Annotated in this window: 46 protein-coding genes (1 of these 46 only partly in view); 16 read left to right on the forward strand and 30 right to left on the reverse strand. The window is 53.2% G+C overall.

Annotated elements, in window-relative coordinates; all coding sequences use genetic code 11:
* Together AC0T7J_RS23010 and AC0T7J_RS23015 are read right to left on the reverse strand one after the other, a co-directional pair.
* Positions 1–182 carry the start of a YsnF/AvaK domain-containing protein gene (locus tag AC0T7J_RS23010; protein WP_473797541.1) on the reverse strand. The gene continues 1,285 nt to the left of window position 1, outside the view, so the window shows 182 of its 1,467 coding nt (coding positions 1–182); its start codon is at positions 180–182; its stop codon lies off the left edge, out of view.
* Between the two features lie 286 nt (positions 183–468).
* Positions 469–1,038 (reverse strand): pyridoxamine 5'-phosphate oxidase family protein, encoded by a 570-nt coding sequence (locus tag AC0T7J_RS23015; protein WP_473797543.1) that lies wholly within the window; start codon positions 1,036–1,038, stop codon positions 469–471.
* A 263-nt stretch (positions 1,039–1,301) separates the two neighbouring features.
* Here AC0T7J_RS23015 and AC0T7J_RS23020 point away from each other — a divergent pair, with 263 nt between their 5' ends.
* On the forward strand, positions 1,302–1,886 hold the full coding sequence (locus AC0T7J_RS23020; RefSeq protein WP_473797546.1) for a GNAT family N-acetyltransferase: 585 nt from the start codon (positions 1,302–1,304) through the stop codon (positions 1,884–1,886).
* A gap of 45 nt (positions 1,887–1,931) precedes the next feature.
* Here AC0T7J_RS23020 and AC0T7J_RS23025 read toward each other — a convergent pair whose 3' ends face one another.
* The 3 genes from AC0T7J_RS23025 to AC0T7J_RS23035 form a co-directional block, all read right to left on the reverse strand.
* Positions 1,932–4,070, reverse strand: coding sequence for a putative bifunctional diguanylate cyclase/phosphodiesterase (locus tag AC0T7J_RS23025; RefSeq protein ID WP_473797549.1), 2,139 nt, complete (start codon positions 4,068–4,070; stop codon positions 1,932–1,934).
* 405 nt (positions 4,071–4,475) lie between these two features.
* Positions 4,476–4,715, reverse strand: coding sequence for a hypothetical protein (locus AC0T7J_RS23030; RefSeq protein ID WP_031593758.1), 240 nt, complete (start codon positions 4,713–4,715; stop codon positions 4,476–4,478).
* A 361-nt stretch (positions 4,716–5,076) separates the two neighbouring features.
* Entirely contained in the window at positions 5,077–6,510 is a 1,434-nt protein-coding gene (locus tag AC0T7J_RS23035; protein ID WP_473797552.1) for a methyl-accepting chemotaxis protein, read from the reverse strand.
* A 346-nt stretch (positions 6,511–6,856) separates the two neighbouring features.
* On the opposite strand from AC0T7J_RS23035, the gene AC0T7J_RS23040 reads away from it, so the two are divergent.
* Entirely contained in the window at positions 6,857–8,638 is a 1,782-nt protein-coding gene (locus AC0T7J_RS23040; RefSeq protein ID WP_473797554.1) for a sensor domain-containing diguanylate cyclase, read from the forward strand.
* A gap of 24 nt (positions 8,639–8,662) precedes the next feature.
* Here the strand turns inward: AC0T7J_RS23040 and AC0T7J_RS23045 are convergent, their stop codons facing one another.
* Entirely contained in the window at positions 8,663–10,246 is a 1,584-nt protein-coding gene (locus AC0T7J_RS23045; RefSeq protein ID WP_473797558.1) for a sensor domain-containing diguanylate cyclase, read from the reverse strand.
* 398 nt (positions 10,247–10,644) lie between these two features.
* Positions 10,645–10,854 (reverse strand): hypothetical protein, encoded by a 210-nt coding sequence (locus tag AC0T7J_RS23050; protein ID WP_473797561.1) that lies wholly within the window; start codon positions 10,852–10,854, stop codon positions 10,645–10,647.
* 485 nt (positions 10,855–11,339) lie between these two features.
* Here AC0T7J_RS23050 and AC0T7J_RS23055 point away from each other — a divergent pair, with 485 nt between their 5' ends.
* The gene (locus tag AC0T7J_RS23055; protein WP_473797564.1) at positions 11,340–12,251 is read left to right on the forward strand and encodes a GNAT family N-acetyltransferase; all 912 of its coding nucleotides are present in this window, start codon (positions 11,340–11,342) and stop codon (positions 12,249–12,251) included.
* A gap of 1 nt (position 12,252) precedes the next feature.
* Here the strand turns inward: AC0T7J_RS23055 and AC0T7J_RS23060 are convergent, their stop codons facing one another.
* Positions 12,253–12,498, reverse strand: coding sequence for a hypothetical protein (locus tag AC0T7J_RS23060; protein ID WP_473797567.1), 246 nt, complete (start codon positions 12,496–12,498; stop codon positions 12,253–12,255).
* 219 nt (positions 12,499–12,717) lie between these two features.
* Between AC0T7J_RS23060 and AC0T7J_RS23065 the strand changes: the two genes are divergently transcribed.
* From AC0T7J_RS23065 to AC0T7J_RS23080, 4 genes are all read left to right on the forward strand, one after another.
* Positions 12,718–13,251 carry an SRPBCC family protein gene (locus AC0T7J_RS23065; RefSeq protein WP_473797571.1) on the forward strand — a complete coding sequence of 178 codons (534 nt, stop codon included), beginning with the start codon at positions 12,718–12,720 and terminating at the stop codon, positions 13,249–13,251.
* Entirely contained in the window at positions 13,252–14,418 is a 1,167-nt protein-coding gene (locus tag AC0T7J_RS23070) for a zinc-dependent alcohol dehydrogenase (RefSeq protein WP_473797574.1), read from the forward strand. It abuts the gene before it with no gap.
* A gap of 337 nt (positions 14,419–14,755) precedes the next feature.
* Complete coding sequence (locus AC0T7J_RS23075) at positions 14,756–15,301, forward strand: chorismate mutase (RefSeq protein ID WP_473797577.1); 546 nt, start codon at positions 14,756–14,758, stop codon at positions 15,299–15,301.
* A 22-nt stretch (positions 15,302–15,323) separates the two neighbouring features.
* Positions 15,324–16,514, forward strand: coding sequence for a cytochrome P450 (locus AC0T7J_RS23080; protein ID WP_473797580.1), 1,191 nt, complete (start codon positions 15,324–15,326; stop codon positions 16,512–16,514).
* 36 nt (positions 16,515–16,550) lie between these two features.
* On the opposite strand, the gene AC0T7J_RS23085 is transcribed toward AC0T7J_RS23080, so the two are convergent.
* The 7 genes from AC0T7J_RS23085 to AC0T7J_RS23115 all read right to left on the reverse strand — a co-directional run bounded on the left by AC0T7J_RS23085 (position 16,551) and on the right by AC0T7J_RS23115 (position 25,443).
* Positions 16,551–17,555 (reverse strand): substrate-binding domain-containing protein, encoded by a 1,005-nt coding sequence (locus AC0T7J_RS23085; protein WP_473797582.1) that lies wholly within the window; start codon positions 17,553–17,555, stop codon positions 16,551–16,553.
* Positions 17,556–17,584: 29 nt separating this feature from the next.
* Positions 17,585–18,994 carry a sucrose-6-phosphate hydrolase gene (locus tag AC0T7J_RS23090; protein WP_473797585.1) on the reverse strand — a complete coding sequence of 470 codons (1,410 nt, stop codon included), beginning with the start codon at positions 18,992–18,994 and terminating at the stop codon, positions 17,585–17,587.
* Entirely contained in the window at positions 18,994–20,364 is a 1,371-nt protein-coding gene (locus AC0T7J_RS23095) for a sucrose-specific PTS transporter subunit IIBC (protein ID WP_010256928.1), read from the reverse strand. The genes AC0T7J_RS23090 and AC0T7J_RS23095 overlap by 1 nt, the downstream gene beginning before the upstream one ends.
* A 67-nt stretch (positions 20,365–20,431) precedes the next feature.
* Positions 20,432–21,967, reverse strand: a complete 1,536-nt coding sequence (locus AC0T7J_RS23100; RefSeq protein WP_473797588.1) for a carbohydrate porin — start codon at positions 21,965–21,967, stop codon at positions 20,432–20,434.
* A 157-nt stretch (positions 21,968–22,124) separates the two neighbouring features.
* Complete coding sequence (locus AC0T7J_RS23105) at positions 22,125–23,051, reverse strand: aminoimidazole riboside kinase (protein WP_473797591.1); 927 nt, start codon at positions 23,049–23,051, stop codon at positions 22,125–22,127.
* 221 nt (positions 23,052–23,272) lie between these two features.
* Positions 23,273–24,244: a ParB family protein gene (locus AC0T7J_RS23110; RefSeq protein WP_473797594.1), complete on the reverse strand. Its 972-nt coding sequence runs from the start codon at positions 24,242–24,244 to the stop codon at positions 23,273–23,275.
* A complete protein-coding gene (locus AC0T7J_RS23115) occupies positions 24,241–25,443 on the reverse strand; it encodes an AAA family ATPase (protein ID WP_473797596.1) in 1,203 nt (400 codons plus the stop codon). Before AC0T7J_RS23115 ends, AC0T7J_RS23110 begins: the two co-directional genes overlap by 4 nt.
* 1,975 nt (positions 25,444–27,418) lie before the next feature.
* Here AC0T7J_RS23115 and AC0T7J_RS23120 point away from each other — a divergent pair.
* Complete coding sequence (locus AC0T7J_RS23120; RefSeq protein WP_473797599.1) at positions 27,419–28,492, forward strand: RepB family plasmid replication initiator protein; 1,074 nt, start codon at positions 27,419–27,421, stop codon at positions 28,490–28,492.
* 1,365 nt (positions 28,493–29,857) lie between these two features.
* Here AC0T7J_RS23120 and AC0T7J_RS23125 read toward each other — a convergent pair.
* From AC0T7J_RS23125 to AC0T7J_RS23135, 3 genes are all read right to left on the reverse strand, one after another.
* The gene (locus AC0T7J_RS23125; protein WP_473797602.1) at positions 29,858–31,045 is read right to left on the reverse strand and encodes a diguanylate phosphodiesterase; all 1,188 of its coding nucleotides are present in this window, start codon (positions 31,043–31,045) and stop codon (positions 29,858–29,860) included.
* 287 nt (positions 31,046–31,332) lie between these two features.
* Positions 31,333–33,117 (reverse strand): EAL domain-containing protein, encoded by a 1,785-nt coding sequence (locus AC0T7J_RS23130; RefSeq protein ID WP_473797606.1) that lies wholly within the window; start codon positions 33,115–33,117, stop codon positions 31,333–31,335.
* A gap of 519 nt (positions 33,118–33,636) precedes the next feature.
* The gene (locus AC0T7J_RS23135) at positions 33,637–33,861 is read right to left on the reverse strand and encodes a DUF3606 domain-containing protein (RefSeq protein WP_473797609.1); all 225 of its coding nucleotides are present in this window, start codon (positions 33,859–33,861) and stop codon (positions 33,637–33,639) included.
* 370 nt (positions 33,862–34,231) lie between these two features.
* On the opposite strand from AC0T7J_RS23135, the gene AC0T7J_RS23140 reads away from it, so the two are divergent.
* On the forward strand, positions 34,232–34,471 hold the full coding sequence (locus AC0T7J_RS23140; RefSeq protein ID WP_473797611.1) for a transcriptional regulator: 240 nt from the start codon (positions 34,232–34,234) through the stop codon (positions 34,469–34,471).
* Positions 34,472–34,647: 176 nt separating this feature from the next.
* The gene (locus AC0T7J_RS23145) at positions 34,648–35,136 is read left to right on the forward strand and encodes an Hsp20 family protein (protein WP_473797614.1); all 489 of its coding nucleotides are present in this window, start codon (positions 34,648–34,650) and stop codon (positions 35,134–35,136) included.
* A gap of 74 nt (positions 35,137–35,210) precedes the next feature.
* On the opposite strand, the gene AC0T7J_RS23150 is transcribed toward AC0T7J_RS23145, so the two are convergent.
* The 3 genes from AC0T7J_RS23150 to AC0T7J_RS23160 form a co-directional block, all read right to left on the reverse strand.
* Positions 35,211–35,975: a MerR family transcriptional regulator gene (locus AC0T7J_RS23150; RefSeq protein WP_473797617.1), complete on the reverse strand. Its 765-nt coding sequence runs from the start codon at positions 35,973–35,975 to the stop codon at positions 35,211–35,213.
* Positions 35,976–36,178: 203 nt separating this feature from the next.
* Entirely contained in the window at positions 36,179–36,388 is a 210-nt protein-coding gene (locus tag AC0T7J_RS23155; protein WP_010256969.1) for a CsbD family protein, read from the reverse strand.
* A gap of 171 nt (positions 36,389–36,559) precedes the next feature.
* Positions 36,560–37,777 carry a diguanylate phosphodiesterase gene (locus tag AC0T7J_RS23160; protein ID WP_473797621.1) on the reverse strand — a complete coding sequence of 406 codons (1,218 nt, stop codon included), beginning with the start codon at positions 37,775–37,777 and terminating at the stop codon, positions 36,560–36,562.
* Between the two features lie 955 nt (positions 37,778–38,732).
* Here AC0T7J_RS23160 and AC0T7J_RS23165 point away from each other — a divergent pair.
* Complete coding sequence (locus AC0T7J_RS23165) at positions 38,733–38,966, forward strand: DNA polymerase V subunit (protein ID WP_473797624.1); 234 nt, start codon at positions 38,733–38,735, stop codon at positions 38,964–38,966.
* Positions 38,967–39,048: 82 nt separating this feature from the next.
* On the opposite strand, the gene AC0T7J_RS23170 is transcribed toward AC0T7J_RS23165, so the two are convergent.
* Positions 39,049–39,378 (reverse strand): hypothetical protein, encoded by a 330-nt coding sequence (locus AC0T7J_RS23170; protein WP_473797627.1) that lies wholly within the window; start codon positions 39,376–39,378, stop codon positions 39,049–39,051.
* A gap of 641 nt (positions 39,379–40,019) precedes the next feature.
* Here AC0T7J_RS23170 and AC0T7J_RS23175 point away from each other — a divergent pair.
* Positions 40,020–41,678 (forward strand): methyl-accepting chemotaxis protein, encoded by a 1,659-nt coding sequence (locus tag AC0T7J_RS23175; protein ID WP_473797630.1) that lies wholly within the window; start codon positions 40,020–40,022, stop codon positions 41,676–41,678.
* Positions 41,679–42,281: 603 nt separating this feature from the next.
* Positions 42,282–44,207, forward strand: a complete 1,926-nt coding sequence (locus AC0T7J_RS23180) for a methyl-accepting chemotaxis protein (protein WP_473797633.1) — start codon at positions 42,282–42,284, stop codon at positions 44,205–44,207.
* Between the two features lie 55 nt (positions 44,208–44,262).
* On the opposite strand, the gene AC0T7J_RS23185 is transcribed toward AC0T7J_RS23180, so the two are convergent.
* From AC0T7J_RS23185 to AC0T7J_RS23195, 3 genes are all read right to left on the reverse strand, one after another.
* Positions 44,263–45,063: an MBL fold metallo-hydrolase gene (locus AC0T7J_RS23185; RefSeq protein ID WP_473797636.1), complete on the reverse strand. Its 801-nt coding sequence runs from the start codon at positions 45,061–45,063 to the stop codon at positions 44,263–44,265.
* A 77-nt stretch (positions 45,064–45,140) separates the two neighbouring features.
* Entirely contained in the window at positions 45,141–46,256 is a 1,116-nt protein-coding gene (locus AC0T7J_RS23190) for a metallophosphoesterase (protein ID WP_473797639.1), read from the reverse strand.
* 242 nt (positions 46,257–46,498) lie between these two features.
* The gene (locus AC0T7J_RS23195; protein ID WP_473797642.1) at positions 46,499–48,826 is read right to left on the reverse strand and encodes an FdhF/YdeP family oxidoreductase; all 2,328 of its coding nucleotides are present in this window, start codon (positions 48,824–48,826) and stop codon (positions 46,499–46,501) included.
* A gap of 267 nt (positions 48,827–49,093) precedes the next feature.
* On the opposite strand from AC0T7J_RS23195, the gene AC0T7J_RS23200 reads away from it, so the two are divergent.
* Positions 49,094–49,624, forward strand: coding sequence for a cyclophilin-like fold protein (locus tag AC0T7J_RS23200; protein WP_473797645.1), 531 nt, complete (start codon positions 49,094–49,096; stop codon positions 49,622–49,624).
* Positions 49,625–49,797: 173 nt separating this feature from the next.
* Here AC0T7J_RS23200 and yajD read toward each other — a convergent pair whose 3' ends face one another.
* Both yajD and AC0T7J_RS23210 read right to left on the reverse strand, forming a co-directional pair.
* Positions 49,798–50,145 carry an HNH nuclease YajD gene (yajD, locus tag AC0T7J_RS23205; RefSeq protein ID WP_003850685.1) on the reverse strand — a complete coding sequence of 116 codons (348 nt, stop codon included), beginning with the start codon at positions 50,143–50,145 and terminating at the stop codon, positions 49,798–49,800.
* Positions 50,146–50,479: 334 nt separating this feature from the next.
* Positions 50,480–50,647: a hypothetical protein gene (locus AC0T7J_RS23210; RefSeq protein ID WP_009093121.1), complete on the reverse strand. Its 168-nt coding sequence runs from the start codon at positions 50,645–50,647 to the stop codon at positions 50,480–50,482.
* 288 nt (positions 50,648–50,935) lie between these two features.
* Between AC0T7J_RS23210 and AC0T7J_RS23215 the strand changes: the two genes are divergently transcribed.
* Complete coding sequence (locus AC0T7J_RS23215; protein WP_473797649.1) at positions 50,936–54,040, forward strand: efflux RND transporter permease subunit; 3,105 nt, start codon at positions 50,936–50,938, stop codon at positions 54,038–54,040.
* Positions 54,041–54,099: 59 nt separating this feature from the next.
* Here the strand turns inward: AC0T7J_RS23215 and AC0T7J_RS23220 are convergent, their stop codons facing one another.
* Both AC0T7J_RS23220 and AC0T7J_RS23225 read right to left on the reverse strand, forming a co-directional pair.
* On the reverse strand, positions 54,100–55,125 hold the full coding sequence (locus tag AC0T7J_RS23220; RefSeq protein WP_473797652.1) for an alpha/beta hydrolase: 1,026 nt from the start codon (positions 55,123–55,125) through the stop codon (positions 54,100–54,102).
* Between the two features lie 68 nt (positions 55,126–55,193).
* On the reverse strand, positions 55,194–56,318 hold the full coding sequence (locus tag AC0T7J_RS23225; protein ID WP_473797738.1) for an MFS transporter: 1,125 nt from the start codon (positions 56,316–56,318) through the stop codon (positions 55,194–55,196).
* A 203-nt stretch (positions 56,319–56,521) separates the two neighbouring features.
* Here AC0T7J_RS23225 and AC0T7J_RS23230 point away from each other — a divergent pair, with 203 nt between their 5' ends.
* Complete coding sequence (locus tag AC0T7J_RS23230; protein ID WP_473797655.1) at positions 56,522–57,418, forward strand: LysR family transcriptional regulator; 897 nt, start codon at positions 56,522–56,524, stop codon at positions 57,416–57,418.
* A 73-nt stretch (positions 57,419–57,491) separates the two neighbouring features.
* Here AC0T7J_RS23230 and AC0T7J_RS23235 read toward each other — a convergent pair whose 3' ends face one another.
* Positions 57,492–57,668 carry a con-10 family general stress protein gene (locus tag AC0T7J_RS23235; RefSeq protein ID WP_009093122.1) on the reverse strand — a complete coding sequence of 59 codons (177 nt, stop codon included), beginning with the start codon at positions 57,666–57,668 and terminating at the stop codon, positions 57,492–57,494.
* Positions 57,669–57,671 lie beyond the last annotated feature (3 nt).

Here is a 57,671-nt window from a genome sequence, read left to right on the forward strand (position 1 = left end):
ATTTCCGCTGTCTGATGCCGGAGCATCAGCGCAATCTTCTGCTGATGCTCAGTGACCTGTCGGGTAACCCTGACATGACCGTCGATGATCATCTGTTTCGAGACCTCAACAGTTTCCTCCGCCAGGCTTATCACCTGATCGCTACCCTCTGACCCTGGTTTTTCAGGAGGTTGATTGTTCATGTTTAACCTGCCTGTGATACAGAGCGATCATTTGTACTTTTCTTTGCCTGAAGCATAAGTCACTGCTTTTCGGTTAATTAAAGCCTGGCACAAACACTGGCAAAAGATAGCAAAAAGCAGAAAAACGCCATTATATGAAGATAACGTGGTGCTAAAATCGGATAAGCGGTACGGCAGATAAAAAATAACTAACGAAGCGGCCGACAGTGAAATCTCTCTTATCGCGTGGGCGAAAAGAGGATCAATCAGACGTTAACCTGACCTGAAGTGAATCAGACATATCGGGTCAGGGGTTGAGCCATTCGCTTTCCTGCAACTCGCCATGAGCCGAATACCGAAACAGGGCGCGCTGATTTTCGTTTCGCTGAAGCTGATAAGCGTCCAGCACACTGGCCTGCAAAATCACCACGCCAAAGCGGAATTCTCCGGTTTCCGCTGCCATTGCATCAGGCGTCTCATCAGCCGTTGCCCGTGCTTCACCCGGTGGTCCGCCGGTGTAAGTCTGCCTGGTGTACTGCGGTAACGCACGCCAGGCTGCCCGGGCAACATCACTTCCCGCCGCATAACACTCAACCCGCCCTGCCAGCCGTAACTGCAGGCGACGCTGATGACAATATCCCACCACGGTAACCTGCGGATTCGCCGCCATCTCCTGCCACTTCGGGCTGCGAACATCCGTATGAAATGTCAGCATCCGGCGGTCGTCGGCACACTGGCGCAGAACCACGGTGCGCGCCTGAGGTCGCAGCTGAGCATCGACCGTACAGAGCATCAGATAACGAAATCCGGATTGCGGGTCGGCAGCAGCCTCCTGCAGGGCTGCCCAGGCTGCTGCTTCAAAGGTTTTCAATTCCATGGGGATTACTCTCATCAGGGTCAATTTTCAGCCATCTGGCTAAAAGCGTAGCTTTAATGTGAGCAGAAGGCCTGCCAGCGCAGCGATAAGAGCAAATGCAGCCAGTGAGACCTGGAGGCCAATGCACAAATGCAGGCGCTGTTGAGATAGCGTCGGGATTGCGGGATACCTCGCAGAGCGGCGAAAGCCCGTCCCGCCAGTCAGCCACTCTGTGTTATTTTTGTGCCATCGCCACAGAGATTCGATCCGCAGGGAGTTGCACGATGACAACTGAAGAGTCAGCTAAAGTACCGGCTGAAATGCCGCTGAAAGTCACCTCACCGCGCCTGACTTATCGGCCACTTCGGCAGGAAGACTGGCCCTTCTATCTGACAGTCAGTCAGGATAGATCGGTGATGCAGTACATCAGCGATCCGCGCAGCGCTGATGAGATCAGAACCCACTCATTTGATGTCCGTCTGCCCGCCTGGTTCAAGGGCTGCAGACACTGGCTCTGTCTGGTTATCGGGGAAAAAACATCCGGTTCTCCTGCTGGCTTTTGCGGGTTTATCGATCGCGGAGAGGGTATTGCGGAGTTTGGCTTTATTCTGGCCGCAGACGCGCAGGGCAAAGGCTACGGCAGCGAGTCTCTGCATGCCATTATCACCTTCTGCTTTGAGCAACAGGATTACCGCAAACTGATCGCGACGGTGACGGCAGGCAATGCGGCCTCACGCAGGACCCTGATCTCGGCGGGCTTTGTGCAGGAGGGAACGTTGCGGCAGAACTTCTTTCTCAACGGCCAGTGGCAGGATGACTGGATCTTCGGCTTGCTGAAACAGGAATACCGGCCCGCACACTCATCCTGAGGCGCAGACTATCAGCTCGGGCATCCTCCTCTCCGGTCGCCACAGTCAGATCGATTCGCGTGGCGTGACGTCATAACCACTGGCGACAGCGGGTGGATAGTGCTCCTCTCCGCACAGCATCGCCTCGAAGTCCGCCGGCGTCAGTGGCTGGCACAGACCATTGCCCTGCATAATGTCGCATCCGGCGGCGGTAACAAAGGCGATCTGCTCTTTGTCTTCCACCCCTTCGGCGGCCACCCGGATACCCAGGCTTTTGCCGAGCGCGGTAATTGCCCGGAACATCATACGCACCCGCATGCTGGAACCCAGCTCGTGCGTCATCGACTTATCGATTTTAAAACCCGTCACAACGCTGTAGCGCAGCAGGTTAATTGCCCCCAGCGTACGCCCGTAATGATCGATAACGAACGAGGCTCCCGTTCGGCGTACGGCGTCAACCTGAACCGGCATATCCTGCATCAGCACGGCCAGCAGTGGCTCATCCACTTCCAGCTCAACAAAACCGGCATCGCCTCCGGCACTCTCACGTATCACCGTCTCCAGGCTGTTCCCTGCCAGCTGGCGCGGAAACAGGTTGATGCTGACGCGAAGCTGAGGAGAGCGAACCTGCCACTGCCGGACCTGTGCCAGAGCATTGCGGATGATCCATTCACCCAGCGTGACTGAAAGCGGACTTTTAACCAGCATGCCGATAAATTCTGCCGGCAACAGCAGCCCGCGTGTCGGATGCTGCCAGCGCACCAGCGTTTCGCAGCCAATAAGCCTTCCGCTTTCAACGTCGTAGCGGGGCTGATAGTAAAGAGTGAACTGCTGCTGCCGCACCGCCGTTTCCAGTTCGCGCTCAAAGCGGCGGCGCTGCTGCTCCGCTTCACGAAACGCGGGCATAAACAGCATGCTGCAGCCTTTACCCGACGCTTTGGCGCGGTAGAGCGCCAGATCAGCGGCGGACATCACCGAAGAGGGATCCCTGCCATGCTCAGGGTAGGAGGCGATGCCGGTGCTGGCACCAACCACCACCGGCGAGTCGTGATAGCGGAACGGCGTCTGTACCGCCACAATCAGTTTTTCTGCCGTAATTGCCGCTTCTGCACTGCCGCCCGCTAACAGGATCACAAATTCATCCCCGCCCAGGCGCGCAGCCGTCACGGCACTGGCGCAAACCGCACGAATCTGTTCGGCAACGTGGCACAACAACGCATCGCCTGCGGCATGCCCCAGCGTATCGTTAACCTCTTTAAAACCATCGAGATCGGTCATCAGTAACGTATAGGGAACGCCCGCCCTGGTCAGCTGGCCGACCTGATCCATAAAGGCGCTACGGCTGGCGAGACGTGTCAGCATATCCAGTGAAGCCAGCTCACAGAGCCGCGCCTCACTCTCATAACGGGCTGTGACATCACGGATTATCATGCCCACCAGCCGCTCGCCCTCTTCACGCCAGCCCGAAAAAGAGACTTCTGCCGGAAATTCACGACCTTCACGCGTGACACCCCATATCTGCAAAGAGCGAGGGTGCGAGATAGCCGCTTCGTCAGAAGTAATCCGGACCAGTTCATTACGGTAGTCAGTCTGGCAGCGAGCCGGGATCAGCTCGCTGATATACTGGCCGCGCATCTCCTCTGCGCTGTAGCCAAACAGCGCGGTGGCAGCCGGGTTCCAGAAGGTTATGCCACGCCGAAGGTCGGTGCAGACAATAGCGTCAGGCGAAGTGGATGAGATCGCCTCAAGTCGCTGCTGGCTGGTATAGCGCAATAGCTCCAGGCGATGCATCTCCATGCGATCCATCACCAGTGCAGCAATATCGCTCAGATGCTTGCGATCCTCTGCGGTCAGCGGCTCACGCGGATGACTGTCGGTCAGGCAGACCGTGCCAATGTGATGTCCATCCGGAGTGGAGAGCGGGATCCCTGCGTAAAAGCGGATAAAGGGGTAGCCGTGAACCAGCGGGCTGTCGCGGAAGCGCGGATCTTTCAGCGTATCGGGCACGCAGAGGATATCGCCCTGCGCCAGCGTATGGTGGCAGAAGGCAACGTTGCGCGCCGTACCTGAAATATTCAAACCGTAACGGGAAGCGAAGAACTGTCGCTTTTCATCGATAAGCGAGACAAAAGCAACCGGCACCCGAAACAGCCGCGCGGCAAGCGTAGTGAGGCGATCCAGCGCATCGGTCGGCGGTGAATCCATCAGATGATACTGCTTAAGTGCGTCGAGGCGAGCCGCCTCGGCATCATGATAAACTGGACGTTTCAGCGTAACTCCCCTCTGATGTTATCTGCTGTGGCTGGCCTGCCACACCATAAAGAGGACACGTTCAATCAGACAGAACGCGCAGAGTTCACTGCCGACCCGCTGCCAGAAGAAAGGCCCGTCAGTGAACCCGGCAGCAACAGGTTGCCGCGCTGAGCCCGATAAGTCTGACGCCGCAAACATAAAGGCATCAGTTAACACGTTATGCCTGGCGGAGAAGGTGTGGTAAACGCCCAACATTATCTGGCCAGAGCAGAGCAGGTGAGCGCTAAGCACGCTTCGCTTAACTCTTTATATCGGCCCGACATGACTTTACTTAAGAGAAAACAGGGGCTGAAGGCCTTACTTTTTTAACTTCGGTACCAGTTGATAGTGCGGATGCTCTCCGGCCAGCAGCATCAGCAGTTCGTATTCTCCCTGGCTGAGCAGCGCAGGATTTTTCGCTGCTTCTTTGGTCTGCCAGACACGCTGGCTAAGATCGAAACGCTCGGCTGCAATCTCCTGAGAGAGACCGGCAGCAAGGCGCAGTTCACGTACGTTGTGCTGGACGGCAACAGGCCGCTGTAAAATCTGATTTCCCATATAAATACTCCGCATACGGTGCCCCGGCGAGATGGCCGGGCGGAAGAACACGCCTGCGGCCAAAACATAAATTTGAGTTAAGTTTTAAACGCCCGGCGTTTTACACTTATCAGGAAAGCGTAACGCGCCGGTAAAAACAGAGAAAATAACCTGAATGATATTTAAATCACTGCCCGGATGATTTTTGCACTGCTGAGACTAATCATTGCCATTCTGAATGGTGGCATTGATCGAATGATGATCAACGTCAATCGCAGCCTCAGAAAATGACCGTTTCATTCATTTTTTAAAAAGAGTGAACGTTAATCGTTATTCCGTCCCGGACAGACATTATCTACAGTTCAGAAAAAATACGTTCAGGCTATGCCCGGGCAAACGTTGCCCAGCCGCCTTTTTCAGCAGGCGTGACGCGTTTAGTCTCTGCGGCGAGAGGAGGATGCGGCAGGGTAAAGCGCGTAATGACGCTGCCCAGCGTTTCAGTCTGTCCACTGAGACTGCCTGCTGTCGCCGAAACCTGCTGAACCAGCGTCGCATTCTGCTGCGTTACGCGATCAAGTTCAGCAACGGCGACCGTGACCTGGGCAATCCCTTTGCTCTGCTCATCCGACGCCAGCGCAATCTGTCCGATCAGTTCATTCACGCCGCCGACGCCGCGCAGCACGGCTTCCATGGTGGTTCCTGCGCTCTCAGCCGCCCGCCGTCCATCGTCAACGCGTGCCACGGTATCGGCAATCAGCTCTTCGATCTCTTTAGAGGCAGCAGCACTTCGCTGTGCCAGTGAACGTACCTCACTGGCGACCACCGCGAAGCCGCGGCCCTGTTCACCCGCACGGGCAGCTTCTACAGCGGCGTTTAACGCCAGAATGTTGGTCTGAAACGCAATACCATTGATAGTGGTGGTGAACTGCCGGATTTTTTCTGATCCCTGAGCGATGCTGGTGATGGCTGCCGATACCAACTGAACCAGTTCTACGCCCTGCTGAGTCGTATCCGTGGTGCTGGCAGCCAGTTCACGTGCCTCCCGGGCATTCTGTGCATTGTGACGCACGGTGACGGTGATCTCCTCCATGCTGGCTGCGGTCTGCTCCAGCGCAGCAGCCTGAGTGGATGTCCGGTCAGAGAGATCGGCATTACCCGCAGCGATGTCGCCCGCTTCACGATGAAGAATGGCTGCGTTGTCTCGGATAGCGCTGACCGTCTGCAACAGACTGTGCTGCATCTCTTTGACCAGCGGCACCAGTTGTCCGACACAGTTGCGCCCCAGATCTTCCGGCTCGCGCGTCAGATCGCCATCGGCAATAATTTTTAAATGACTGCGAATTTTACTTACCGGACGCACCAGATGAACGACCAGATAGCGGTCGCAAAACAGCAGCAACGCTACTGCCGCCAGCAGGGCTGACAGCAAAACGCCCTCAAGCCGGTGCCGGTCAGCCTTCAGGGGGGCCTGATTCCCGGCCAGCTGCTGCGTCACCTTGTCCAGCTGCGCACGGGCAACCGTTGCGTATTCTGAGGGGGTTGTCGTGAGTGCCGCGCGGAAGCTATCCCAGTCAGCATCGGCCGGGGTGGAGGCGACGAGCGCGTTTTTATCGGCTGGCGTACCGCTCTGCATGACGATAGCGCTGTGCGCCAGAAAGCTCAGCTGCTGCGTCAGAACGGCTGAACGATCGGTTTGACGAAAGATATCGCGCACTACCTGACTGCTGTAACCGCCTGCCAGTACGACGATGCCCAGTGAGACGATCATCATCCACAGCACAACGCGGCGGATAGTGAAATGCCTGAGTGAATTCATGAGGTTTCCCCGATGTTGTCATTGGTGTAGTTAAAATTAAGCAAAAATAAGTTATGTCATCTACTTTAGTGCATTATTATATAGCGCACTATATTTATGCTTTATATACTGGCAGGATATTTAAGAAATTAAAAGTTTTTAACGACAAAATAATAGAATCGTAATTACTAAAATATTTCGTTAAAGAAAAGGGCTTTGCTATTCTGACCAGCAGTGGCGTGCAGTGTGATAAAAAATAAATGGTCATGACCCTTTCTTTTTGCAGAATTTGCCTGTAGTCATGACGTCCTACCCTTCAATTTTTCTGTTTAATTTCGCGCCGTAACCAGCCGGTGCGGAGGAATCCATGCTTATGAGTCTCAGCGACGGCGACGATTGCCGTACGCGAACCCTGCACGCGCTGCGCAGTAACGACGAAAGTCGTGACGATGTGTTGCGACAGTTCGTCCGGCTGGCCAGCCAGGCACTCGGTATACCCGGCAGCTTTATCTCCGTACTGGATGATGAGATGCAGCATGTAAAGGCCGCGCAAAATTTCACACTTACTCAATCCTCCCGGCAGGACTCGCTCTGTAGGCATGCAGTGGACAGTGACAGCACCGTAGTGGTACCCGATACGTTGCTGGATACCCGTTTTGCTGAGCATCCGCTGATTACTGGCGCGCCTTTTATCCGCTTTTATGCCGGCGTACCGCTTAAAAGCAGCACAGGTCTGATACTGGGTACGCTGTGCGTGACTGACACCGCGCCTCATCCCTTTAATGCGGATCAGGTCGCCATGCTGAAGATGCTGGCGGCACTGGTGATGTCATTTCTTGAGGCCTGGTACTCGGCCGGCTTTGCCGACCCGGTAACCGGTCTGCCCAACCGCCAGCGTCTGATTCGCGACCTGCAATTTCTTGCCGCCTCCGGTGACACCACCCCACGGCGGCTGGTGCTGATTGACTGTATCGATATGCCGCGCGCCTACGAACTTGCGCGCTCAATGGGCATGGGGCCGGTTGAAAGCCTGTTGAAAGATGTGGCGACACTGCTGCCGCTGCGCCTGAGGCCTGCGGCTGGGGAGATGCTCTACACCGTGGCCACCGGGCGCTTTGCCCTGCTGACACGTCAGGAGAGCAGGCTCACTGCCAGCTGGGTGGCAAACAAGCTGGCCGGGATCAGCGCGGATCTCGGCGATGGGCTGTCGGTGGCACTGATGACCCACACCGGGGAGGCGAGTTTCAACACCGGGGAGATGCCTGCCCAGGAGATCCTGCGGCGGGCGGTCAGTGCGCTGCACGAGGCCATTACCCGTGACGTCGCGTCAATGCCTTTCAGTGAGGCCACGGATACACGCCATACGCAGGACTTCACCCTGATGCATGACCTGGCCATCGCGATACGTCAGGATAAGGGCTTGTGGCTGGCGTATCAGCCTAAAATCTGTCTGCACAGCGGCAAGCCGATTGGACTGGAGGCCCTGATTCGCTGGCAGCATCCGCAGCGCGGCGAACTATCTCCTGCACAGTTTTTACCTTTTGCGGTGCAAACCGAACTGCTCAGCGAGCTGACCGCCTGGGTAACAGAGCACGCCATCGCCCGACTCTCCCGACTGCGCAACAGCTATATTCAGCTACCCATCACCATTAACGTCAGCAGCAGCGACTTTTCCCGTGACGGTTTTGCCGACGAGCTGGAAGAGCAGATGATCAGGGCGAAGCTCCCGGTTTCTCTGCTGGGCATTGAATGTCTGGAGACCGAACGGATTCTGGAAAGCGCAACCGCAATGCGGGGGCTTGAGATGCTAAAACTTCGTGGATTCGGTATTTCACTGGATGACTTTGGTACCGGCTACAGCAACATCAGTTATCTGCGACGCATGCCACTGGACGTAATCAAGCTGGACCGTTCATTGATCAGCGAGATTTCATCTGACACCGCATCGCGTGTCATCGCCCGCAGTATTATTTCGATGCTTAAAGATCTCGATTACATGGTACTGGCTGAAGGCGTGGAGAATGCGGAAACCGTTACGGCGCTGACGGAGTTCGGCTGCGATCAGGCGCAGGGATTTTTCTACTCCAGGCCGCTGCCGGAAGCGGCGCTGGATGAATGGCTCGGCTGGCGATTGCGCAGTAAGTGCTGAGCCTGTCCCACCCACCCCGGAATCTTACCCGGCCGAATCAGTCGCGCTGACCCCCTCATGTCCGGCAATGATGACGGTATTACGCCCGGCGGCTTTTGCTTCGTAAAGCGCTTCATCGGCACGCCGCAGCAGAGAGTCGCGATCGCTATCCTGAACACTCCGCGAAGCCACCCCGGCTGAGATGGTCATCGTTCCGGCAAACGGAAAGGTGGTGGCGCTGACGGTCTCACGGATGCGTTCCGCGGTGCGGACGGCATCAGCCAGCGTGGTATGCGGCAGCAGCAGAATAAACTCCTCGCCACCAAACCGGCTGACGATATCGCCGGTGCGACAGGCCTGACGCAGTAAGGCAGCCAGGCTCACCAGAACCGCATCACCCGCGTCATGCCCATACCAGTCGTTTATCTTCTTAAAATGGTCAATATCAATGGCGATGGCACACTGTTCATGCTCGCTGTCTGACTGCGCCGCCAGCGCCGAAAATCCGCGTCGGTTACAGAGCCCGGTCAGCGGATCGGTCATCGCCTCATCGTTTAGCGCGGCAAGGTGACCCGCAACAGCGTGGCGATGCGCCTGCACGGCTTCTTTGAGCCGGTCAGCCTCGTAATACCAGGTTTTGACCGTGGCGAGAGATTCCGCCTGGGCTTCGCTGCCGCCATCGCGCACTCTGTCCGCCAGCTTTTCCAGTGGAGAGGCGATTCGACCGGCCATGAAAGCAATCATGGCCGCTGTTATGGCAATAATCCCCAGAACGAACCAGATGGCGCTTTCCGCCGTGCGCATCAGAATATGCCTGACCGTTTCGGAGGTGCCGGTAATAAACACGTTCCAGCCGGTTTTATGCAGCGTGCCATAACCGGTGAGATAATTTTTCCCGTCATTCTCCAGCGTGAAGTGCCCACTATCCGTGGTGGCCAGCCGCTTCTGGAGTGCCAGGCTCAGCAGCATCCTGGTGCCCACCAGAGCCGGATCGTGACTGAATATAATCAGCCCTTCATTGCTGACCACACTGACCGTCGATCCTCTGCTATAAAAATGCTGGCTCAGGATCTCGCTCAGCATGCTCTGTTTTTTAAGATAGATGGTGCCGCCAATGTAGCCCAGATAGTGGCCCTCTTCGCTGAAGAGAGGCTGAGATAAAAACACCACATAATTCCCAGCAGCAGAGGTAAAGGGCGCAGAGATAAAGGGCTTCTGGGTCGCAATCGCCTGCAGGCTGGCCGCCGAATGCAGCTTCACACCAATCAGATTCAGACTATCCGGTGAGGTTGCCGCAATGATGGCATCATGATTGACCACCACCACCGAGTTGAAAAAGCCCGACTGCATTCGCAGACGTTCAGTCTCCCCTTGCAGCCGTTGAGTATTGCTCAGCTCCCTGATCTGCGAGGCACTCCAGGCAAGTTCACGTTGCGCTGTCGCCAGGTAACGATCGGTGGTGTCGGCCAGTTTGCGGGCATAGGCAATGTTCCCTTCAAGCAGGCTGTTTTCGATATTGGCCTTCTGAAACAGCAGCAGCGCACTCAGCAGCAGACCGGAGGTCAGAATGACGCCCCCGATGGAGAGCAAAGTCAGCAGCGAACGAAGGCGCATTTTTTCATGGAACATTGCAGTCGGGATCCGGATTAAGTGTCATCTGAGTGTAACAGTAGACGTTTCTCGTCAAGGGCAGAACAGAAGATGATTTACATAAGATCACGGCGCATTGCCGGACGCAGTACGAATCGTCCAGCCTCGTATAAAGGATTGTTTAGCGTTTCGATGGTCCTGATAAGCAACAGCAGAAAATGATTAAGCGGTAATAATGATACTCAGTAAGCAGGGAGTTGTGCAGATGACGCGATATTTATTGTCGCCGGGCATGATAACAACGCCATCCGGTCGCTGAAAATAACGGGGCAGGCTCTGCCCCGTTTATCATTACGTTAAAAACAGGTGTAGAACAGTTAAATAAAGCCCGCATTATTAATAAGAAACTTTGCATCAGCCTTATCTTTTAAGCGAATTTAACGCCAGAACGCTTTAATATAAGAACGGCTGCTGAGTCTTTTAATAAAATGATACGGACAGGTAAAGCGACGCCCATCCCACTCCAGATTAAACCACTGAAATTCATCATCTTTAATTTTCTCCAGCAGGGTCATTGCCTGCATAGGCGTCTGAAAAGCATAAGCTTTCATCACGCCCTCTTTGGTGCATAAATCAATATGAACCATGTAACCCCCGGTGTTAAAAAGATCGGACATTTTATAATTATTGAACAACCTCTCTAGCATAATCTATTTATAGGCTGCCGTTTATCTGATTCCGTAATATTTAACCAGAAACTGCTTATCTGTTTCTGATTTAAATTTTGGGCAAGTTAGTCTTATTCCATCAATTAATTTGACCATGAATGCAAAATCCAGCCTGAACCGAATAGATTGTTACCCATACTTTCAATTCAGCTCAGAGGGTGGCGACAATTAGCGATGTCAGAGAATGATGTCTGTCTGCTCATATTGTCAGCATTGCACCGTCTGACAGCTCCAGCAGTGCTGTCATGCAGAACCGGGGTAATGGTGCTGGCTGACAGGTTGAGATGGTCATAAACAGACCACTTCGTTTACACTCTCATCAGCCTCATCTGCAATCCGGCAACGGGTCAGATGTACTGCGGAGAGAGGCAGGCGATCACTGACGGCGGGCAATAAGGAATCTTATGCTGGATTATATGGTATCGCTCTACCGTACTGTTCCTGTCTCATCTGAACGTCTCAGCGACTGGCTTGCCAGCTGGCTGGCACAGCAGCAGATACGATGCCACGATCATCATTTTTCCGCCGCCTTTCCATGGCGTGAAACCGGCCTGCCCCAGCACGCATTTTTGCAGCGTGAACTGACGATAAACGGCCAGCGTTATCTCACCGGGCCACGCTATCTCGGTGGCGATCCTGCACAGCCCTTTATTGAGGTTGTTGCACGTGATGGCATCATTGATTACAGAGTCGCTAGTGCCATTATGCAGGCGTGGCAGCCGCTAAAACCGCTAAAGCTGCGTATCCTGGTGCCTGCGACTTATCCTGACATCGGTATAACCGATCAACTGCTTTTCCTCAGCGATCTGGCGTCACTCTCTGTTCCTGTCGACGAGGAGGTTTCACTGGTGACAGCCTGTCGGAAAGATTATCCCACCTGTATCACGGCGATTAACCGCGCCTATCATGCCAGCTGGCATACGCTGCCGCATCTGCGTGATCAGCTACTGGCAACCAGCAGGCAGGAATTACGAGAGGATATCGCCGCAGAACATGTGTTTCTGATTATCTGGCAGGACACAGTGGCAGGGGTGATGATTTGTGTCCCCCGACGACTGACCTTTATTGAGGGGTTTCAGATTATGGATGAAGTGATAATGCCCGCTTATCAGGGCCGTGGACTCGCCGCGCGCGCTCAGCAGCGTTTGCTGCAGCAGCTTCATCATCATTATGGTGATAAGGCGCTGTTGACCGGTACCATTCTGCCCGGCAACACCCCTTCTCTGCGAAGCGCGCAAAATGCCGGGCGACGCTGCGTGCTGAAATATCAGTTTTTTACCCCCGCCGATTTACGTCCTGGCCTTGTGATAATTTAAATTACCACAAGGCCAGCTCAATCAACTTATCCTGCACGCGGTAAACGCGCTGCTTCAGGCTGAGGCTCTCGTCTGCGCTGATCCATTTTGCCTCAAATGCAGCATTAATTTTTTCCAGTGCGATTTTAGTGCTGATTTTCAGACCTTCGTGCCAGTTCACACCTGAACGGCTTGCCGCCTGCTTTTCCAGGTTCTTAACTAACTCCGCGACGCTTTCACCACCGGTAGTCGCTTCATATACAGTCATATCACCCTCTTTTTGCTGCTAAAAAAACCGCCACACTCGCGGAACACATTATACCTGAACCCTGATCGGCATGGCGCTTCATGTGCGCACGACCTGGCATCCCTTCTGGTAGTGCGGATATTTGCAGAGAGGCACGGCTTCGCTCGCAAAATTCCGCTAGCTGTTCTTTACTCAGATTCAATGATTTTCGTTCCACTGAGAGAGCTATCGGAGGACGCTTTGACTACAACACCTCAGACAACCGCCAGTGATAATACCCTGACACTGCGGCGCTGGATCACTGTCGGGTTGCCCGCCACTGAGCTTTTTGCCCTGTGGCTTGAGCCCGATACCCTGCCCCGCATTATGAGCCACTTTGCCAGCGTGAAACCGGTTAATAAAAGCGATGCTCACTGGCAGATTGAAGGGCCATTTGGTAAGCACTACCGCTGGGAAACCCGCATTGTTGAAGCGCAGCCAGGCGAAATTATTGTCTGGCGCTCGCTGGAAGGTGCTGACATTCCTAACGAAGGTGAATTGCGTCTTCGCCCTGCCCCGGGTGAATGGGGGACTGAACTGGCTCTGACGTTGCACTTCACCCCACCGGGTGGCGCACTGGGAAAAAAGGTGACGACGTTTTTTGATCTGTTGCCGAAAGAGGTGGCCAGCAAAGCGTTACATCGCTTTAAGAGTCTGGCTGAGACCGGTGAGATCCCCACGCTGCAGGGGCAGCCTGCCGGTCGTCATGCCGGACATCAGGATAAGGAGAAATAAATGCGCGCACTCTGCTGGAATGGCGTCAACGATTTAAGCGTTGAAACCGTGGCCGATCCTGGCCTGCTCAATCCTCACGATGCCATTATTCGCGTCAGGCTCACCACCACCTGCGGTTCCGATCTGCATGTTATTGATGGCCTGATTCCGGGTATGCGGGAAGGCGACATCCTGGGCCATGAATTCATGGGAGAAGTGGTGGAGGTCGGCAGCGCGGTCAACAATATCCGACGCGGTGATCGGGTGGTGGTACCCTCCTTTATCTCATGTGGTTCCTGCTGGTATTGCCAGCATCAGTTGCCCTCCTGTTGTGACAATACCCATCCGCAGTGGGAGAAAGGAGAAACGGTGCTGGGTCACGCGACCGGTGGCATATACGCTTACAGTCACGCGTTTGGTGGCTATGCAGGCTCACACGCAGAATATGTTCGCGTGCCTTTTGCGGACAATGATTGCTTCGTCGTCCCTGAGGGCGTAACCGATGAGCAGGCGCTTTTCCTCTCCGATGCGACGCCCACCGGCTACATGGGCGCCGATTTCTGTAATATTCATCCGGGTGACACGGTGGTGGTCTGGGGCTGTGGCGGCGTCGGCCTGATGGCACAGCAAAGCGCCTGGCTGATGGGTGCTCATCAGGTCATCGGTATCGATCGCTATCCGGAGCGACTGGCGATGGCGCGCGACTACGCCGGCAGCATCACGCTGAATTACACGGAGGTCGATATCAACGAAGCGCTGCTGGAGTTAACCGGCGGACGCGGCCCGGACAGCTGTATTGATGCTGTTGGTATGGAAGCACGTGGCGAGGGATTAAGTCAGGTCTACGACAAGACCAAACAGATGCTGCATCTTGAAACGGACGTGGGCGCAGCATTACGGCAGGCGATGTATGTGTGCCGCAAAGGCGGCAACATCGCCATTCTGGGGGTGTACGGCGTCATGGATAAGTTTCCGCTGGGGCTGATGATCAATAAGAGTCTGACCATTCGTACCGCCCAGCAGCATGGGCAACGCTACATGCACCGTCTGCTTGAACATGTTGCCCGAAACGAACTCAACCCGGCTTTCATGGCGACGCATCGCTTTCCGCTGGAAGAGGCGCCGCGGGGCTATGAGATGTTTAAACATAAAGAAGATGGCTGCGTTCGTGCCGTGTTTGTTCCCTGATACCCGGTCTGTCCTGACTCCGCAAAACCCGATTCGGGCGGCTGTGCCGCCCGGCTAAACCGCAGTTTATCTTCGCAGATGATCCCATCATACGCCGGATGCTCTTAATCGAATTATGATAGCCGGTAACGACCTGACCGGACTGAAATCAACCGGGAAGAATGGCATACCAATATGAAGCTTTCATGAATTTAAAGCGAAAAACCGGATTTAAATGAACAACATGCCAGTATCAGGCTGGCTCAGGCCTCTGTTCACATTTTGAAAACAAAATAATCACACCTAGTTATTTTTTCATGCGTAAATTAGTGCCAGTTTTCATTTATGGAGCAGGCAAATGACGCACTTTGTGGCAATTTTTTTCTCTTCACTGTTTATGTGCAGTAACGTTTTTGCAGGTTCGGTTTCATCTGTTTCTCTTGGATCCCTCTCTTCCGCGCTCAATGAACGGATGCAGGTGATGAAAGCGGTGGCGGGTTATAAAGCACTGCATCATTTACCTATCGAGGATCTGCCACGGGAACAGGTGGTGCTGGATAATATGCTGCAAAACGCACAACAGGCCGGGCTTGAACCCCACTCCGTGGAGCCGTTTGTTCACGCTTTGATGAACGCCAGCAAGGCGATCCAGTATCGCTATCGGGCTGACTGGCTCTCAGCACCAGACAGCACTGTTCCTGTCAGGGATCTGACCGAGACCAGACAGCAGATACAACAACTGGATACCCAGCTCCTGACGGCGATCAGCCAGCGTCTGATGACCGGCACTTTCGCGCAGGAGGACAAAGCGTTTCTGATGTCACAACTCACAGCGCCCCACCTCAGCGAAAATGATAAAAACAGCCTTTTTGCAGCCCTCTCCCGCATTCAGCGTTTGCATTAATACTCAGACAGCGGAGTGAGCTATGCAGCTTCATGAACTTATGAATCCCGATTACGCTGACAATCCTTTTCTGCTTTATCGGAAACTTCATCGGCAGGGACCGCTTATCCCTGCCGGAGATAAAATCATCATCAGCGGCAGTCATACGGTGGTGGACGCCCTGCTGAACGATCGGCGGGTCGGTAAGAACTATATGGAGAGTGTCAGGCTGAGATTTGGTGATGACGCCGCCGACATGCCGCTGTTTCAGGGGATCAGCAGAATGTTTCTGGTGCTGAATCCACCCGATCATAACCGGTTAAGAGGACTGGTTATGAAGGCGTTCAGCGCCCGGGAGATTAAAACCTTCAGAGAGATGGCGCTGACGGTAGCCCATGAGCTGGTGGATGCAATCACAGACCATCGCACCTGCGATCTGGTTCAGGCATTCGCTTTTCCGCTACCGGTGCGCATTATCTGCAGAATGCTGGATATCTCTGAGTCTGACGCGCCTGAACTGAGCCATCTTACCTCTGCGCTGGTCAGGGTTTTCGATCCTCAAATCAGCCAGACGGATTTGCAGAAAGCCGCTAAAGCTTTTGCCGTGCTGGAAAATTACTTCAGTGCAGTGATCGTCTCCCGTCGTGACAGCTCTGCCAGCGATCTGGTGTCGCTTTTTCTGCGCAGCGGCAGCGATGGAGACCGGCTAAGTCACGATGAGATCATCGCCAATGTGATACTGCTGTTTCTTGCCGGTCATGAGACCACATCAAATATGCTCTGCAACACGATTCTGGCCCTGCATGACCATCCGCAGGAACTGGCATGCCTGAAGCAGAATCATGCGCTGATACCCGATGCCATTCAGGAATGTCTGCGTTACGACAGTTCGGTCCAGATGCTTTACCGCACCACGCTGGAAGAGCTTAAGGTAGCAGGTCAGGTAATCCCACCCGGAACCCGCTTCTTTCTCAGTCTGGGCGCAGCCAATCACGATCCGCTGGTCTTTACTTCGCCAGAGCGGGTGAATATCCGGCGGCATGAAGGACGCTGTCTGGCATTCGGGGGCGGGATCCATCACTGCATGGGCTACCGGCTGGCACTGGCGGAAATGGAGGTGGCGCTGGAAGTATTGCTGACAAGATTACCAGAGATGCGGCCCGTGACCGCCGGCGTTCGCCGCAATCACAGGGCCAATCTGCGCGGTGTCAGCGCCCTTCCGGTCGAGTGGTAACGTCAGGCTAATCGCCGGGCCAGAAACGCCCGGCGATTAGCCGCGCAGCCGCAGCGTGGCGGGCAGGATAAGCTGGCTGTTGACCGGATCCTCCCCCGCGATCATCGTAGTCAGCATCGAGAAACAGGCCTGCGCCAGTGCCGGAACATTCTGCTCTACCGTGTCGACTGGAATAGAGAGTGAATCATAGAGATAGTGGTCATCAAAACTGGCGATACGGATGTCGCTGTTCAGCAGGTTATGCTCACTCATGTAGCGTAGCACCCCCTCAAGCAGACCGCAGGCGGCGGTAAACATCGCTTTGGGTGGTCGTCCCAGCTGGCGACAGAGCGCGGCAAACATCTCGTAGCCACTGCCGGGATGATAGTTACCCTGAATGATCCACTCCGGCTGCAACGTCACACCTGCCCGCGTCAGTCCCTCTCTGAATCCCGCCAGACGATCCTGGGTCGGGGAGAGATCCGACTGTCCGCCCATAAAGTAGATCTCTTCCGGACAGGCGCGCGCCAGCTTTTCGACCAGCTCAGCGGTGGGCGTCACCGAGTCGGTGATGACCCAGGGCAGCCTGGTATTGTTCATGTGGCGGTCAAACAGCAGCACCGGCAGCTGTTCGCTGAGGCTGACATAGTCGCTGTCGTTCAGCATACTGGAGGCAACAATCAGCCCGTCGACCTGACGCGCCACCAGGTTATTGACCACGGCCATCTCCTGGCCGGCATTTTCGTCAGTGCAGGAGATCAGCAGCTGCAGACCAGCCGCGCGGCAGAGATTTTCCAGCGCATGGGAAAAGGCCGCAAAGCCGTGGTTGGTAATTTCCGGCACTACCAGCCCCAGCGTGTGACTGCGGGCGTCATGCAGCATCCGGGCGTGGATGCTGGGCTGATAATGGTGTTCCCGGGCCAGTGTCAGAACCCGCTCACGCGTCTCCTTCGCCACCCGTAACTCTTCGCCACGGCCGTTGAGCACCAGGCTGGCAGTGGCTTTAGAAACCCCCGCCAGCCCGGCGATGTCACTGATGGTAACGCGTTTTGTTTTTCTCACAGCAAGGCATCGGTTAGTGAAACAAGGGTTTATTCTACCATGCAGCGACGCAACGACCAGTAGCGGGCCTGCAGTTCTGCGCGCCCGCGCAGGGTCAGCAGCGCCGGATGGTCCGGGAAATAACGGCTGCTCATCACCCCTTCCCCGTCGTTGATGAAGATCTCAACGCTGGAGTGGTCGCACAGGATCTGCAACCGGCACGCAGCCCCTGTCCAGTAACGATAGGTCCATTGACCCGATACCAGGCTGCGACGGGCAAGCCGCAGTTCATTCTGCTGCCACGTCAGGATCAGTGTATCGGCGAAATTCAGTTCGATGTCGCCCTGGCTCTCCAGCTCCAGCTCCAGCCGCTGTACGGCGATCGGCGGCGCATCATCGGCACGGCCCTGATAGTGCTGCTCCCTCTCCCGCAGCGCCTGCAGTTCTGCAATCGGCTGCTGACAGAGCCGGCCATTGCGGGAGCTAAGCTCGCGCAGACAGGTCATCTGGTGGATCCAGCGATGTGCCACGGTTGGCTGGGCCATCTCTTCCCCGTCTGGCGTTCCCATCCAGCCCACCAGCAGACGCCGACCGTCAGCGGTCAGCGTAGTTTGTGGTGCATAAAATTCAAATCCGGCATCCAGTTCGTTCAGCGGACCGTGCTGGTATACAGGGTGCTGATAATCCAGCGAGCCACTCAGCCAGGCACAGGCGTGACTGTTCAGATAGCGCTTCTCTTCCGGCATAACACCCTGCGGACAGCAGATCAGATACGTGCTGTCGCCGAGCGTGAACATATCCGGGCACTCCCACATGTAGCCTGCGGCGTCGAGCCCGCCCAGTTTGCTGCCCGCAATCTCGCCGAGGTTCTGCCACTCCCGCAGATTTTCAGAACGCAATAGCAGTACCCTGCCCTGCAGCTGCGTATTCTGCGCAGCCAGCACCATGTACCAGTGCTCGTCGTGACGCCAGACTTTAGGGTCGCGAACGTGACCGGTATAGCCCTCCGGCACGGCGATAACCGGACCGAGTTTATCAAAACCACCCGCGCTGTTCTGTTGCGCCAGGCACTGCCACGCGGTGCGCGAGCCATCATCAAACTTCACATTCCCGGTGTAGATCAGTGTCAGTACACCGTTATCGTCTACCGCGCTGCCGGAGTAGCAGCCGCTGCGGTCATACTCCTCATCCGGCATCAGGGCGATGGGCTGATGCTCCCAGTGCAGCAGATCGGCTGAGCGCCAGTGTCCCCAGCATTTGTGCTGATGCGCACAGCCCAGCGCGTTCCACTGGTAGAAGAGATGATAATAACCGTCGAAGTGGATGAAGCCGTTGGGATCGTTTAGCAGCCCGGTTACCGGTGCCAGATGCCAGCCAGGATAGTGGCTGTCACTGAGCGCTTTTGGCATACCCTGCATCACTGCCTGCAGAATGGCGGCAAGACGTGTTGATGAGGCCATTATTCAGAATCCGTTTTGTATTTAAGCAGGTAAGAGATCACAAACGCTGTGGTGAACGCGATGGCGATGCCAATGACATAGTTGAGCAGAGAGCCAGCCTGGACAATCGCCATGCCCGGCAGACCGGTCAGCCCGACCGCGGTCATATACACGTGTACTGATACGACCCAGGCTCCACCCAGCGCGCCACCGACTAATCCGGCGATAAAGGGTTTCATAAACCGCAGGTTAATACCAAAGATAGCCGCCTCGGTGATCCCCAGCAGCGCTGAAAATGCGGAGGGCAACGAAATGGCTTTGATTTTCGCATCGCGGGTTTTAAACCACACTGCCAGACAGGCACCGCCCTGAGCCACGTTCGCCATCGCCCAGATAGGCAGCAGGAAGTTCACACCGATGGAAGGATTGCCCAGCAGTCCGGCTTCGATAGCATGAAAACTGTGATGGACGCCGGTAATCACAATGACCGAATAGAGTCCACCAAACACCAGTCCCGCCAGCCAGCCAGCGTGCGCAATCAGGGTGCTGAGAATAAAGGAGATGCCATCACCCAGCATACGACCCGCCGGACCGATAATCAGCAGTGCGATAAAGCCGGAGATAATCACCGTCAGGAACGGGGTCAGGATCAGATCCAGCGCATCCGGAATAACCCGACGCAGCTGCTTTTCCAGCATGCTCATAAACCACACCGCCAGCAGTACCGGGAACACCGTGCCCTGATAGCCAATCATGGCCACTTCAATGCCGAAGAAGTTCATGGTGTGGAAACCGGCGGCGACGCCCCAGGCGTTGGTCAGCGCCGGATGAGTGAGAATGCCTCCCAGTGTCGCACCAAGGAACGGGTTACCACCAAACTCGCGGGCAGCCGTAAAGCCAATCAGGATTGGCAGGATAATAAAGGCCGCCGAGCTGCACATATCCAGCATGATGTAGAGCGCATTTTCCGGATTGACCCAGCCATAGGTTTTGACCATCCCCAGCAGGCCCATCAGAAGACCCGATGCCACAATCGCCGGAATGATCGGCACAAAGATGTTCGACAACAGGCGGGCGATGCGCTGGAAAGGGTTGAGCTTACGTGCGGCTATATCAGCGGCCTCGGATTTGCTCGATTCACTGATGCCCGCTTCGGCGATAAAGGCAGCATAGACCTTGTTCACCACGCCGGTGCCGAAGATAACCTGAAGCTGGCCCGCATTGCGGAAGCAGCCTTTAACGCCCTCAATCCGGCCAATCGCGGTGGTATCCGCTTTTTCATCATCCGCCAGCACCAGCCGCAGCCGGGTGGCACAGTGAGCAGCGCTGGCGATGTTCTCTTTACCACCCAGCAGGGGCAGCAGTGCCCGCGATATTTTTACATAGTCCATACACACCTCAATCTTGTTATGTTTTTATCCATCCTGATCTCTGGCCCCGGTATCCGGGGCCGCCCGGTCAGAACCAGGTTTCCATCTGTACGCCGAAGTTCCATTCGCCACCGGCATCGAAGCTTTTACTGCCGAAAGCGTCGTCACTGGCATAGTTATCCAGCCGGTGATCCCAGTTCATCCAGGTTGCAAAGAGACGAATTTCCGGACGTTTGAGGAAGTCACCGACATCACCGGCTTTCAGGGTTGGCGCAACGGTGAGTTTGGTAAAGCTGCCACTGACCGCATTACGGTTGTTGTAGCCTTCGGGACGCAGATCCATGTACTGATAAGATCCTTCATACTGCATCTCGAAGTTCTGGGTGATTTCCTGAATCAACCGCAGGTTGACTGTCGCCCAGTCATAGCTGTCACCTTTGACATAACGATCGTCACTACGCTGAGCCAGTAAAGCAGGTGCAATGTGCCAGCCGCCGCCCAGCGGGGTAATACCGTAACTCGCCAGACGCCAGGTGTCCGCTTCCGGCAACAGTGCGCCATCAGAACCAATCGACTTCACCTCTGCGCCCAGGCCATGACCATAGAGCAGTGCAGTTTTCGACGTGCCTTCTGTCAGGCCATAGAAGCTGTCGTTATGCAGGCCCAGCAGCGCGTGAACACCGGTTTCCGCCGCATCGCTTTTAACTCTGAGGCCGTCGATATCCCGGCGGTCATCGTTATCTTTCGCCCGCATACCGCTGACCATCATCTGTACGGGGCCGACAAAGTTATTCAGCGACAGGATGTAGTTCTGCGCAGTGTTTTCATTGTTTTCAATGTCGCCAAAAGTACGGCCATACAGCGAAATGTTACTGCGCGCCTGATCGCTCCATTTCATGTCGTAAATACCGGCACCGGTGCCGGCAAGGAACACCACATCGGAGTCGATCCAGTGAATATCAAAGTTATCGCGATCAAAACGTTTACCGGCCCAGACCGTGGCGTTATCGAATGCGCCGCTGAAAGTGGGAAGCTGCCCGAGCTCGACAAACGCCTGACGCAGGTTGAGATCGCTGCTGGCGGCGGTCCAGTCGTTGTAGGTGCGCTGTCCATCGGCCAGCATCGCTTTGAAACGGGTGGTGGCGCCGTTGTCCAGCGTTTGCTTATGTTCGAGGTTGAGCTCCACGTAGGTATCCGGTTCATTGCCAAGACGCCCAACGTGGCCGCCGGTTTCCCCGGCAGGGGTAACGGTCGGGCCCCCCTGAGTTTTGGCGGCCGAGCTGTTCATCAGTAATCCTGATCGGGCATAACCGTGGAACTCGAAGCCACCTTCATCGGCTGATTTCTGTTCCAGTTTCGCGGTGCGCTGCGCGACCTCAGCGGTGGAGTTTTGGGTTTGTTGCTGCACGGCAGCCAGCTGCTGTGCCTGCTTCTCAGCCATCTGTGCCTGTTTCTCCGCGACCTGTGCCCGGGTTTCCGCTGCATTCGCTCGCTGCTCGGCTGCCTGCAGTCGCTGCTCCATGGCCGCAAGGCGTGCCTCAATGCTGCTCATACTGGAGTCGGCCCAGACTGATGTGGAAAGTAATATCGTTGAGAGACTCACTGCTAACGCGCTTTTTTTCATTTTTTATGTCCCTGAAGAGAGGCTATCATCACCGGATTTTTTGCTAAATCGGTTTAGGCGTAAATCATAGCCACGGGTAATTTCCCTGCGCAATGAAAATTGCTAAACCGGTTTAGTGATTGTGAGATAGCTCCCAAAACAGGGGCAATAATGATAATCAGCCTGGCAGGTCGTTCAGCTGGTGGAGCCGCGGAAGTGCTGTCATGGCTCCCTTAGCCGTGGTTGCCAGTGCACCGCAGCGTTGTGCGCTGGTAAGGCAGATGGCCAACTGCGATTCATCGGCAGGCAGACCTGACTTCGCCAGCCCCCAGAGTAATCCGGCCACAAAGGCGTCACCTGCGCCTGTGGTGTCGACGCTGACCACGGGCGAAGTAGCATAGTGGTATAGCTGGCCCTGATAGCAGGCAATTACCCCTTCCCTGCCCCGCGTGACCAGCAATAGTTTTATGCTGAATCGCGCCGCCAGCTTCGGCATGCTGTCAGTGGGTTCCTGATCCGGACAGAGAAAATCGAGTTCCTCGTCGGACAGTTTAACTACGTCTGCATGGCTCAGCGCCTCATTCACCACCGCATGCAGCAATTGCGGATCGGGCCAGAGGTCGTGACGCAGATTTAAATCGAAACTGACATGGCCGCCTGCTGCACGGATCTGCTTCATGGCGGTCAGAGTCGCTGCGCGTGAAGGTTCAGCTGATAAGGCAATAGAACAGCAGTGCAGCCACTCCCCGTGACGGAATACGGGCAGGTCTTGCGCCTCAAGAAACAAGTCAGCACTCGGCCTCACCATAAAGGTAAAGGACCGTTCTCCATGGTCATCCAGTCCGACCACTACGGTTGAAGTGCGGTGCTGTGTATCGGCGATCATGTAGCGGGTATCAACATTTTCTTCAGTGAGCGTCTGCCGCATAAACTCACCAAAGGGATCAGCGCCTATCCGGCCGATGAAAGCGCTATTTCCCTGCAGACGGGCAATTCCAACGGCGACATTGGCGGGTGCCCCGCCCGGACACTGCATCAGGCGACCCGGCATTTCGGGTAGCAGATCCACCACGGCATCCCCGAGGCACCATACACGTACAGACATAAAAACTCCTCTGATTAAACCTGAAAGCTAAACCGTTTTAGCTATAGCGTTAAATCGTGACGAGTTCAAGCTTTACCCTACTGAAGTGTTGGGTAATTAACACAAGACGTTATCTGACTCAGAAGCAGGATTCAGATATAGCGTTGCAAATGTGGGTGGATGGCAGAATAAAAAAAACCGGCACTGTGGCCGGTTCTGGTGTCAGAGAGGCGTAATAATCACTACTTCATCGTGGAGAGTATTTGTCTGATTGACGCATCAATCTGTTCAGCAATCTCTTTTGGCAGACGGCTGAATTCATACTGCACGGTGCGCTTCTCATCATTAGTTTTACGACGCGCATAGGTATTAGCTGTGGTAAAGGTAGCCAGCTTTTCCGTCACCGTCTTGCTGACGGGTGCAGGTTTCTTTAACTGGCGTCGGGCGCTTTTAAAGCCATTAAGAATCGCGCTTTTCTTCTCATCCGCATTGGCGCTTAGAAGAGAATCCTCGGCTTTTAGCGTTTGTTGAATCTCGCTGACCAGCGCGGAGACCTCAACTGCTTCCGCTTTCGCCTCTTCCCAGACATCAAGTAGCAACTGATAATCCTGAAGGGTCAGCTCAGAGACAACCGGGAAGAGTTCGATAAATTCAGCGGGTACGGCTGCGGCCTGGAACGCACGTGAGACCTTAGCGTTTGAGATGCCTTCTGCTTTAGCAATCTCTGTTTTGCTCATGCCATTTTCGTTCATCAGCATAAAGCGCAGACCTAATTCACGCAGGTTGTGCTCTTTCGCCGTCTGAATATCAGCCGCCAGCTGACGGGCATCACTGAGACTCAGTTCGTCCGCGGTGACCAGAACTTCCAGGCTGGCACCGGAAAGAATACACGCGGCGCGGCGACGCGAACCATCCATGATTTCTATCCGGTCACCGTTTACACGACCAATAGCCGGAAAAAACTGCTGCAGCGTAATGGTACGAGTGATTTCCTGAAGTGATTCCGGTGTCAGCGTGCTCTGGTCACGTCCGTTGATTTTAGGATCAACGCTGGTTTTGCTTTCAATATCATCATGCAGGATGAGCTGGCGCACAAAGGTGGCCTTTGCGCCCGACTTCAGCGTAAAGGTGCGCGACTGGCTGCTGCTGTCGATCATATTAGCTATAGCAGAATCACCAAATTTGCGGCCAATGCGCTGTATAGGTTTGCTCACAGGGTACTCCTGATATATTCAATGCGGTCAAACACAGCCCTTGAGAACTGCTCGGCTTCATATTTGGCTTTGCGCAGCGCGTCCGCGCTGCCCGGGTAAGAGGAGGGATTGGCACTGATTACGGTATCAAAAGATTCGCCGCAGCGCTCAAATCCATCCAGTCGCGGTAAGCTGCAATCCAGCATTGATTTAGTAAACACTTCCCGGGCATAGCTTTGCGAGGTCAGGTGATCGTGTTTAGAGGTCATTTTGGACATGAAGCCAATGTTGGCTTTAAGCCGGGGTTCAATGCCTTCGGACTCTATACGCTCCAGCATTTCCGGCAGGCGAGTCAGATACTTCATGGTGGAGTGGAAATCCACCTGCGCCGGGGGCGTCGGTGTCAGCAGTACGTCACTTGCCGCAATCGCATTCAGCATGAATGAATCAAGGTGAGGGCCGGTATCAAGGAAGATAAAATCGTAATCCCCTGCCAGTCGATCAATCACATTGCGGCGCAATACTTCTGAAGGCGCAACACCGGGGAGATGCTCAGCAACCAGCTCTTCCCAGTCGCTAGCAACAAAACCATCATCAATAGAGGCAGGGATCACATCCACGCCTGGCATTACGGTAGGTTTTATAAACTGTTTACGAAGCTGGTCTGCATCAAGATCGTTCAGCATAGCCTGCGCTGCTGTCTCAAGAACTGAACCGACACTGTTGGTATGGCTCAGGAACATCGTGCTTGATGCCTGAGGATCCAGATCAATAACCAGAATGCGCAGGTCATTGTGTAACATAGAAGGGTGTGCGCGCATACCGTGGGCAAGCGTTACGGTGCTGACTGTTTTCGAAACGCCCCCTTTAAGGCTGACAACGAAGATGACAAAGGGGCCGTCATGCCGGTCGCGATATTTCGGCACTTTGCGATGCTGATAAATATCGACCACATTCTGGATGGTCAGGGCATATTGTGAGGTGCTGCCGGTCTGTTTTTTACCAAACTGATAGCCTGCTGCTTCCATATCACCAATTGCGGCGACAACAGCATGCTTACTCAGTAAGGGCATGTTGGCGACAGCATTGCGGGAGAAGGTCTGGTAAAACCCAGTCTGATTGAATTCATGACGCTGCTGTTCAATGTGGTTACTCAGTCCATGCAACATGGAATTGGCACGTGTGGCCATTTCCAGCACTCCACCATAATCACGCTTCATAAGCCCCTCTGCGTTAATGTTTTTTGCATACTACACAAAAAGCACATACCTGCCAATTTTTTAGAAAAATGCCAAAAACCTGGATTTTTTGTCAGGAGCGGTGAGATGTAAGCACATTTCAATCGGGACTTTTGCGAAGTGAATCTCTCTGATATTTTTTGTCTTCTGACTGTTTGAGACAGAGAACGTAAGATGGCAACAGGAAACGAACATCTTAAGGACTCATGTTTCAGAACTGCACATTTCGATTTTGATAAATAATATGCCGTTCTGCGGGTTATTCGTTAGAGAATTTTTCGTGCTTTTTAAATGGTGTTTTCAGCATGAAAATTTAATAAAAAATATTATAAATCATGTAATTAAACGTGAAATAGCCTGGTGAAAAACTCTAAGACTAATGAATTTTTTACTCAGTATTTACAGCTGGCGGGGAATTTTACTTAGAAGTTATTACAGGTTTTTTTGAACCTCAAGAAGTAGGTATCACGGTAAAATGCGTTAAGTAATCGCTATCGCTATCAGTGCTAACTAAAGAGCACTGCTTCCAAAACTATGCCTTTTTTATACCTGGCCATTATGTAGCGTTGGTAATCAGCATTCCTGCCTGTGCGCATAATGTCAGGTGTTATTCCGCATAGGGCTTTTTATTGAAAGGCTTAGTCGAGCAAAGATGAGGATTTAATTCACTTAACATTTTGTGATGTCACGAATCAAAATAATGAAAGAGTAAAATTAATCATTTAAGAGCAGGAGCAGGCTCAATGCGGCAAGGCTTACAGCAATATTGATTTAGGTAAGTCACTATAATGTAAACGATACCGGACAGTCAGAATTAACGCTGTGCTGTGCTGACTTCAGATCCGGAGATTATCTTTTCATCTTCATCTTCATCTTCATCTTCATGTCATTCTTGCATTCCTGAAATTGCTTCCTTCACACCAGGCCTCTTTATAAGCTTTAGATATTCTACCGGGAATGTCATTTTGAGTTCTCTTTTAGTATGTCTGCCAGATTATGAGTACTGACAAAACAATGATATTGCGTTAAGTAAGCATCTCCTGGTGTTTTCATCATGAAAATGAAAAATAATTTATTATTTATCAAACAGATAGATGATTAATGTTATGGTGAGTTCTCTGTATTTTCACTGGCCGAGCTTCAGAAACCTCACCCGAACTCAGTAACCTTATATATTTAATGGTTATAGACGTATGCAACCTTCCTGTCTTACCTGTGCTCTGCTGCGTTAGATCGCTTTGACCGTAAAAAATTTTCTCAGCCGGGCTTCTGGTAAACCACACGTTCAGAACTGAAGGTGAAAATCACTTCTGACCGAGACTCTCAGCTAATTCTTTGTTTTGTGTGTTTATCCCCGTTATCCACAGGCCAGATCCAATTGGTCGATCCTCAATAGATCAAATTGAGATCCTTAACAGATCCCTGCATCGTCTGAACCCTTGTGACACAAGGCCTGGAAGGGGGTCAGTAACCACTGTAGCGAGAAGAATAACCACTATAACGAGTATAACAACCACTATAGCGAGAAAAGCAACCGCGCTGGCGAGTAATCAACAACCACTATAGCGAGTAAATGGCCTGAATCAGTGTGCATAACCCTGCTTATGTGTAGATGACGGCTTTTTACAGAATGCTTGCGATGAAAGAGGGAGATCCAGGAAGGGGGAGGGTGGTGATGCAACTCTTTTTCAGTCAGTTTTCTCAGGTTATCCACTGAATAGATCCAATAACAGATCCATTTAAGATCCTTATTAAGTTCCCTAAAGATCCCAGCATAGCCTCAGGCCACGGTATGACTGCGTTAAAGCCAGGTAGATAACCACTATAACGAGTAAAACAACCACTGTACCGAGACAAATAACCACTATGGTAAGTAGATTAACCGCTGTAGTGAGTGATAGTATCCACTGTATCGAGTAACAGCGGCTCTCGCCTGTTCACATCACGGATCTTCCTAATGCCAAGAAAAGAACCAGATATCCTGAACATAGCTGATGCGTTTAGTGAAACAGACAAGCGTACAGGTGAAGTTGTTACTCTTACCCCCAACAGTAACAACACCGTCCAGCCGGTAGCATTGATGCGACTCGGTTTATTTGTTCCGACGTTAAAATCCACAGCGCGCAGTCAGAAAAACCAGATGAACGCCATGGATGTGACCCAGGATCTTAAACAGTTATCCCTGGTCAGGTCAGAAGGCTATGACAACATCAAGATTCTGGGTGCACGCCTGGATATGGATAATGATTTCAAAACCTGGGTCGGGATCATTCGTGCTTTCGCTACGCATGAGTGTCTGGGAGACACGGTAACGCTCTCATTCGTAGAATTTGCCAAACTATGCGGCATACCCTCAGTGCGGCTCTCCTCGAAGCTCAGAAGCCGTCTGGACGCTTCGCTGACGCGTATTGCCTCTAACACCCTGACTTTTACCAGTAAGGGCGGAGAGAACTACACGACGCATCTGGTGCAGTCTGCGAAATACAGCATCAAGAAGGACACGGTAACGCTGCAGGCCGATCCCAAGATCTTTGAGCTGTATCAGTTCGACAGAAAGGTTCTGCTGCAGCTTAAAGCCATCAATGAGCTGGCTCGCAAAGAGTCGGCTCAGGCGCTCTACACCTTCATTGAAAGCCTTCCGCCGAAGCCTGCCCCGATATCTATGGCGCGTCTGCGGGCCAGACTTAACCTGACATCGCGCGTGATTACGCAGAATGCCACCGTCAGAAAGGCTATGGAACAGCTAAAAGAGATCGGCTATCTCGACTACACCGAAACCCGACGCGGCTCGTCTGTCTACTTCTGGGTTCATTATCGCCATCCTAAGCTGCGCCCGGCCGAACTGCCGCTCAGTAAATCAGGCCTGATCGACGATGAAATGGATGAGTTTGACGATCTTGATATCGATCCCGACGTTATTGACGCCAGTCTGCCGGAACCGGTTATTGAGGAGGATAGCACTGAGCTGGTGATGGTCTCGCGTGAGGAAAAAGAGTTACTGAACAAAATCAGGAAGCAGAAGAAGCAGTGAGACGTTTTCTGTAAACCTGCTCTTCCGCTTTTTAGCGTTAATCGGGCTATACTGGCGGATAACCACTGTAGCGAGTAACGCGACTCACTATAGTGGTTATCGGTCACGCAGGAATGTGTGGAACGCCTGCCTGAATACTGCTGATCGCCATAGTCACCCCTCGCCATTCGGCATAAACCTGAACTGAGCCTACGGTTTTGTTTACTCTCTATAGTGGTTAGTCTAAGTCTGAAGGCACGCAGAGAGAGCGTATCAGCCAGAAATCGATGCTGTCTTCACTCGCTATAGTGGTTATCTCACCGGATTCCAGCCAGAAAGTGTGCAAGACGTAAAGTATTTACGCAGGCTGGGCAGGAAAACTCGTGTTCTTAGTTTACTCGCTATAGTGGTTATCTCTTTCTGCACCGTGGCTTATCCTCTCTTTGTCGTTCACCCAGCGCGAGTAAAACACTCGCTATAGTGGTTATCAGATTGTTTTATCGCTAAAGCGGTCAGTTAATGATCAGATATCAACATCAGGGGTGAAATATTCTCGCTACAGTGGTTATTAAATGGGAGCAGAAATGGGGAGCTTACTCGCCATAGTGGTTGTTATCATCAATGGCCTGTACTCGCTAGAGTAGTTTCTTTAACTTTAGTAAGCACTTACTATCAGTATATTCCCTTTTATAAAAGGACTTTCTTTATAAAGATAAAATGCAAATGCCCATAGAGAGCCACTCGCTACAGCCGTTCAGGCGTGTGCCTACTCCAGGTTTTTGCAGCCTTGCAGCTCAATTTCATTTTCAAAAGCGTGTCAGCAAGGCCTCTCAAAGGGTGTGCCATACGCAATCAAGAATGAAAATTCATTGTTGAGAGGGGGCTCGGGATTTTACTCGCTACAGTGGTTATGACAGAGTGAAACCCTCGATGGAATGCCTGAATGCAGGGGGGATGCACCCCAGTATCTTGATAGAGAAGGCCGGATAACAGATTTAGCTGTTCCGTTTACTCACTACAGTGGTTTCCAAAAGCTGAATAACGGTACTTTACTCGCTACAGTGGATAGGTGATGAAGTTTGATACTAAAAAACGGATTTGCAGCCACTGATTTTCTCTCTGCATGAGCAAAACAGGTGATTTCACTCGCTACAGTGGTTATCGGATAGAGCTAAGCCCGGATGATGGAAGAGATTAAGGTATTACCTGAAACGCCAGGAAGACGATACCGTCTTCCTCTCGAAAGATCGGGGTCGGGGGATGTAGCGGGGGAGGGGAAATGTGTATCAGGAGGCCGCTGCGGCTTTGCTTGCACCAGGCAGGACATCGGTGAACAAAGCGGCCACTCTCTGGCGTACCGCTTTATCAACATTGGGACAGAAACAGTTACATCGCCTCACGGTATTCCGGCCAGGCAACGGATTGTGCTTCATAGCGTCCTGCGGCTGCGAACAGCGTGCCCTGGAAGTTGATCACGCCTGCAGCCTCCAGCCACATCCACTCTTCTGCCTGTACGATCCCTGCGGCGATGACGGTGATTTCCAGCGCTGAACAACATTTGATAATCGCCTGAACCACTGCCTGCTTTGGACCACTGCGATGAACATCGCGGGTAATACCGGCATCAATTCGAATGCGGTCGGGCTGAATGTGAGTCAGCAATGACAATCCCGCGGAACCGTCACCAAAATTGTCAATCGACAGACTAATACCGACCGCTTTTAACGCGCGAACGGCTTCAGTAAAAGCTTCCAGCTGCGAGATCACCGCCGTTTCACTCACGCCGATAATGACCTGTTCGGGGACCAGTCCCGCCTGCTGAATAGCGGTGACAATCTGATCGACGGCATCGGGTATGACCACCAGCGTCATAGGCAGCAGGCTGACGTAAAGCGTCATGCCATCGGGACAGACCTGCCCAGCGTGGGCAAACGTCTGTTTCACGGTTTTCAGATCGCTAACATAAAGCTGATCGCCTGAGGCTTCGTCGGCGGGAGCAGGCCGCAGGGTGGTCGCTTCAATCGCCGTAACCTGACGAGCCAGGGGATCCACTACCGGACGGAAGCTGACGCCTTCTGTCTCCGGACGGGAGTCCGGCACATCATTATGTTCAGAAATAAATTCCCAGTAACCCGGCGGGAGGACCTCGTAGTAATTCTCTTTCTCACGGGACTCTACAAACGTACGCAGGAATTGCAGTGCCCGATCATCATAGGTGAGACGGTATTTTGACGTCCCTTTATCCAGCACGGCCTGCAGCAGTGACGAGCGGTCGTGTTCACGCAGGTCAAAGAGTGCCATGCCCGCATTACCAAAACGGCGGTAAGGCGCATAGTCACGCATCAGTTCCACCACATTATGGTGCCGTCGATCTGCACAGATTCGCTGATAAACCGTCTGAATGCCTGCTTCCGGGCCTTCAAGCAATTGAAAAAAATGGGTACCGTTAAATAATAAGATGCCGGTCACGTCGTGAGCCGCATTTATTTTGCTGGCGTTGTCGACCATCGCAGGCAGGGTTCTGATGGGAAAGTCATCTGAAATATGGCTGCGGTATATTATGGTAGTCAGCATGTGCAGCTCCGTTTTATAAGATTGTTGCGCACACGCTAACATTGTTCAAAAAATGTTTCATCTCTCCTTATTCACTGCCGCACAGACTGCACCACAGCAGGTGGCACTAAGCGAAGCGGTAAATCGCGGTCCCCGGTTTCAATAAGCGTAGCGGTAGAAAAGATGCTGAGTCTGAGCAGATGGACTCACGCTTTCTGCATAATAAAAAAGGCCGCCGTAATGGCAGCCTCATAGGTCAATCGGAAACCCTTAAACGCAATCTGAGATCAGATTGCGCCGAGACCAGTTTAATGACACTCACCACGCAGCTTCCAGTGAAGCCAGTGATCCAGGGCTTCTTCATTCAACGGCTTCGAATAGAAATAGCCCTGAGCCTGATCGCAGCCATACTCGGTCAGGGATGTTACTGCATCCGGACACTCAACCCCTTCAGCCACCACGGTATAGTCCAGCTCTTTGAGCATGGCGATGATGCTGCGTGCAATGATGCGTGAAGCCGTGTCAGAGGAAAGCTCACTGATCAGGGAACGATCCAGTTTAATCACATCAAGCGGCATGCGACGCAGATAACTGATATTGCTGTAGCCGGAACCGAAATCATCGAGTGAAATCGTGAATCCTCGTGCTCTGAGCATCTCCAGCCCGCGCAGGGCGGTCGGGCTTTCAAGGATACGTTCGGTTTCCAGGCATTCGATTCCCAGCAGAGAGGTCGGGAGCTTAGATTTAACCATCTTACTTTCCAGCGCTGAAGCGAACCCCTCGCGCGCAAAGTCACGTACGCTGACGTTTATTGTTAGCGGCAGCTGGATGCAGTTATTCCTCAGCCGGCTGAGGCGCTCAACCGCCCGATCGATAATCCAGGCAGTCAGCACAGAGAGCAGATCGGTCTGCTCAGCCAGCGGAATGAAGGCGGCAGGAGAAAGTTCGCCCCGACTGGGATGTTGCCAGCGGATAAGCGCTTCAAGGCCCACCGGTTTACCACTTTGCAGGCAAATTTTTGGCTGATAGACCATATATAGCCCGATGTTCTCGCGTAACGCCGTTTTAAGATCGGTCATCAGCAGAAAATCTTCTGAACGCTGCGTTTCAATTTCAGCTTCAAAACGCTGAGAGGGCAGCCCACGGCCGACCGCTTCATGCAGCGCACTGACCGCACGGCCTAATATTTCAGACGCTGGCATGCTGCCAGCGACAAAGTCAGCCTCACCGGTATGGGGAGTCAGTGCGACTGACAGACCTTCATCCATATCCGCACTGATGCCTTCCAGGCGACCGGCTACCCACGCTGCACTGAGCCGGCTATCCGCACGGGTCAGGATAGCAAAGCGGCCGGTGGCCACCGTATAGATCATCTCCCCAACCGCCGGGCGCAGGCGCAGCGGCAGCAGAGTGGCCATATCTTTCAGCAGACTCTCAACCGGGCTCATTCCCATGGTGCGGGCCAGTTCGTAAGCACGCGACATATCAATGCAATCAATCAGGACCAGACGGCGTGGCGTGGTATCGCCGGCAACGGCAAGATATTGCAAATCACGTATCAGGCGCTGACGGTTAGGCAGTCCGGTCACCGGATCGGTAAAACCCGCCGAGTGCCAGGCTTCAAGAAAGGACATTACCAGCGTAGAGAGCAGCGTTAATGTCGTCACCTGGTCACTGGGAAACGCATGTGGCTCGGTATCGGTCACACATAGTGTACCCAGAATAATGCCATCGCGTGTTTTCAGTGGGACACCGGCATAAAAGCGGATAAAGGGTGAGCCAGTGATCAGCGGATGCGTGACAAAACGCGCATCGTAATAAGTATCAGGGACGATCACCGCACTGTCGCTATCAACCACGTGGCGACAAAGTGAATCCGCACGCGTTGAGCGTTGCAGATCAAAATTGTGTGATGCCCGAACGGTCTGGAACTCGTCATCCAGCACCGATATAAAGCTGCCCGGGATACCCAGGGCCTGACTGGCTAACCGGACAAATTTCCGTAGAACTTCATCGCGGCTTTCATCAGGGGCGCGCAACGCCTGTAAGGCGCGGCTGCGGCGCTCATTGTCGCCGTTTAAATTGTTTAACATGTGTGTAGAACCCCCGCACCGGCTGATTACGGAGCGAAAAAAGAAACTGTCCGGAGCGAAATGTCATTCGGGCGGCAGGAAATATAGCGTATTTTTTATTTTCACCCGGATGATAAGGGACTATGCAGCGGGTGTCTCTTAATATTTTCTTTAACGCATTAAAGGGGTTGTTACGATTCGAAAATTTAATCGAAGATGTGCATGGTTATTTACATTTGCTCATTTTAAATAGGCTCGAGAGTTTTTCATTATTGTTAATGTTTATTTCCTGTCAGAAGATGAATATGCATTCAGGAGGGTTAACGTTAATTCTAAGTCAGTTTTAAAGCGAAACAGGTCTGCTGACAGAGACAGGATCGCTACCCGCAGATTGTTCGGGAAGGTAACGTATTAAAAGATAAGCTAAAAGCCGGTGAAAGATGCAGGCTGGCAGAGATGACCTGTCAGTGTAGTCATGGCTGCTACAGGTCAATCCACCGCCAGGCTGACAGTAACACAGTGCTTAAGGCAGCAATCCGTTTAACCTTTCATGCCGTTTGAGTTTTGTATCGGACGACGTGGCGGCGGGTTTTGTTCCAGCCAGTCACGTACCTGTTCGGTCCGTGGTCCTCGCTCGCGGATTGCACGTGTCAGCCTTTCCTGTGTCGTGCTCAATTCCTGGGTCCAGTAGGTGATTTGCCACTGTTCACGAATCTCCACCTGCGACAGATCGTCAGGTGAGCGACGCTGGATAGGATTTTTCATTCATTATCCTCCTCTGGTTTCAATGATGCAGCCTGAACATGAACCTCAGGCTATAGCACTATCCTGAGGAACAAAGCGGCCTTGAGGTAGCGGATTAATCCATGAATGGTCCTTAAGGCAAATAACAGGATAATTCCTGGCAGGAGGAATAAAGCACTCTAAGAAAATAGAAAAGTCTCCGTATGGACGAAATATGCCGCTTCGCTTTAAAAAAAATCATGCATGATTTTTAAAGCTGAAATTTGACATTTATTTAAAATAGTCAATTATTCTCAGGTCTTTTCATTCTGGCCGCTTTCTGGTGGCTTCGCTTCTATTGATGGCGAAGTGCTGTGTCATCGCGGTTTAATCATGTTGAAGGAGTCTTTGTTTGGTGAATCGTCCCCCCAGGCCGCCTGTGGTCGTCCAGAGTAATGTGCGTGAACTTCGTCTTGCCGCCGGGCTCTCTCAGCAAAGCGCCGCTGAGCGTTTTGACCTTAGCCTGCGAGTCTGGCAAACCAAAGAAGCCGCAGGTAATCCGACATTATTAAGTCAGGGCGAATATGAGCTGCTGTTATTACTGGCTGGCTGTCATCCCCATTTCGTTCTTGCTCCTCAGAGCAAAAAGTAACGGGCTGCGTTAATACCCTGAAATTTATTTCTGTGGTAACCAGCTGGTGGATAAAGGTTAAAAAATTATATTTACCGACTTGAAAGCTGACTATTAATCCCTATTTATGAAGATGATCGGAGACCTGATACCGATCAGATGAGCTTTTGGATGAACCTGTTCAGGAGATTATCACTATGTCAGTACAACAATTTACAGTTTTCCCTTCGCTGGCTGATTCTGCTTTTTCAGACCGCTTTAGCCGCATCGATAAATTGTTCAGTCAGCTTACTGGCGACAGCCCGTTAACGTCGGTACCCGATTACGATCTGCAGCGGGTAGAGGATAATCGCTATGCGCTGACCGTGAGCGTACCCGGCTGGAAAGAGCATGAACTGGAGATCGAGTTACGTGGCGGACGGCTCTCCGTGGCCGGTCACAGAGAAAAATCGTCCCAGGAAGCGTCTGGTGAGGCCCGGCAAGAGAACAACAGCTGGATCCACCGCGGCATTTCCCGACACGATTTCCAGCTGAGCTTTTCAATTCCAGAGCACATGAAAGTGACCGGAGCCAGCCTGGCGGAAGGCCTGCTTAGCATCGATCTGCTCCAGGAAATACCGGAGAGCGAGAAACCACGCCGTATCCCGATTGCGATCGGTGGTCAGCGTGCGCTTGAACATCAGTAATATGAACAGGGCGGAAACAGCACAGGCTGTTTCCGCCTTTTTTAATCGCGGCCAGGGAAGGGGGTCAAAAGCGTTCAGGCGCTGGCAGACATAAGGCTGATTTGTGACTGTAAACCGGTATTCGTACCGGTCAGCATAATCGGTTCGCCCGCCTCAAGACTGGAGTGAAATGCAGCCTTCATTGCTGCACTGATACCATCACCACACCACATCAGATGATGCTCAAAGCGGCGTTGCGCCACGGCAGGAACACCTGACGCGTCTGCTGCAACTTCAACCCGAAAACCCTGTCCGTTCAGCCGTATCGCTTCCATCCAGATCTCGGTCTCATCCGTGACGCTGACTGCTTCAAGAAACAGCGGTACGGTGCTGCGTCGTTGTGAGGCCAGCGCCAGGCGCGCCCACTGATTGACTACCGCCGAATGAAAGCGCTGCTGGCGCCGCACCGCACCTTCGCTGAGGTCAGTGCGGAGCCAGAGATTGAGCGGCCGCAGGTAGCGATTAACATAATCATCACCGCAATAGTCGGTATTCATCATCTGTAGTTCGCGATCAACATCTGCGTCCGTATTATGTGCCAGCAGATGCAACATATCCTCTTCCCGACAGGCCCAGCCGCCAGGCAGCGTAACGCTGGACCAGTTTAGCGCAGTATGGATATCAAACAGCGTATGACCTCCTGAGGTCATTTCACGTACACAGAGCGCACGCGTAAGTTGATTATCCGAGTAGCCATCAGGGCCAGGCGGCGTTATCAGCCCGGCACGGCGCCAGCGGCGCAGAGTTTCAGGAAGAACACCGACGAGACCACAAACGGTGTCGGTAGAGTGTTGGGGCATAGTGACTATCCGGAAGGCTTTGAGATCCCCTGATAAGGGACGATAAACGCAGTATGCGCGCCGGGAATAAATAAAGAAACAATCATTTCCATAATCTATTTTCGCACCCGATGCAGAGATGTCATCAGCTGAAGGGGATTAAACAGTATGGGGAGCGGCAGGGCAGGCGCCGGGCGCAGAGAGGCCCGGCGATAAAGAACGCGTTACCAGTGGTACTTATTGGAATCTTCCCACTCTTTTACTTCTTTTTCGGCACGGTCTTTCTCGTAGCCGTAGCGTTCCTGAATTTTACCGACCAGCTGATCACGCTTTCCTTCTACAACGGTCATATCATCATCCGTAAGATCACCCCATTTTTCCTTAACCTTACCTTTGAACTGCTTCCAGTTACCGCCAATGCGATCTTCGTTCATGGTGACTCTCCCATTTCCGGTTGTTATCCAGGGACCTGATGAATATCTGTGTTGCCTGATGGCTGTCAGATGAATCAAGCATGGCACAGCTTTTGCTTTTTGCAGCGAAGCGGTGTGAGCCGCATCAAATTATGAACAAAAGGGCTGAGAGGAGGGATTATCTCTGCGGGGTTATCCCGGGCGTTGTGCTGGCCAGCTCACTGCAGGCAGGGCATTGAGGGCAGGTCGGGCAAACAGAAAGCCCTGGTAATAGCGAACCCCTGCACCTTCCAGCCAGAGCCACTCTTCAATTTTTTCGACCCCTTCCGCGATAACCGTGATTTCCAGCGCCTGGCAGCATTTAAGGATGGCCAGTACAATGGCCTGACGCGGGCCGCTGCGGTGGATATCGGTGATGAGCTTACGATCGATTTTAACTTTGTCGGGCTGGAAATCGGCTAACAGCGACAGGCCAGCGAAACCGGCGCCAAAATCGTCAAGCGCCAGGCTGATCCCGGCCGCTTTCAACTGCTGGACAGCAAACTGGAATGCGTCAAAGCGCGAGATCATCTCATCTTCGGTCACTTCAACCACTACCTGCTCAGGTCGCAATCCCTGTTGCCTGATCTGCTGAATAAGATGTTCAACAGCATTATCGATTACCACCAGTGACATCGGCAGCAGGTTGACGGAGAGCGTCTGCTCGCGCAACCCCAGATGCCTGGCCAGCTGGAAAGCGTAGGTTTTAGAGTGCAGATCACTTTGGTAGCGCTCGCTTTCAGGCAACTGTGAAAAATAGTCTGCAGGTGATGCGCCGTGCTGACCACGAATCAGGGCTTCAAAGGAGATAATCCGGTGCTTCGCTGCATCCACAATAGGCTGTAGCGCAAATTCACAGCACTGACCCGGTACCGGTTGCCAGACAGGCTGAGATTCGGAGATGAATGGCGTTGTCAGCGTCCACTTACTGGCCGGGTCAATCTTGATAAACGTCTCTTTATCCCGGCCCTCGACAAACGAACGCAGGAACTTCACCACCCGATCATCTCTGATCCGCTCATCACTCAGTGTGACCCGCTTAAGCAGGGCATCCACCACGGTGTGTTTCTGGTAATCACGCAAATCAAACAAGGCCATACCGGCATGGCCGAAGCGACGGGCAGGGGCGTAATCCCGCATCAGCTCGATCAGGTTAAAATGCCGCGCATCCTGACTGATGCGCTGGAAAACTGTATGAACATTGTCAACGCTACCTTCAAGCACCTGAAAAAAGTGCTGTCCGTCATAGAGCAGTATCCCGGTAACTTCAGCCTCGGCATTTTTGATGCTGGCGCGCTCCACTAGCGCCTTCAATTTCTCTGACGAGACCGACCCCGCAAGCTGGCTTCGATAAATAAGGGTGGAGAGCATAATCAGACTCACATGACAGAAGGTAACCGCTTAACCCTATCATAGAAATATCGATGGTAAAGGGCACAACTACGGTCATTATGCCGTTATGCTTGCGGCATTAATTTGTTCATAGATTCAGGGAGTACTTCAGGCTACGGCTATCAGCAGATCAGATCGGCTGGTGGCAATGACAGGGCGCAAAATGAAGGGAAAAGAAAAGCCCCTGCAAAAGCGGGGGCGAACAGCAGATATAGCGCATTATTATAACGTTACGGCATCCCTGGTGAGGCGCCGGTCAATCTGATGGTGCCAGATTATTACGCACTTTTTATTCTTCTTACCATGTCGTTCTGGAAGGCTTTTAAAGCGCGTAAAAATCCGTTTCTCTGATATTTCGGAAAATTGTTTTGAGATTCAATCTACTGCTTCATGCTTTTAGTGATGACAGCTCAGTTAATGAATTATCAGGTTACAAATCAACCACTTTTCAGACACTCCCTTAACGCCATCAGCAGACTTCTCCGAAACGCCTGTGCGTTGTCGTTCTGCAGTGACAATCAGATGTCGATATCGGCGGTAACTGAAAAAATGCCCCCGTAAAAGGGGGCAAGGGTAGGAGTCAGATCACTCTGTAAAAGAAGTGGATTTCATTACAGAGCCATTCAAAGATAGGGCAAAAACGATTTTTTTGCCGCTACGGTTAACCATTTTTTTAATTAGATATCAAACAATTAAAAAACCAACTATATACAATCTTTTTTTAATCAATACCTTATCAGGACATGAAATCGATTTCTAAGATTAGGATTAAAGTCCTGCTTCGCCCGCTGATGCTGCCAAAAATGGCCACAATTCAGCGAGTGCGCAGCGGTCTGAGAGAGCTGCACTGAGCGGACTTGACCGCTTCAGTAAATAATTGTACTGTTTATGCGTACAGTATTTTGTGGATTGAGAGCCAGTGTGGAGTAATGAGATGTCACAGGACGATGAGGTCTGGTCAGCATTCAGAGAGGCGATGAGGCAGGATGATTCCGGTCAGTGCACAGTGAGTACGCGGGATTTTGTGGCCGAACTGGAACAGCGCAACTCACCTCACACGCTTCGAGCCGCGAATGTCTGGATAGAGATGCACATCACCACTTTCAGCGACATCTCAATTGAGCCTGGGGAATGTCGGCTGTTTCAGGTTACTGCGGCGCGCAATTAAATGGTTCGCAGCGCCACAGTGCAGACCCGGTAAGAAAGCGTTTCAGCCTGCCCGCTGTAACAAGTGCAGGCTGAAGCAGGCATCATAGCCTTGATGTATTACTGCGCATGTCAGACCGATCCTGGAATTTAGGATTCGTAGGGTAGCTCTTTTCGCATGCCAGGCGAGCCAGATTCAGTGCGACTTTGCGTTTTTTAAGCTTTAATTTCGGCAGCCACTCTTTGAACTGTGCCGTGAGCGAGGCTGCCTGCTGTTCATTGGTGACCCGACAGATAAACAGTTTGCTCTTGGTCTGACGACTGACATCAATGGCATAGATCTCAATACCTGCGCTGCATACTTCATATTCAACATCTGTAAACTGCATGTGTGGCCAAAGACCGGTTCTGGTTTCAAATGTGGCTAAATCCATGACGACTACCTTTTTTTTATTTTAAGCGTTATTGCTATCCAACAGGCTAAAGCCTGGTCGGGCCAGTGAGCATAGACCAGAATCAGTATTCCGCCAGTGATTTCACTGCTTTAATCTGGCCCTGACACAAATGGGTAAATTCTCACACAGTCGTCTTTCAACAGATAAGCCTTCAGACACCCTTTTATCAGAGAATCTGATGGTATCCTGTCATTCTGGTTTTTTCTCCTGCCGACGCTATCTTTAAAAAACCCTGCTACTGTAAGGGATTCTGCGATCTCTTTCGAAGTCAACCCCCCCCCTTAGCAATCATTATCTTCAGTAAATCTGTTGAGTTAGCTTGCTAATTATCAGAACTCAATGAATGGCTGCTGCCGCCTGTTCCTGACCATGTGGTAGTGGAAGGCCTCGAAGAAGTCACCTGGCAACTTTACCGCAGATGATGAAGTGTAAAAAGGTGTATCAAAATAAAAATGAATATATAGCCGACTGATCTCCTGGCTAGTTCACTCTGTGACATCCGCAAGGAAAAATAAAAAAATATATTCACTGTGATTAATTAAAGCCCTCCAGACTGGAACCGATAAGAACCATTCAGCTTTGTATCATGTCCAAATTATTCTTTTTTGCCGGGGGCAAGTATGACTATTACACAACGTCTGGTATTGATTTTTTCACTGCTTGCAATGTCGCTGATTGCGTTGGTGATTATCTCTTTATCAGTAATTTCGGGCTTTCAATCCCGTTTTGAATATGTACAGATGAACGCGATACCCAGCATTCGCGATATCAATAAATCGATCAGCGTCACCAACCAGTTGGGTATTGCACTTTATCGCCACCATAGCACCAGTGATGCAACAAAATTCCCGGCTGCGGAAAAGCGAATTGAGAATCTGCTTCAGCAGATTAAGTTGCTCAATGATTATTATATGACTAACGACATCTCGAACGATGAAGATAAAGGGATGACCGAACAGGCTTATAAAAATCTGGATGCGGTCCGCAGCGCATTGCCGGCCTTTCTTGCCGCGTCACGCGCCCATGATGATGCGGTCACACTGCCATTATTACAGAGTGAGAACGGTATTGGTGCCGCAGCCCGTAAGATGGAAGCGGATTTCACCCGTCAGATTCAGTTCAATATCGATATTGGCGAACAGCTCAGGGCGGAGAATAAGCGCGTTTATACCCAGACACTGTGGGCATTGTCTGGCGGATCGCTGCTGCTTATTCTGATACTGGCCGGTTTCTCCGCCAACGTGATCCTGGGTATCAAAAAGAGTCTCTCTGGTATGGTCAACACCATGACGCAGGTGAGTCATACCCTCGACCTGACCCATACCGCGGAAGTCAGCCGTAAGGATGAGATCGGAAAAATAGCGATGGCATTTAATCAGCTGCTGGCGCGCGTCTCCGGCACGCTGCTTTCCGTCAGTCACGCCGCGCAGTCAGTCAGTACCGGATCAACGCAGATTGCAGCGGGCAATGAAGATCTCTCTGCGCGTACGGAAGAACAGGCGGCTTCACTGGAGCAAACCTCAGCCAGCATGGCAACACTGAGCGAAACGGTGCGACAGAACTCAGAAGGTGCGCAACAGGCCAGCAGCCTGGCAAATAACGCGAATCACATGTCAATCCAGAATGGGACGGCGGTGAAGCAGATGCTCACTACCATGGATGAAATCCGCGCCAGCTCTGCCAAAATCTCTGAAATTACCGGTCTGATTGAAGGTATCGCGTTTCAGACCAATATTCTGGCGCTGAATGCGGCAGTCGAGGCGGCGCGTGCCGGTGAGCATGGTCGCGGCTTCGCCGTTGTCGCCTCTGAAGTCCGCAATCTGGCGCAGCGCTCCTCTTCGGCTGCCCGTGAAATTAAGGATCTTATCTCTACGTCGGTTTCACAGGTCGAGCACGGTTTAGAGCAGGCCAGTGGCGTGGGGGCAAACAGTGAAAATGTCCGTCAGGCGATTCAGCAGGTGGCCGATCTGGTCAATGAGATTGCAGCGGCTACCTCAGAGCAGAGCAAAGGCATTGAACAGGTTCATCAGGCCATTGGCCAGATGGATGAAGTGACACAACAGAACGCCTCGCTGGTGGAAGAGGCCTCATCCGCCTCTAAGTCCCTGCAGGAACAGGCAGAGACGCTCTCAGGGCTGGTGGCGACCTTTACGCTGGAGAGCAATCACCGCGTAGCGCAGTCGCAGCAGACCGTTGCCGTACGTCGCGCGGTATTGCAGGTAAGGCAGCCTGATCGCCAGGCTATCGACCTGACTAAGGCGAACTGGGAAAGTTTTTAAGGGTTAAGCAGTAACATAATGGCCTCCACAATGTGGGGGCTTTTTTTATCCGTAATGTGTGTAAATAAAATAAATTTAGCTGAATTAAAATAACATGTAATCGATTTCAATATTAAGGTTAAGATAACTCTTTAGGGTTATAAAGAGTTTCAACGATATTGGGTCAGAGTGTTTATTTGCGGGGGAAGTGTAATGATAATTAATACGATATAGCCAGGATAACTGTTATCGGCGATTTCTGAGCCAACTTGAATTTCTTTATTTTCAAAAGAATAATGCTGAAGTCAGCCTTACGACTTAATGCGTTAAGCGAAGCGTTCATTTTTCATCTATATGATAATTATAACTATTTTTGAGTTTAGCTTAAGATGATCTTGCAATAAATATCGTCATTAAATTCACTGAAAAAGAGTTGATCGCAATCTATACTCCTTGCTGTTGTGATACCTGTTTCTCTGTCTTTATATGAAAACCTTCTCTTCATAGCAACATTGCGCTGCATGAGACGCCTCTGGCTATGTAAAAGAAAAAGTAAAAATAATAATACACAACCTATTTTGTGCACTACTCACCTGCACGCCTCACACATCAGAGCGAATAAGAATGAAGAAATTACTCGACCGCATTAATCTGCCAGCGAAATTCCTGCTACTGGGATCTTTTGCACTGGTGCTGTTTATTTTACCTACCTTTCTGTTTATTCAGACGGGCAACCAGCTTATTGATGCCAAGCAAGTGGAGCTATCTGGTATACCGGTAGAGAAAAAAGTCCTGAAGCTCCTTAACCTGCTTCAGCGGCACCGCGCAGAGAGCGCTATCGCCATCTCCCTTAATAAGGCTGATAACGCACCCCGTCTGGAACTGGTTACCCAAATCAACGCGTTGTCCCGAACGATTGCTGACGATCTGCGCAAGGATGATCAGCAGGCACAACCGCTAAATTCGCTGCAACGGGTGAATCAGGAGTGGGGGCAGCTGCAGAACGATATCAACGGTGGCAAGCTGACCCTGGCTACCAGCCTGACGCGTCATGCCCACCTGATTCAGGTATTGCTGGATACGAATCAGGATGTGCTGGATTTCTACCAGCTGTCGCTGGATGCGGACTTAAATACCTATCAGTTGATTGTCAGCATTTATAGCCGTCTGCCGCTACTCACTGAAACTCTGGGTCAGATTCGGGCCAATGGCACATCCCTGCTCGCGAGCGGAAATATCACTGATGCCGATCGCAGCCGCCTGGCGTTCCAGATTGATAATGGCAGAACGGCCCTGGCGCAGTTCAGCAGCAATCTCGATAAAGTGTTTTCGATTGAGCCGGCTCTGAAAACCACTTTTGCTGGTATGGCACAGGATGCAAATCAGCAGGCACAAGGCGCCTTGCAATTGGCGGATAGCGTGTTTGTGAGCGGGCACGCCAGCGTGGCACCGGTTGAATATGTGCGGGTGTTTACCCAGGCGATCAACCGTTACTCGGAAATCGGTGATCAAACCAGTACCCGACTGCAACAGATGATGGACGTGCAGATCGACGCGAGGCGCCAGTCACAGTATCTGTTGCTGGCCGGTCTGCTGGCCGTGGCGCTGCTGGCCATTTTAGTGGCCGTGATGATTACCCGTTCTGTTACCCGTCCGGTCAAAGACGCCGTTGAAGTCGCCAGCCGCGTCGCGGCAGGTGATCTGACGGCACAGCTGACCGTTTCCGGGAGCAACGAAATGGCTGAACTGCTCAATGCGTTGATGCGGATGCAACAGCGTCTTGCCCAGCTGGTTTCTGATATCAAAGGCAACGCGGCTACCATCGCCAACTCTTCAGAAGAGATTGCCCGGGGCAATGGTGACCTCTCATCACGCACAGAGCAGCAGGCGGCTTCACTGGCTGAAACGGCTGCCAGCATGGAGCAACTGGCGGCCATCATTCAGCAGAATGCCGATAACACGCGCTTTGCCTCTGCCCGTGCAGAATCTGCCACTCAGGCCGCGCTCTCCAGTGGTGCAGCAATGGATTCGGTGATGGAGACCATGCACAAAATTCGTGGCAGCTCAGGCAAAATTGAAGAGATTACATCGGTGATCGACAGTATCGCCTTCCAGACCAACATTCTGGCACTGAATGCGGCCGTCGAAGCGGCACGCGCCGGTGAGCAGGGCAAAGGTTTTGCGGTCGTCGCGTCTGAAGTGCGGGCGCTGGCACAACGTTCAGCCAGTGCAGCTAAAGAGATTAAGGGTCTGATTGAGCAGTCGGTCGGCCACGCGCAGGAAGGGATCGCTATGGCGCAGAACGCAGGCGATAAGGTGAAACAGAGCGTCAGCGCCATTGAACAGACCTCTCAGCTGATGCGCGACATCACTTCTTCATCTGAAGAGCAGAGCAGTGGTATCTCGCAGGTCAATATTGCGGTGAACCAGATGGATCAGGTGACGCAGCAGAATGCCGTGCTGGTCGAAGAGTCGGCCTCCTCAGCAGATGAACTCGCCGCGCGCGCAGGGCAGTTACGTACGATGGTTGCGGTGTTCCAGACTGCATAATGGTGTTAAACAGCCGCCTGCGGGCGGCTGTTCTCTTCTTAGCGTTTATCGCCTGCTACGCCTGATGATCCTGCAGACAGTCCAGATACTTCTCTCCCGACCGCATCACCTTCTCTTTTGCCTGCTGACGGATATCCTGCCCTTCAAATGCGCCATACAGTTGCCCGAATGTCACGCCAGAGAGCCGATGCAGTATGTCGCCTACCGTAGCGGCTGACAGCGGCAGCATATTCGGGTAGCTCCACATAAACGACACGCCATGCGCACCCGGCGTAACCTGGATAATATCACCCGCCAGAATCACGCCTTCTCCTTCATCCCAGTGCAGCACGCTGCCGCCGGGAAAATGGCCGCCCAGCCGTAACAGCGTTACAGAGGGCATCAGCGTCAGCGACTCGCCCTGCCATAACTGGATATGCGGACTCTTCCGCACAATCCATTGGCGATCGCGGGCGTGCAGATGAATGGGCGCGTTAAATGCTTCAGCCCACTCCTGCATGGTGGTGTAGTAGTGCGGATGTGAAATCGCGATAGCATCAATGCCGCCCAGCGCTGCGATCAACGTGTAGGTGGCATCATCAAGGTTGGCAATGCAGTCCCACAGCACATTGCCGTGCGGCGTGCGCAGCAGAAAAGCGCGCTGGTTGATGGCAAACTCAGGCACGGTTTTAAGACTTAACAGCGCATCGCTATGGGCCGTCCACTTATTGGCGTGGCCGGTGCGCAGTTCATCAAACGTGATCCAGCGCTGACCGGCTGCCGGAACGTACTGGCGTTCATCATCACAGATTTTACAGTGCTGATGAGTGGAATGCGCGGGATATGCCGTTCCGCAGGCGGTACATAACATCGTCATGGTGATCTCCTTTGTCTCACTCAATCTTATGCACACCGGCGAAAACCGCACTTTCCTGAGGCCATTTCGTTACGCGATTACGGCTGACGGCGAAGGGTAATCCGGGTGAGTTCTGAGGGACGGCCCAGCCTGACCGCCATGCCTGGCCAGAGTGCTGTGCCGTTATTCACATAGAGCTGCATTCCGCCGACCTGATAAAGCCCGGAAACAAACCCGGCGTTGGGTTTAGCAAATAGCCGGTCCAGCCCGATAATCAGGCCGCCATGCGTATGCCCTGAGAGCTGGACATCCACGCCCTGCGCTGCGTTCTGGCGTGCATTGCGTGGCTGGTGATCCAGCAGGATCACCGGCGCGTCTTCAGGGGCCTGTTCCAGTGCGCGGGCCAGATCCGGGCCGGCCGCGTTTCTGCCGGGTGCGGAGGCGTCCGGCAGGCCAGCAATCACCAGCTTTGCGGTTCCGCGCTGAATAACGGTGTGACTGTTGAGCAGAGGTTGCAGACCCAGTGAGGCCAGATGCGCCGTCCAGATCGCCTGATGGAAGAAATATTCGTGGTTGCCAGTGATAGCCCATACGCCGTCAGGCGCTGCAAGCCCGCGCAGCGGCGCAACGTCCAGCCGTCGATGCGCCAGGCTGCCATCGATCACATCGCCCGTGACCACAATCAGATCGGCTTTGAGAGACATTGCCCTTTCAACCATTGCGGCGGTCCAGGTCGCATTAAATAACCGGGTAATATGCAGGTCGGTCAGTTGCAGCAGCTGATAGCCATCGAACTCAGCGGGCAGATTGGGCAGCGCAAGGGTCACCTCTTTGACCGGCGGCACGCGTATTGCCTGCTGAACGCCAAAGGCAGCCAGCCCCATCGCCAGCACGACGGCCAGATAACGAACACCGGGCACCAGCTCCAGCGGATGACGCAACAGCAGGGCAATCAGCATGACCGCATCCATCAGCATCTGAAGCAGCGCCAGCAGCAGCACGGTGCTGTACGCCCAGTTAAACAAAATGATGATAATGCGTGGCATTTCAGCGGAGAAAATCCCGCCCGAGGTAAAACGGCTCACCAGCAGATATTGTGAGGCCAGCAGCACCAGTGCGGAGAGCAGGATCTTGATAGCCAGTGGCAGAGACAAGGGAATAATGACGCGCGCAATAACATACCAGCTCGGTAAGCTGAAAATCAGGTGAAACATGGCATTTTTCCGGTAGGGCGCTGGACATCTGCGCAGGCAAAAAAAGACGATCGTTTATAGAGCCGTTTTCAGGACGGTAATGTATACGATGCTACCGCTTGGGTTGCTTCACGTCGGGTGCTTTACAGGCGATAAATCAGGAAGAAAGCATCGGTAACAGGATGCCTGCAGGGTGAAAAAGCGAAAACAGCGTGACCGGAGCACCGGCCACGCTGGCAACATTCACGTATTGAGACGCCTGACTAGCGTAAAACGCCTGAGGTCGTCTGGGTCTCGTCAGTTACACGTTTCATGGATATCGGAATGCTTTTATAGGCGGGAATGCCGCTTTTGGTATCGTGGCTGTCGAGCGGAACCATCACATTGGCCTCCGGGTAGTAAGCGCCCACCGAACCTGGGGCCATATCAATAATCACGATGGTCAGGTTTTTCATCTGGCGCGAGGTGGGATTGCCATCCGGGTCCAGCGCCATCAGATCGACACGATCACCGACCCGTAACTGTCGTTTCTCCGCCTCTTCCGCATTGATAAACAGCACATCACGGCGGCCTGTCACGCCACGATAGCGGTCATTCAGTCCGTACAGCGTGGTGTTGTACTGATCGTGACTGCGCAGGGTAGTGAGTACCAGATCATGGCACTTCAGTGAGCGGGGATCTTCATTGATGCCCTGCATCACCTTAAACTGCGCACGGCCAGAGGGGGTGAGCCAGACGCGCTCTGAGGCGGCATTATGCAGCCGGAATCCGCCCGGATGCTTAATCCTCTCATTGAAGTTTTCAAACGCCGGGAACACCGCTTCAATGGCATCGCGGATGCGGCTGTAATCGGCTGCCATGGCCGACCAGTCAACCACGCTGTCCGGCAGCGTTGCCTTCGCCAGTGAGGCGACCAGCGCCGGTTCAGACTTAAGATGGGGTGAGGCGGGATCCAGCGAACCGCGTGAGGCATGCACCATCGACATCGAATCTTCCACGGTGACGCTCTGCGCGCCGGTTGCCTGAACATCGGTCTCTGTTCGGCCCAGCACCGGCAGCAGATAATTATGTTTACCCAGTAACAGGTGCGAGCGGTTCAGTTTGGTCGCCATATGCACCACCAGATCAAGATTGCGCATCGCCGGGAACGTGACCTGTGGATCGGAAATCGCCTCTGCCAGGTTGCCGCCCAGACAGAGCAACGCTTTGGCTTTGCCATCACGCATGGCCTTAATCGCTTCAACGGCGCCGTGACCATGCTTCTGTGGCGGGCGGAAACCAAACACCTTCTCCAGGCTATCAAGCAGCGACTGCGGTGGGATCTCAGTGATGCCCACCGTGCGATCGCCCTGCACATTGGAGTGACCGCGTAACGGACAGATACCGGCGCCCGGCTTGCCGATATTGCCGCGCATCAGCAGCAGATTAGCGATTTGCTGCACGTTCTGAGTACCGTACTGGTGCTGGGTAATGCCCATGCCATAACAGATGATGGTACGTTCAGCGCTGGCGTAGAGCCGGGCGATATGCTGGATCTCCTCACGCGCCATGCCCGAGACTTTCAGGATATGCTCCCAGTCCGTGCTCTCCAGATCGGCTTTCAGGGCGTCAAAGCCTTCAGTGTGCTCAGTAATAAACGCTTCATCAATGACGCCGGGTTCGCCTTTGCTCAGCGCCTCCTCGTGCATAGTGAGCAGGATCTTCATCACCCCTTTCAGCATCGCTGCGTCACCGCCCACCCTGACCTTGTAGTAGGTCGACGCCAGCTCAGTGGAGCTCATTGACAGCATCTCAATCGGGCTCTGCGGCGAAGTAAAACGCTCCAGGCCACGTTCACGCAGCGGGTTGATCGCCACAATAGTGGCACCGCGTTTCGACACTTCCCGAAGCGTGCCCAGCATGCGCGGATGATTGGTACCTGGGTTGTGGCCAATACAAAGGACCAGGTCGCAGTGATCAAAATCTTCCAGCTCTACCGTACCTTTGCCGACGCCAATTGACTCTGGCAGCCCGACGCTGGTCGGTTCATGGCACATGTTTGAGCAGTCAGGGAAGTTATTGGTGCCATATTCGCGGGCGAAGAGTTGCCACAGAAACGCCGCTTCATTGGAGGCGCGTCCCGAGGTATAAAACTCGACGCTGTCCGGATCGTCGTAACTGCGCAGATGCTCACCAATCTCCCGGAACGCCGTCTCCCATTCGATGGGTTGATAGGTGTCGGTAGCGGCATCGTACTTCATCGGATGGGTCAGGCGGCCTTCGCCCTCCAGGTGCAGTGCGCTGCGCTCCCACAGTTCTGTCACAGTATGAGCGGCAAAAAATTCCGGTGTAGTGCGCTTGCTGGTCGCTTCCCAGGAGACGGCTTTTGCGCCGTTTTCGCAGAACTCAAAAGACGAGGCATGTTGCGGGTCGGGCCAGGCGCAGCCCGGACAGTCAAAGCCCTGCGGCTGGTTGACTTTAAACAGGGCGATCACATCCTGTTTCACTGACATCTGGCCGCGGATAGCATCGGCAACCGCCTTCAATGCGCCCCAGCCTCCGGCAGCGCCCCCATAAGGAGCGATGCCATTTGTGCGATTTTGCTCTTTCATAATGCTCCACATTGTCTCTGTTGTTATTTATTAAGCCTGGTACAGAAAGAGTTGCAACAACGTGGAAACGGGCTGTTATTCAGGGAAAATATTTCTCAAAATGTTTCGACAGTCCGAAACGTAAGCCGCAAATCAGTTCAGCACATCAGATGAAGCGCAGCGCATCCGGGCGGTTGCAGAATAAGCGGTGCGCGAGTTCCGCCGACAGGCTGATGGTGCAGGGAAAGGGGGAAGGATAAATCGTTACCATCAGGCAACGACGGGTAAGTGAGCCAGGTTATTCAGGGCTGTACGGCGATCGCAGTAACGCACTCCATGTCTGAACAGATGCGCCATAATCCGGAGAGCAACCTTATGAAAAGAGCCTTATTTTTGCTTGTCTTACTTTCCACCTCTGGTCTGATGCCCGTTAAAGCCAGTGGCCAGGTTCGGGCAGGAGAGCTGCGTCCCATAAAGATTATTATGACGATCAACCATCAGTCGTATGAGATTGCACTGGCGGATAACGCCACCGCGAAAGCATTTGTACAGCAACTCCCGCTGACCATGACGATGGAGGAGCTGAACGGCAACGAGAAGTTTGCAGACCTGCCTGCTGCTCTTAATAACGATCCGCACCAACCCGGCACGATCCAGCAGGGCGATGTGATGCTCTATGGCATTAAGACACTGGTTCTTTTTTATGAGACATTCCACACCTCCTATAGCTACACGCCAATAGGAAAGGTGCTGTCGACAGGTAGTCTCAAAAAGAGTGTCGGTGAGAGGGGGATTGACGTACGGTTCACCCGGCCATGACTGATATCAAAATCTGAAATAACCGACAGGTAAAGGATTCCTATCGCGCTGAGTCTGGCCAGTGTGGCATCTGGCATAACGGACTACACTGCGTTCTGGCCGCGGCCAGACGTTGTGATCCTCTTCAGGAAGCAAGACTGTCAGGCCGGTCGACCAGCCTGACAGTTCAGCCATTACTTCTTCTTATTCAGCATCGATTTCAGATCAGCAAACGGATTATAGGTAGCCTCACCGACATCTTTTTGTGCGTCCTCGCCCGCTACTACACGGGTGCCATACTGGTCAGCCTCGGTGTACTTTGAGTGCTCGTGGTCATGACAATAGAGACACAACAACTCCCAGTTACTGCCATCTTCCGGGTTGTTGGTGTGGTCGTGATCGATATGGTGAACCGTCAGTTCACGCAGGTTTGAATAGACAAACTCGCGTGAGCAGCGTCCACACACCCACGGATAGATTTTAAGTGCTTTCTCACGGTAGCCGCTTTCCAGCCGCGTGTAGTTTTTAGGGATCAGAGCCATTACCGGGATAACCTGTTATGCAGAGAAAATTTCATGATAGTGATGCCAATATATCCCATAACGGAACAGAAGAAGAAATCATCGTGTTCCGCGGGACGGGAGGCTTTAAGACCCAGAGGGTTAGCTTAAAATCAGCGTAGCCGCCTTATATGATTTTTCCAGCACGTCTCGCAGTTCTGTATAACTGCCGGGCCTGTAAGAAGGCACAAAATCCTGTCGCTGTGATGACATCTCAAAAATAATAAATCTCTACGATCCCGCTCGTGCTAACCCCATTAATCAGCAGGATAGTGCCCTAAACGTCCCTGTTTACCGTTTTGCTTAAAAAATGACGTTAAATGTAATGCATGACACCATAAACGGCCCAGAAAATGGCGTTGGCGCCCAGATAAGTCCAGCATCCCCAGTAGGCTATGGGTTCACGACGGGTGCGGAGTTTAGGCAGGAAGGCCAGTAAATAGAGGGCAGAAGCGATAAGCGAAACGAAGTAGAAAAATTTCATGGTTTTCTCCTGATCAATATCCTTTATTTGAGGATAGTCAGAGCTCACCATTTTGCTTAATGCATCATCAGATTCGTTCTGCATCGGCTTTCTCTTTAGTACCCCACCGGGGGTCAGACCCGCTAAACCCGTGATAAATCGAAATGCAGCGTCACGTTTCGATCCCTCAGCTTTAAGAAAAGATAATGTCAGGATGTTCAGCCTGAGGTTACACCCTATAATCAACGCAGTTTGTTGACCTGCAGGAATGCAGGTTTTGCACCCGCCCAAAAGGAAGAGATCCCGCTGATGTTTTCTCGTTTTTTTATTTATCGTCCTGTTTTCGCATGGGTTGTTGCCATTTTAATCATGCTGCTTGGCGCGCTCTCCATTACCCTGTTGCCGGTTGAACAATATCCCGATGTTGCGCCGCCTTCGGTAAATATCAGCGCAACGTACACCGGTGCTTCTGCGGAGACGCTGGAGAACAGCGTCACGCAGGTGATCGAGCAGCAGCTTACCGGGCTGGATAATTTGCTCTATTTTACCTCCAGCAGCAGCTCGCAGGGGAATGTGTCGGTCACCGTGACGTTCAGTCAGGGCACCGATCCGGATACCGCGCAGGTGCAGGTGCAGAACAAGGTGCAGCAGGCGCTCTCCCGTCTGCCCAGCGAAGTGCAGCAGCTTGGCGTTACCGTGACCAAATCGCAGTCAAATTTCCTGCTGGTGATGGGCCTGTATGACACGACCGGAAAGAGCAACAGCACCGATATCGGTGACTGGCTGGTGAGTAATATGCAGGAGCCGCTGGCCAGAACCGAAGGGGTAGGGGATATTCAGGTGTTTGGCGGTCAGTATGCGATGCGCATCTGGCTCGATCCCTACAAACTCAACTCCTTTGCGTTGCAGCCCTCGGACGTGTCGGCGGCGATACGCTCGCAGAACATTCAGGTCTCAGCCGGTAAAATCGGCGGTCTGCCATCGCCCGAGAATCAGCAGCTCACCGCCACGGTCAGAGCGCAGTCGCGCCTGCAGACGCCGGAGCAGTTCCGCAACATCATCGTTAAAAGCGACAAAAGCGGTGCCATTGTGCGGGTGGGTGATGTCGCACGAGTGGAACTGGGCGGCGAATCCTATGACATGACCACGCGACTCAACGGGCATCCCGCGGCCGGTGTCGGTGTGATGCTGGCGCCGGGCGCGAATGCGCTGGCGACCGCGACGCTGGTGAAAAACAAAGTTGAAGAGTATCGCCACTCAATGCCGGAAGGTTACGAGGTGGCTTATGCGCTCGACAGTACTGACTTCATCAAAATCTCCGTTGAGGATGTAGTGATCACCCTAATCGAAGCGATCGCGCTGGTAGTGGTGGTGATGTACCTGTTCCTGCAGAATATCCGTGCGACGCTGATCCCGGCGCTGGCGGTGCCGGTGGTACTGCTCGGCACCTTTGGCGTACTGGCGCTGTGCGGCTACACCATCAATACCCTGACGCTGTTTGCGATGGTGCTGGCCATCGGACTGCTGGTGGATGATGCGATCGTGGTCGTCGAAAATGTTGAACGCATTATGCATGACGAAGGTCTGCCGGCGCGTGAGGCAACGGAAAAATCGATGAAAGAGATCTCCGGCGCGCTGGTGGCTATCGCGCTGGTGCTCTCCGCGGTATTTCTGCCCATGGCCTTTTTCGCCGGGTCGACCGGTGTAATTTACCGGCAGTTCTCCATCACCATCATCGCCGCCATGACTTTCTCCGTGGTAGTGGCACTGACCCTGACGCCTGCACTGTGTGGCATGTTGCTGCGGCCGACCTCACCCCATCGTAAAGGCTTCTTTGGCGGTTTTAACCGCTTTTATGCCGCCACCGAGCGCCAGTATCGTCACAAAGTGGTGAGCACTCTGCGCCGTCCGGTGATCATGGTGTCGCTTTATGCGGCAATGGGCGTGGTGCTGTTTGTGATGTTTACCCGCTTGCCGGGCAGCTTCCTGCCGACCGAAGATCAGGGCAGCATCATGCTTCAGGCGACGTTGCCAGCGGGTGCCACGGCCAGCCGCACCGAGGCGGTCAATCAGCAGATAGTTGACTGGTTCCTGACTGAAGAGAAACAGAATATTGATGTGATCTTCACCATCAACGGTTTTAACTTCAGCGGTGCTGCGCAGAATGCCGGTATGGCGTTTATCAAGCTTAAAAACTGGGATCAGCGACCGGGTAGTGAAAACTCTGCCGAAGCGATTGCCGGACGCGCCACCTATGCGCTGGCGTCGATTCGGGATGCGCAGATCTTTGCGCTGACGCCGCCGTCGGTGCCGGGTCTGGGACAGAACAACGGCTTTACCTATGAGCTGCTGGCCAGTGGTGGCACCACGCGTGAGCAACTGGGCAACCTGCGCGATCAGCTCTTACAAAGCGCAGCGAAAAGCCCCGAACTGATCGGCGTGCGGGCGAATATTCTGCCGCAAACGCCGCAGTTGCAGGTTGATATTGATACCAGCAAAGCGGTGGCACTGGGACTGCAGCTGGATGACGTAACCGATACGCTGACCAGCGCCTGGGGCGGCGCTTATATCAATGACTTCATCGACCGGGGTCGGGTAAAGCGGGTCTATGTACAGGGCGACGGTCAGTATCGTTCATCACCTTCGGATCTGGATAAATGGTACATCCGTAACAGTGAAGGCACCATGACGCCTTTCTCTGCGTTTGCCTCGACCCGATGGACCATGGGACCCGAAAGCCTTAACCGTTACAACGGTTCTGCCTCCTACGAAATACAGGGGCAGAACGCTGAAGGGTTCAGCTCTGGCGATGCCATGAACACCATTGAGCGACTGGCCAATGAACTTCCGGCAGGGACGACGGGGGCATGGAGCGGGCTTTCCCTGCAGGAGAAGCAGGCGGGCGGGCAGTCAACCACGTTGTATGCCATCTCGATTCTGGTGGTGTTCCTCTGTCTTGCTGCGCTGTATGAGAGCTGGTCGGTGCCTTTCTCCGTGCTGTTAGCGGTGCCGCTCGGCGTGCTGGGTACCGTGCTGGCGGTGGCACTGCGCGGATTAAGCAACGATATCTACTTCCAGGTAGCGTTGCTGACCACGGTCGGACTCACCTCTAAAAATGCAATACTGATCATCGAATTTGCGGAGGATGCGGTTCGTCGGGGAAGTTCGCTGAGTGCGGCTGCGTTGCAGGCCGCGCGAACCCGTCTGCGGCCGATAATGATGACGTCGCTGGCCTTTATCGCCGGGGTGATCCCGCTGGCGGTGGCGACGGGTGCCGGTGCTAACAGCCGCATCGCCATCGGCACCGGGATCATCGGCGGCACGCTGGCAGGCACGGTTCTGGCGCTGTTCTTTGTTCCGCTGTTCTTTGTGCTGGTGAAGCACTATCTGACCCGTCATCGCGAGGGTAAGTAGCGCAGAAAGCCCGTCTGCAGGCAGATGCAGACGGGCTGGAATTGATGCTCAGCAGAAGATTACAAATGCTGTTTAAAGAAGGCGGTCAGCTTCGCAAACGGGATCAGGTCAGTGCGATCATAAAGGTCCACATGGCCTGCATCAGGCACGATATAGAGCTCTTTGGGCTGTGCCGCACGCTGGAACGCATCTTCGCTGAACTCGCGTGAATGTGCTTTATCACCCGTGATGAAGAGCATGGGGCGCGGTGAGATGGACTCAATGTCATTAAAAGGGTAGAAGTTCATGAACTTCACGTTGCTGGTGAGCGTCGGGTGCGTGGTCAGCGCAGCTGAACTGTTTTTCGGGGTGAACTCACCGCGAGGCGTCCGGTAAAAATCATAGAACTCTTTGGCTATCGGAGGCGAATCAGCATCGATTTTATGTGGTGTACCACTGGTGTACGCAGTTTTACCCCCGGTGAATTCTGCATAGCGTTGCTGTGCAGCCGCTTCGATGATTTGCTTGCGCTGCGCCAGTGTCTGGCTTTTATTCAGCGCATTGCGGTTGGCGGATCCCATGTCATACATGCTGACGGTCGCAATGGCTTTCATGCGGGGATCAATCTTAGCTGCACTGATGACAAAACTGCCACTGCCACAGATGCCCAGCACACCAATCCTGTCGCGATCGACAAATTCGCGCGTACCCAGGTAATCCACGGCGGCACTGAGGTCTTCGGCATAAATATCCGGAGAGACCGCGTTGCGCGGCTGACCTTCACTTTCGCCCCAGAATGAAAGATCAATTGCAAGGGTAACAAATCCCTGCTCAGCCATTTTCTGCGCGTAGAGGCTGGCGCTCTGCTCTTTGACTGCGCCCATCGGATGACCTACCACAATCGCCGGAAGGCGCGCCGTTTTACCGGCCTCTTTTGGTCTGAACAGAGTGCCGGTGACACCCATCTGATACTGGTTTTTAAAGGTGACTTTCTCGCGGGTGACTTTATCGCTTTGATAAAAGTTATCGGCGCCGCGTGACATATCGGCAGCGCTGGCCGCAAATGAACTGATCAACAGTCCAAACATCAGGGTTAATGCTCTCATAAGAAGATCCTTATCGGGGTTGACGACGTGAGGGCAACGGGTTGCCCGGTTAAACAACCAATCTGCTATCAGGCAGCGCTTTCCTTACGAGCGGTAATCATCGCCAGTCCGGCGGCAGTGACCAGTAATGTGGCGCTGATGGCAAAGGTGGTCTGCCAGCCTGCATGGTCAAAGGCCAGGCCACCCAGCGTCGACCCTAAAGCAATCGACAGCTGTATGATGGCAACCATTAATCCGCCGCCGATCTCGGCATTATCCGGAAAGGTTCTGGCGATCCAGGCCCACCATCCGGTTGGTGCCGCTGTTGCCACCAGTCCCCAGATGCCCAGCAGTGGCGCTACCAGCCACAGGTGATGACCGAACACCATGAGCAGCACCGCAACCAGCGCCATAATCAACGGGATAATCATCAGGATCAGATAGAATCCGCGCTGCAAAACAGCACCGATAATCAGCGTGCCGATAAAGCCGGCGATGCCAATAGTCAGCAGCACCAGTGAAAGCGCAGAAACGTCAACCTGTGTCACGGTTTCCAGAAACGGGCGGAGATAGGTAAACAGGGTGAACTGGCCCATAAAGAGCAGGCCGCAGGCGGTCAGACCCACCGTAACCAGCGGCGAACGCAGCAGCTGCAGGATTTTTCCGCTGCGCTGCCGGGCCGAATCGACTGGCATTGATGGCAGCGTTAACGACTGCCAGAGCAGGGCGATCAAGGCTACCGGCACCAGGCTGAAAAAAGCCCCGCGCCAGCCGATGACAGAACCGAGATAGCTGCCCAGCGGTGCAGCGATAACCGTCGCCAGCGCATTCCCGCCGTTGAAAATGGCCAGCGCGCGCGGCACCTGCCCGGTGGGAACCAGCCGGATAGCGACTGCCGCTGACATCGACCAGAAACCGCCAATCACCACGCCAATCAATGCCCGGCCAGTCATGTAAGTCAGATAGTTGGGTGCCATCGCCACCATCAATCCGGATAGCGCCATTAGCAGCGTGAGCGCCAGCAACAGATTTTTGCGGTCGAGGTTCACTGCGATGCGGGTTATTGAGAGGCTGGTGATCACTGCCAGTGCGCCAGAGATAGCGATGCCCTGTCCGACCAGACCTTCGCTGACCGCCAGATCTTGTGATAACGGCGATAACAGGCTGACCGGCATGAATTCAGAGGCGATAAGCGCGAATACACACAGCGTCATTGCCCAGACACCACCCCAGTGCGCTTCTTTATGCCGGGGGGAACAGTCAGTTGTTTCCGTGGAAGTCATGTTGTGTCCTGTTTCATTGTTTGCGGTGCTGATGAACTCAGGAAATTTTACTGTTTCGCTTTATATTGACTAGCTAATAAATCCTTAATGGGGTTATAAGAAAACCTTATAAATATGTCGGGGGGGAGTGCAGTATGAAGCGCAACATGAATGACCTGCAGGCTTTTATTACCGTGGCGCGTGAGGGTAGCTTTACCCGCGCGGCAGCGCTGCTGGGCGTGACGCAGCCCGCGTTAAGTCAGACCATTACCGCGCTGGAAAACCGGATGGCGATTCGGCTGCTTACCCGCACGACCCGTAACGTCTCTCCGACCGCGGCGGGTGAACGGTTAATCCAGGCAATTGGCAATCGGTTCGATGAAATTGAGGCGGAACTGGATATGCTGACCGCGATGCGTGACAAGCCAGCCGGTACGGTACGGATCACCTGCGGGCCGCATATTCTGAGCTCGCTCCTGATGCCAAAACTGACGCCATTGCTGGCGGCTTATCCTGATATCCGGCTTGAGTTCGATGCTAATCATGGCTTACGCAATATCGTGGCCGATCGATTTGATGCAGGGGTCAGGATGGGAGACACCATTGATAAAGACATGGTGGCGATGCCGATAAGCCCGCCATTACGAATGGCTGCGGTAGCCACGCCCGACTACTTTCGTCGTCATGCTGCGCCGGAGAGTCCGCAGGATCTGCTGCAACACAACTGCATCAACATGCGGCAGGCGACAGCGGGTGGGTTGTACGTCTGGGAGTTTGACGGTGAAGAGGGGCCGTTAAATGTGCGGGTTGATGGACAGTTGACGTTCAACACTTCGGCACACATCGCAGAAGCGGCGCTCGCCGGGCTGGGTATCGCTTTCCTGCCTGAACAGGAAGTCGCAGAAGGTCTGGATCAGGGCAAGCTGATCCGGGTACTGGAGCGCTGGTGCGAGCCGTTTCCCGGCTATTATCTCTATTATCCCAGCCGCAAGCAGCACTCTCCCGCTTTTACTCTGGTCAGAGAGGCATTAAGACTGAAAGAGGGGGAATGACGAACAGACTCTGAGTGTGACTGAAGAGATGCCATTCCATGGCGTAAAACGTCCTAAAGCGCTTTATTCAGAATTACTTAGAAGGACGGCGACTAATTTTGCCTCCTTTCCGACCGGCTTCCCTGGCTTTTTCATGATCATTTTTGAAATTGCCTCCACTGACTTTGCCTCCTGCACTGCCAGCTTCACTCGCCCGTTCTGGATCGTTGGCAAAATTACCGGCACCGCCTCTGTATTTCTGTTGTGTCATAGG

It is taken from the genome of Pantoea sp. E956-1 (assembly GCF_982223955.1).

What these genes read in the sequence shown, in the direction of transcription:
- AC0T7J_RS23015 (WP_473797543.1), bottom strand. Translation starts at nt 1,038, where the DNA reads ATGGAATTGAAAACCTTTGAAGCAGCAGCCTGGGCAGCCCTGCAGGAG.
- AC0T7J_RS23020 (WP_473797546.1), top strand. Translation starts at nt 1,302, where the DNA reads ATGACAACTGAAGAGTCAGCTAAAGTACCGGCTGAAATGCCGCTGAAA.
- AC0T7J_RS23025 (WP_473797549.1), bottom strand. Translation starts at nt 4,070, where the DNA reads ATGGATTCACCGCCGACCGATGCGCTGGATCGCCTCACTACGCTTGCC.
- AC0T7J_RS23030 (WP_031593758.1), bottom strand. Translation starts at nt 4,715, where the DNA reads ATGGGAAATCAGATTTTACAGCGGCCTGTTGCCGTCCAGCACAACGTA.
- AC0T7J_RS23035 (WP_473797552.1), bottom strand. Translation starts at nt 6,510, where the DNA reads ATGAATTCACTCAGGCATTTCACTATCCGCCGCGTTGTGCTGTGGATG.
- AC0T7J_RS23040 (WP_473797554.1), top strand. Translation starts at nt 6,857, where the DNA reads ATGCTTATGAGTCTCAGCGACGGCGACGATTGCCGTACGCGAACCCTG.
- AC0T7J_RS23045 (WP_473797558.1), bottom strand. Translation starts at nt 10,246, where the DNA reads ATGTTCCATGAAAAAATGCGCCTTCGTTCGCTGCTGACTTTGCTCTCC.
- AC0T7J_RS23050 (WP_473797561.1), bottom strand. Translation starts at nt 10,854, where the DNA reads ATGGTTCATATTGATTTATGCACCAAAGAGGGCGTGATGAAAGCTTAT.
- AC0T7J_RS23055 (WP_473797564.1), top strand. Translation starts at nt 11,340, where the DNA reads ATGCTGGATTATATGGTATCGCTCTACCGTACTGTTCCTGTCTCATCT.
- AC0T7J_RS23060 (WP_473797567.1), bottom strand. Translation starts at nt 12,498, where the DNA reads ATGACTGTATATGAAGCGACTACCGGTGGTGAAAGCGTCGCGGAGTTA.
- AC0T7J_RS23070 (WP_473797574.1), top strand. Translation starts at nt 13,252, where the DNA reads ATGCGCGCACTCTGCTGGAATGGCGTCAACGATTTAAGCGTTGAAACC.
- AC0T7J_RS23075 (WP_473797577.1), top strand. Translation starts at nt 14,756, where the DNA reads ATGACGCACTTTGTGGCAATTTTTTTCTCTTCACTGTTTATGTGCAGT.
- AC0T7J_RS23080 (WP_473797580.1), top strand. Translation starts at nt 15,324, where the DNA reads ATGCAGCTTCATGAACTTATGAATCCCGATTACGCTGACAATCCTTTT.
- AC0T7J_RS23090 (WP_473797585.1), bottom strand. Translation starts at nt 18,994, where the DNA reads ATGGCCTCATCAACACGTCTTGCCGCCATTCTGCAGGCAGTGATGCAG.
- AC0T7J_RS23095 (WP_010256928.1), bottom strand. Translation starts at nt 20,364, where the DNA reads ATGGACTATGTAAAAATATCGCGGGCACTGCTGCCCCTGCTGGGTGGT.
- AC0T7J_RS23100 (WP_473797588.1), bottom strand. Translation starts at nt 21,967, where the DNA reads ATGAAAAAAAGCGCGTTAGCAGTGAGTCTCTCAACGATATTACTTTCC.
- AC0T7J_RS23105 (WP_473797591.1), bottom strand. Translation starts at nt 23,051, where the DNA reads ATGTCTGTACGTGTATGGTGCCTCGGGGATGCCGTGGTGGATCTGCTA.
- AC0T7J_RS23115 (WP_473797596.1), bottom strand. Translation starts at nt 25,443, where the DNA reads ATGAAGCGTGATTATGGTGGAGTGCTGGAAATGGCCACACGTGCCAAT.
- AC0T7J_RS23120 (WP_473797599.1), top strand. Translation starts at nt 27,419, where the DNA reads ATGCCAAGAAAAGAACCAGATATCCTGAACATAGCTGATGCGTTTAGT.
- AC0T7J_RS23125 (WP_473797602.1), bottom strand. Translation starts at nt 31,045, where the DNA reads ATGCTGACTACCATAATATACCGCAGCCATATTTCAGATGACTTTCCC.
- AC0T7J_RS23130 (WP_473797606.1), bottom strand. Translation starts at nt 33,117, where the DNA reads ATGTTAAACAATTTAAACGGCGACAATGAGCGCCGCAGCCGCGCCTTA.
- AC0T7J_RS23135 (WP_473797609.1), bottom strand. Translation starts at nt 33,861, where the DNA reads ATGAAAAATCCTATCCAGCGTCGCTCACCTGACGATCTGTCGCAGGTG.
- AC0T7J_RS23145 (WP_473797614.1), top strand. Translation starts at nt 34,648, where the DNA reads ATGTCAGTACAACAATTTACAGTTTTCCCTTCGCTGGCTGATTCTGCT.
- AC0T7J_RS23150 (WP_473797617.1), bottom strand. Translation starts at nt 35,975, where the DNA reads ATGCCCCAACACTCTACCGACACCGTTTGTGGTCTCGTCGGTGTTCTT.
- AC0T7J_RS23155 (WP_010256969.1), bottom strand. Translation starts at nt 36,388, where the DNA reads ATGAACGAAGATCGCATTGGCGGTAACTGGAAGCAGTTCAAAGGTAAG.
- AC0T7J_RS23160 (WP_473797621.1), bottom strand. Translation starts at nt 37,777, where the DNA reads ATGCTCTCCACCCTTATTTATCGAAGCCAGCTTGCGGGGTCGGTCTCG.
- AC0T7J_RS23165 (WP_473797624.1), top strand. Translation starts at nt 38,733, where the DNA reads ATGTCACAGGACGATGAGGTCTGGTCAGCATTCAGAGAGGCGATGAGG.
- AC0T7J_RS23170 (WP_473797627.1), bottom strand. Translation starts at nt 39,378, where the DNA reads ATGGATTTAGCCACATTTGAAACCAGAACCGGTCTTTGGCCACACATG.
- AC0T7J_RS23175 (WP_473797630.1), top strand. Translation starts at nt 40,020, where the DNA reads ATGACTATTACACAACGTCTGGTATTGATTTTTTCACTGCTTGCAATG.
- AC0T7J_RS23180 (WP_473797633.1), top strand. Translation starts at nt 42,282, where the DNA reads ATGAAGAAATTACTCGACCGCATTAATCTGCCAGCGAAATTCCTGCTA.
- AC0T7J_RS23185 (WP_473797636.1), bottom strand. Translation starts at nt 45,063, where the DNA reads ATGACGATGTTATGTACCGCCTGCGGAACGGCATATCCCGCGCATTCC.
- AC0T7J_RS23190 (WP_473797639.1), bottom strand. Translation starts at nt 46,256, where the DNA reads ATGTTTCACCTGATTTTCAGCTTACCGAGCTGGTATGTTATTGCGCGC.
- AC0T7J_RS23195 (WP_473797642.1), bottom strand. Translation starts at nt 48,826, where the DNA reads ATGAAAGAGCAAAATCGCACAAATGGCATCGCTCCTTATGGGGGCGCT.
- yajD (WP_003850685.1), bottom strand. Translation starts at nt 50,145, where the DNA reads ATGGCTCTGATCCCTAAAAACTACACGCGGCTGGAAAGCGGCTACCGT.
- AC0T7J_RS23210 (WP_009093121.1), bottom strand. Translation starts at nt 50,647, where the DNA reads ATGAAATTTTTCTACTTCGTTTCGCTTATCGCTTCTGCCCTCTATTTA.
- AC0T7J_RS23215 (WP_473797649.1), top strand. Translation starts at nt 50,936, where the DNA reads ATGTTTTCTCGTTTTTTTATTTATCGTCCTGTTTTCGCATGGGTTGTT.
- AC0T7J_RS23220 (WP_473797652.1), bottom strand. Translation starts at nt 55,125, where the DNA reads ATGAGAGCATTAACCCTGATGTTTGGACTGTTGATCAGTTCATTTGCG.
- AC0T7J_RS23225 (WP_473797738.1), bottom strand. Translation starts at nt 56,318, where the DNA reads ATGACGCTGTGTGTATTCGCGCTTATCGCCTCTGAATTCATGCCGGTC.
- AC0T7J_RS23230 (WP_473797655.1), top strand. Translation starts at nt 56,522, where the DNA reads ATGAAGCGCAACATGAATGACCTGCAGGCTTTTATTACCGTGGCGCGT.
- AC0T7J_RS23235 (WP_009093122.1), bottom strand. Translation starts at nt 57,668, where the DNA reads ATGACACAACAGAAATACAGAGGCGGTGCCGGTAATTTTGCCAACGAT.